The 54,519-nt window shown below is 70.6% G+C and carries 59 protein-coding genes (1 of these 59 only partly in view); 38 read left to right on the top strand and 21 right to left on the bottom strand.

All coding sequences use genetic code 11. From position 1 onward, the window contains the following. Nucleotide 1: 1 nt before the first annotated feature. Entirely contained in the window at nt 2-943 is a 942-nt protein-coding gene (locus E3O41_RS00820) for an SDR family oxidoreductase (protein ID WP_067028321.1), read from the bottom strand. Between the two features lie 104 nt (nt 944-1,047). Here E3O41_RS00820 and E3O41_RS00825 point away from each other — a divergent pair, with 104 nt between their 5' ends. Then, nucleotides 1,048-1,890 (top strand): helix-turn-helix transcriptional regulator, encoded by an 843-nt coding sequence (locus tag E3O41_RS00825; RefSeq protein WP_067028319.1) that lies wholly within the window; start codon nt 1,048-1,050, stop codon nt 1,888-1,890. A gap of 7 nt (nt 1,891-1,897) precedes the next feature. Here the strand turns inward: E3O41_RS00825 and E3O41_RS00830 are convergent, their stop codons facing one another. Then, nucleotides 1,898-2,815, bottom strand: coding sequence for a hypothetical protein (locus E3O41_RS00830; RefSeq protein WP_135011797.1), 918 nt, complete (start codon nt 2,813-2,815; stop codon nt 1,898-1,900). Nucleotides 2,816-2,945: 130 nt separating this feature from the next. Here E3O41_RS00830 and E3O41_RS00835 point away from each other — a divergent pair, with 130 nt between their 5' ends. Continuing rightward, on the top strand, nt 2,946-3,944 hold the full coding sequence (locus E3O41_RS00835; RefSeq protein WP_135011766.1) for an IS481 family transposase: 999 nt from the start codon (nt 2,946-2,948) through the stop codon (nt 3,942-3,944). Between the two features lie 56 nt (nt 3,945-4,000). On the opposite strand, the gene E3O41_RS00840 is transcribed toward E3O41_RS00835, so the two are convergent. Then, complete coding sequence (locus tag E3O41_RS00840; RefSeq protein ID WP_067028771.1) at nt 4,001-4,420, bottom strand: Hsp20/alpha crystallin family protein; 420 nt, start codon at nt 4,418-4,420, stop codon at nt 4,001-4,003. A 122-nt stretch (nt 4,421-4,542) separates the two neighbouring features. After that, nucleotides 4,543-5,739, bottom strand: a complete 1,197-nt coding sequence (locus E3O41_RS00845; protein ID WP_135011799.1) for a hypothetical protein — start codon at nt 5,737-5,739, stop codon at nt 4,543-4,545. A 188-nt stretch (nt 5,740-5,927) separates the two neighbouring features. Between E3O41_RS00845 and E3O41_RS00850 the strand changes: the two genes are divergently transcribed. Continuing rightward, a complete protein-coding gene (locus E3O41_RS00850; protein WP_067028765.1) occupies nt 5,928-7,004 on the top strand; it encodes a DNA glycosylase AlkZ-like family protein in 1,077 nt (358 codons plus the stop codon). Between the two features lies 1 nt (nt 7,005). Here the strand turns inward: E3O41_RS00850 and E3O41_RS00855 are convergent, their stop codons facing one another. Next, entirely contained in the window at nt 7,006-8,271 is a 1,266-nt protein-coding gene (locus E3O41_RS00855; protein WP_135011801.1) for an MFS transporter, read from the bottom strand. Between the two features lie 81 nt (nt 8,272-8,352). Here E3O41_RS00855 and E3O41_RS00860 point away from each other — a divergent pair, with 81 nt between their 5' ends. The 5 genes from E3O41_RS00860 (at nt 8,353) to rplI (ending at nt 10,681) form a co-directional block, all read left to right on the top strand. After that, nucleotides 8,353-8,952: an ArsR/SmtB family transcription factor gene (locus E3O41_RS00860; RefSeq protein ID WP_067028759.1), complete on the top strand. Its 600-nt coding sequence runs from the start codon at nt 8,353-8,355 to the stop codon at nt 8,950-8,952. Between the two features lie 129 nt (nt 8,953-9,081). Further along, a complete protein-coding gene (gene rpsF / locus E3O41_RS00865; RefSeq protein ID WP_240482505.1) occupies nt 9,082-9,423 on the top strand; it encodes a 30S ribosomal protein S6 in 342 nt (113 codons plus the stop codon). Nucleotides 9,424-9,428: 5 nt separating this feature from the next. Then, nucleotides 9,429-9,935 (top strand): single-stranded DNA-binding protein, encoded by a 507-nt coding sequence (locus tag E3O41_RS00870; protein ID WP_067028752.1) that lies wholly within the window; start codon nt 9,429-9,431, stop codon nt 9,933-9,935. A gap of 26 nt (nt 9,936-9,961) precedes the next feature. Continuing rightward, entirely contained in the window at nt 9,962-10,216 is a 255-nt protein-coding gene (gene rpsR / locus E3O41_RS00875; protein ID WP_040168021.1) for a 30S ribosomal protein S18, read from the top strand. 9 nt (nt 10,217-10,225) lie between these two features. After that, nucleotides 10,226-10,681 carry a 50S ribosomal protein L9 gene (gene rplI, locus E3O41_RS00880; protein WP_067028749.1) on the top strand — a complete coding sequence of 152 codons (456 nt, stop codon included), beginning with the start codon at nt 10,226-10,228 and terminating at the stop codon, nt 10,679-10,681. 76 nt (nt 10,682-10,757) lie between these two features. On the opposite strand, the gene E3O41_RS00885 is transcribed toward rplI, so the two are convergent. Next, the gene (locus E3O41_RS00885; protein ID WP_067028746.1) at nt 10,758-11,990 is read right to left on the bottom strand and encodes a chaplin family protein; all 1,233 of its coding nucleotides are present in this window, start codon (nt 11,988-11,990) and stop codon (nt 10,758-10,760) included. An 82-nt stretch (nt 11,991-12,072) separates the two neighbouring features. Beyond that, nucleotides 12,073-13,089, bottom strand: coding sequence for a flagellar biosynthesis protein FlhF (locus tag E3O41_RS00890; protein ID WP_135011803.1), 1,017 nt, complete (start codon nt 13,087-13,089; stop codon nt 12,073-12,075). A 496-nt stretch (nt 13,090-13,585) separates the two neighbouring features. On the opposite strand from E3O41_RS00890, the gene dnaB reads away from it, so the two are divergent. From dnaB to E3O41_RS14250, 4 genes are all read left to right on the top strand, one after another. Then, nucleotides 13,586-14,968 (top strand): replicative DNA helicase, encoded by a 1,383-nt coding sequence (gene dnaB, locus E3O41_RS00895; RefSeq protein ID WP_067028741.1) that lies wholly within the window; start codon nt 13,586-13,588, stop codon nt 14,966-14,968. A 263-nt stretch (nt 14,969-15,231) separates the two neighbouring features. Further along, nucleotides 15,232-15,846 carry a hypothetical protein gene (locus E3O41_RS00900; protein ID WP_135011805.1) on the top strand — a complete coding sequence of 205 codons (615 nt, stop codon included), beginning with the start codon at nt 15,232-15,234 and terminating at the stop codon, nt 15,844-15,846. Nucleotides 15,847-15,935: 89 nt separating this feature from the next. Further along, nucleotides 15,936-17,498: a class I SAM-dependent DNA methyltransferase gene (locus tag E3O41_RS00905; RefSeq protein WP_067028736.1), complete on the top strand. Its 1,563-nt coding sequence runs from the start codon at nt 15,936-15,938 to the stop codon at nt 17,496-17,498. Then, nucleotides 17,495-18,301 carry a restriction endonuclease subunit S gene (locus E3O41_RS14250; protein WP_135011807.1) on the top strand — a complete coding sequence of 269 codons (807 nt, stop codon included), beginning with the start codon at nt 17,495-17,497 and terminating at the stop codon, nt 18,299-18,301. Before E3O41_RS00905 ends, E3O41_RS14250 begins: the two co-directional genes overlap by 4 nt. Nucleotides 18,302-18,477: 176 nt before the next feature. On the opposite strand, the gene E3O41_RS00920 is transcribed toward E3O41_RS14250, so the two are convergent. Continuing rightward, nucleotides 18,478-19,324 (bottom strand): IS5 family transposase gene (locus tag E3O41_RS00920; protein WP_233449959.1). Its coding sequence is split into 2 segments (ribosomal slippage): nt 18,478-19,017 and nt 19,019-19,324, totalling 846 coding nucleotides; the frame shifts between segments, so codons are not numbered across the junction. A gap of 162 nt (nt 19,325-19,486) precedes the next feature. On the opposite strand from E3O41_RS00920, the gene E3O41_RS00925 reads away from it, so the two are divergent. The 3 genes from E3O41_RS00925 (at nt 19,487) to E3O41_RS00935 (ending at nt 24,475) form a co-directional block, all read left to right on the top strand. Beyond that, nucleotides 19,487-20,005, top strand: coding sequence for a restriction endonuclease subunit S domain-containing protein (locus tag E3O41_RS00925; protein ID WP_067026452.1), 519 nt, complete (start codon nt 19,487-19,489; stop codon nt 20,003-20,005). 73 nt (nt 20,006-20,078) lie between these two features. Next, complete coding sequence (locus E3O41_RS00930) at nt 20,079-23,216, top strand: type I restriction endonuclease subunit R (RefSeq protein WP_067026454.1); 3,138 nt, start codon at nt 20,079-20,081, stop codon at nt 23,214-23,216. 56 nt (nt 23,217-23,272) lie between these two features. Beyond that, the gene (locus tag E3O41_RS00935) at nt 23,273-24,475 is read left to right on the top strand and encodes a hypothetical protein (RefSeq protein WP_135011809.1); all 1,203 of its coding nucleotides are present in this window, start codon (nt 23,273-23,275) and stop codon (nt 24,473-24,475) included. A 246-nt stretch (nt 24,476-24,721) separates the two neighbouring features. Here the strand turns inward: E3O41_RS00935 and E3O41_RS00940 are convergent, their stop codons facing one another. Further along, a complete protein-coding gene (locus tag E3O41_RS00940; RefSeq protein ID WP_135011811.1) occupies nt 24,722-25,612 on the bottom strand; it encodes a J domain-containing protein in 891 nt (296 codons plus the stop codon). A gap of 157 nt (nt 25,613-25,769) precedes the next feature. Between E3O41_RS00940 and E3O41_RS00945 the strand changes: the two genes are divergently transcribed. Beyond that, on the top strand, nt 25,770-26,384 hold the full coding sequence (locus E3O41_RS00945) for a hypothetical protein (protein WP_067026462.1): 615 nt from the start codon (nt 25,770-25,772) through the stop codon (nt 26,382-26,384). Nucleotides 26,385-26,394: 10 nt separating this feature from the next. On the opposite strand, the gene E3O41_RS00950 is transcribed toward E3O41_RS00945, so the two are convergent. After that, nucleotides 26,395-27,360: a cation efflux transmembrane domain-containing protein gene (locus tag E3O41_RS00950; protein ID WP_067026464.1), complete on the bottom strand. Its 966-nt coding sequence runs from the start codon at nt 27,358-27,360 to the stop codon at nt 26,395-26,397. Further along, the gene (locus E3O41_RS00955) at nt 27,357-27,845 is read right to left on the bottom strand and encodes a transporter substrate-binding domain-containing protein (RefSeq protein WP_067026466.1); all 489 of its coding nucleotides are present in this window, start codon (nt 27,843-27,845) and stop codon (nt 27,357-27,359) included. The genes E3O41_RS00950 and E3O41_RS00955 overlap by 4 nt, the downstream gene beginning before the upstream one ends. Nucleotides 27,846-27,969: 124 nt before the next feature. On the opposite strand from E3O41_RS00955, the gene E3O41_RS00960 reads away from it, so the two are divergent. The 3 genes from E3O41_RS00960 to E3O41_RS00970 all read left to right on the top strand — a co-directional run bounded on the left by E3O41_RS00960 (nt 27,970) and on the right by E3O41_RS00970 (nt 29,751). Continuing rightward, nucleotides 27,970-28,593 (top strand): acyl-CoA synthetase, encoded by a 624-nt coding sequence (locus E3O41_RS00960; protein ID WP_067026757.1) that lies wholly within the window; start codon nt 27,970-27,972, stop codon nt 28,591-28,593. Further along, nucleotides 28,590-28,916 carry an amino acid transporter gene (locus E3O41_RS00965; RefSeq protein ID WP_099566302.1) on the top strand — a complete coding sequence of 109 codons (327 nt, stop codon included), beginning with the start codon at nt 28,590-28,592 and terminating at the stop codon, nt 28,914-28,916. Before E3O41_RS00960 ends, E3O41_RS00965 begins: the two co-directional genes overlap by 4 nt. Before the next feature lie 142 nt (nt 28,917-29,058). Then, nucleotides 29,059-29,751: a hypothetical protein gene (locus E3O41_RS00970; RefSeq protein ID WP_420845468.1), complete on the top strand. Its 693-nt coding sequence runs from the start codon at nt 29,059-29,061 to the stop codon at nt 29,749-29,751. A 50-nt stretch (nt 29,752-29,801) separates the two neighbouring features. On the opposite strand, the gene E3O41_RS14055 is transcribed toward E3O41_RS00970, so the two are convergent. From E3O41_RS14055 to E3O41_RS00995, 7 genes are all read right to left on the bottom strand, one after another. Continuing rightward, the gene (locus E3O41_RS14055; protein WP_067026468.1) at nt 29,802-30,218 is read right to left on the bottom strand and encodes a YbaB/EbfC family nucleoid-associated protein; all 417 of its coding nucleotides are present in this window, start codon (nt 30,216-30,218) and stop codon (nt 29,802-29,804) included. A gap of 2 nt (nt 30,219-30,220) precedes the next feature. Continuing rightward, nucleotides 30,221-30,484: a hypothetical protein gene (locus E3O41_RS14060; protein ID WP_067026470.1), complete on the bottom strand. Its 264-nt coding sequence runs from the start codon at nt 30,482-30,484 to the stop codon at nt 30,221-30,223. After that, complete coding sequence (locus E3O41_RS14065; RefSeq protein WP_067026471.1) at nt 30,481-30,924, bottom strand: hypothetical protein; 444 nt, start codon at nt 30,922-30,924, stop codon at nt 30,481-30,483. Before E3O41_RS14065 ends, E3O41_RS14060 begins: the two co-directional genes overlap by 4 nt. Beyond that, nucleotides 30,921-32,567, bottom strand: a complete 1,647-nt coding sequence (locus tag E3O41_RS00980; RefSeq protein ID WP_067026473.1) for an alpha/beta hydrolase — start codon at nt 32,565-32,567, stop codon at nt 30,921-30,923. Before E3O41_RS00980 ends, E3O41_RS14065 begins: the two co-directional genes overlap by 4 nt. Beyond that, entirely contained in the window at nt 32,564-32,902 is a 339-nt protein-coding gene (locus tag E3O41_RS00985) for a hypothetical protein (RefSeq protein ID WP_135011813.1), read from the bottom strand. The genes E3O41_RS00980 and E3O41_RS00985 overlap by 4 nt, the downstream gene beginning before the upstream one ends. A 79-nt stretch (nt 32,903-32,981) precedes the next feature. After that, nucleotides 32,982-34,364 (bottom strand): adenylosuccinate lyase, encoded by a 1,383-nt coding sequence (gene purB, locus E3O41_RS00990; RefSeq protein WP_135011815.1) that lies wholly within the window; start codon nt 34,362-34,364, stop codon nt 32,982-32,984. A gap of 8 nt (nt 34,365-34,372) precedes the next feature. Beyond that, nucleotides 34,373-34,873: a low molecular weight protein-tyrosine-phosphatase gene (locus tag E3O41_RS00995; RefSeq protein WP_067026481.1), complete on the bottom strand. Its 501-nt coding sequence runs from the start codon at nt 34,871-34,873 to the stop codon at nt 34,373-34,375. A 134-nt stretch (nt 34,874-35,007) separates the two neighbouring features. Here E3O41_RS00995 and E3O41_RS01000 point away from each other — a divergent pair, with 134 nt between their 5' ends. Next, the gene (locus E3O41_RS01000) at nt 35,008-35,256 is read left to right on the top strand and encodes a hypothetical protein (protein ID WP_067026483.1); all 249 of its coding nucleotides are present in this window, start codon (nt 35,008-35,010) and stop codon (nt 35,254-35,256) included. Nucleotide 35,257: 1 nt separating this feature from the next. Continuing rightward, the gene (locus tag E3O41_RS01005; protein WP_067026485.1) at nt 35,258-36,619 is read left to right on the top strand and encodes a hypothetical protein; all 1,362 of its coding nucleotides are present in this window, start codon (nt 35,258-35,260) and stop codon (nt 36,617-36,619) included. On the opposite strand, the gene E3O41_RS01010 is transcribed toward E3O41_RS01005, so the two are convergent. Both E3O41_RS01010 and E3O41_RS01015 read right to left on the bottom strand, forming a co-directional pair. Continuing rightward, complete coding sequence (locus tag E3O41_RS01010; RefSeq protein WP_067026486.1) at nt 36,585-36,983, bottom strand: phage holin family protein; 399 nt, start codon at nt 36,981-36,983, stop codon at nt 36,585-36,587. The genes E3O41_RS01005 and E3O41_RS01010 overlap by 35 nt on opposite strands. A gap of 98 nt (nt 36,984-37,081) precedes the next feature. Continuing rightward, nucleotides 37,082-37,744, bottom strand: a complete 663-nt coding sequence (locus tag E3O41_RS01015; RefSeq protein ID WP_067026488.1) for a hypothetical protein — start codon at nt 37,742-37,744, stop codon at nt 37,082-37,084. Nucleotides 37,745-37,822: 78 nt separating this feature from the next. On the opposite strand from E3O41_RS01015, the gene E3O41_RS01020 reads away from it, so the two are divergent. Then, the gene (locus E3O41_RS01020; protein WP_135011817.1) at nt 37,823-38,884 is read left to right on the top strand and encodes a histidinol-phosphate transaminase; all 1,062 of its coding nucleotides are present in this window, start codon (nt 37,823-37,825) and stop codon (nt 38,882-38,884) included. Nucleotides 38,885-38,912: 28 nt separating this feature from the next. On the opposite strand, the gene E3O41_RS01025 is transcribed toward E3O41_RS01020, so the two are convergent. After that, complete coding sequence (locus E3O41_RS01025) at nt 38,913-40,610, bottom strand: AMP-binding protein (RefSeq protein WP_135011819.1); 1,698 nt, start codon at nt 40,608-40,610, stop codon at nt 38,913-38,915. Between the two features lie 129 nt (nt 40,611-40,739). On the opposite strand from E3O41_RS01025, the gene E3O41_RS01030 reads away from it, so the two are divergent. The 16 genes from E3O41_RS01030 to E3O41_RS01105 form a co-directional block, all read left to right on the top strand. After that, on the top strand, nt 40,740-41,879 hold the full coding sequence (locus tag E3O41_RS01030; RefSeq protein ID WP_244927253.1) for a thiamine pyrophosphate-dependent enzyme: 1,140 nt from the start codon (nt 40,740-40,742) through the stop codon (nt 41,877-41,879). A gap of 11 nt (nt 41,880-41,890) precedes the next feature. Beyond that, on the top strand, nt 41,891-42,856 hold the full coding sequence (locus tag E3O41_RS01035; protein ID WP_067026765.1) for an alpha-ketoacid dehydrogenase subunit beta: 966 nt from the start codon (nt 41,891-41,893) through the stop codon (nt 42,854-42,856). Nucleotides 42,857-42,872: 16 nt separating this feature from the next. After that, nucleotides 42,873-44,168: a dihydrolipoamide acetyltransferase family protein gene (locus E3O41_RS01040; RefSeq protein ID WP_067026493.1), complete on the top strand. Its 1,296-nt coding sequence runs from the start codon at nt 42,873-42,875 to the stop codon at nt 44,166-44,168. A 52-nt stretch (nt 44,169-44,220) separates the two neighbouring features. Continuing rightward, nucleotides 44,221-45,207 (top strand): metal ABC transporter solute-binding protein, Zn/Mn family, encoded by a 987-nt coding sequence (locus tag E3O41_RS01045; RefSeq protein WP_179954881.1) that lies wholly within the window; start codon nt 44,221-44,223, stop codon nt 45,205-45,207. Between the two features lie 110 nt (nt 45,208-45,317). Next, on the top strand, nt 45,318-46,133 hold the full coding sequence (locus E3O41_RS01050; RefSeq protein ID WP_067026496.1) for a metal ABC transporter ATP-binding protein: 816 nt from the start codon (nt 45,318-45,320) through the stop codon (nt 46,131-46,133). Then, nucleotides 46,130-47,017: a metal ABC transporter permease gene (locus E3O41_RS01055; protein WP_067026498.1), complete on the top strand. Its 888-nt coding sequence runs from the start codon at nt 46,130-46,132 to the stop codon at nt 47,015-47,017. The genes E3O41_RS01050 and E3O41_RS01055 overlap by 4 nt, the downstream gene beginning before the upstream one ends. 9 nt (nt 47,018-47,026) lie before the next feature. Then, nucleotides 47,027-47,419, top strand: coding sequence for a Fur family transcriptional regulator (locus tag E3O41_RS01060; RefSeq protein WP_067026500.1), 393 nt, complete (start codon nt 47,027-47,029; stop codon nt 47,417-47,419). Between the two features lie 52 nt (nt 47,420-47,471). Continuing rightward, nucleotides 47,472-48,482: a permease gene (locus tag E3O41_RS01065; protein WP_240482383.1), complete on the top strand. Its 1,011-nt coding sequence runs from the start codon at nt 47,472-47,474 to the stop codon at nt 48,480-48,482. After that, a complete protein-coding gene (locus E3O41_RS01070) occupies nt 48,475-49,233 on the top strand; it encodes a TIGR03943 family putative permease subunit (protein WP_179954882.1) in 759 nt (252 codons plus the stop codon). The genes E3O41_RS01065 and E3O41_RS01070 overlap by 8 nt, the downstream gene beginning before the upstream one ends. Continuing rightward, nucleotides 49,223-50,629: a hypothetical protein gene (locus E3O41_RS01075; RefSeq protein WP_067026504.1), complete on the top strand. Its 1,407-nt coding sequence runs from the start codon at nt 49,223-49,225 to the stop codon at nt 50,627-50,629. The genes E3O41_RS01070 and E3O41_RS01075 overlap by 11 nt, the downstream gene beginning before the upstream one ends. Continuing rightward, on the top strand, nt 50,626-51,306 hold the full coding sequence (locus tag E3O41_RS01080) for a DNA-3-methyladenine glycosylase (protein ID WP_067026771.1): 681 nt from the start codon (nt 50,626-50,628) through the stop codon (nt 51,304-51,306). Before E3O41_RS01075 ends, E3O41_RS01080 begins: the two co-directional genes overlap by 4 nt. A gap of 144 nt (nt 51,307-51,450) precedes the next feature. Continuing rightward, entirely contained in the window at nt 51,451-51,687 is a 237-nt protein-coding gene (rpmB, locus tag E3O41_RS01085; protein WP_067026506.1) for a 50S ribosomal protein L28, read from the top strand. Further along, nucleotides 51,687-51,857 carry a 50S ribosomal protein L33 gene (gene rpmG, locus E3O41_RS01090; RefSeq protein WP_067026508.1) on the top strand — a complete coding sequence of 57 codons (171 nt, stop codon included), beginning with the start codon at nt 51,687-51,689 and terminating at the stop codon, nt 51,855-51,857. Before rpmB ends, rpmG begins: the two co-directional genes overlap by 1 nt. 3 nt (nt 51,858-51,860) lie before the next feature. Beyond that, on the top strand, nt 51,861-52,166 hold the full coding sequence (gene rpsN, locus E3O41_RS01095; protein WP_067026509.1) for a 30S ribosomal protein S14: 306 nt from the start codon (nt 51,861-51,863) through the stop codon (nt 52,164-52,166). A gap of 82 nt (nt 52,167-52,248) precedes the next feature. Then, on the top strand, nt 52,249-53,379 hold the full coding sequence (locus E3O41_RS01100; RefSeq protein WP_067026511.1) for an alpha/beta hydrolase: 1,131 nt from the start codon (nt 52,249-52,251) through the stop codon (nt 53,377-53,379). Nucleotides 53,380-53,472: 93 nt separating this feature from the next. Next, nucleotides 53,473-54,519, top strand: the 5' portion of a protein-coding gene (locus tag E3O41_RS01105) for an MFS transporter (protein ID WP_135011821.1). The gene runs 300 nt beyond the window's last position; 1,047 of the gene's 1,347 nt are visible here — the first part of the coding sequence; the start codon lies at nt 53,473-53,475; the stop codon falls past the right edge of the window.

Below are 54,519 nucleotides of genomic sequence, written 5' to 3' on the forward strand. Positions count from 1 at the left end.
CTCAGGCGGGGAAGCGCACCCCGGTGAGCTCCTCCGAGAGCGACCAGAGGCGTGCGGCGTCGGCCTCGCTGCGCAGCGGACGGTAGAGCTCTTGCTCCGCGGGGGCGCCGCCGAGTCGTCCCGGTCCGCGCGGCGAGTACAGCGCGCCGGGGCGGGCGTCGGGGGATGCCGCGGCGTACAGGGCCGGAAGCGCCGCGCTGTCCGGCGTGCCGAGGAGCAGCCCGCGCGCGGAGAGCCACCGGATCACGCGCACGCTGGCCGTGTCGGACGCTCGCGCGAGCTCCGGACGGGCGGCCAGCAGGCTCGTGGGCGCCACGCCCGGATGCGACAGCGTGCTCGTGAGGCCCCATCCTCGGGCCGCGCTGCGGCGCTGCAGCTCGAGGGCGAAGAGCCCCACGGCGATCTTCGACTGGCGGTAGGCGCGGCTGCCGTCGTAGGAGCGCGTGCCGTTCGGGTCGTCCCAGTCGATCGCGCCGCGGGCGGCGGCCACGCTCACCTGCGACGTGACGCGGGCCCCGCCGGCGCGCAGCAGCGGCAGCAGGCGGGCGACGAGGGCGAAGTGCCCCAGGTGGTTGGTGCCGAGCTGCAGCTCGAAGCCGTTGGCGGTGGTCTGCCGGCTCGGGGGCGTCATGACGCCGGCGTTGGCGATGAGCAGGTGCACCGGGCGGCCGTCGCGGCGCATCGTGTCGGCGAGCGCGGCGACCGACTCCAGCGACGACAGGTCCAGCGGCAGCAGCTCGATCGCCGCGCCGGGCACCTGGGCGCGGATGCCGTCGGCGGCGGCCTCGCCCTTGGCCGGGTTGCGCACGGGCAGCACGAGCTCGGCGCCGGCGCGGGCCAGGCGGGTCGCGATGCGCAGGCCGATGCCGTCGCTGCCGCCGGTCACGACGGCGCGGCGGCCGGCGAGCGAGGGGAGGGTGAGGTCGGGGGTGGTGCGGGGCATGAGGGGCTCCTTCGTGTCGCCTCCCACTGTGCGGCTGGGCCGCCGGCGTATCCAGGACACGGCATGCCGTGGCTGACGGCGCGGTCGGGTGCGAGGATCGAGGCGTGGCGATCGACAGGACCGGGCTCGGCGACTTCCTGCGCCGGCGCCGCACCGCGCTGCAGCCGGAGGACGTCGGCATGTCGCGCGGTCAGCGGCGCCGCACCGAGGGCCTGCGCCGCGAGGAGGTCGCGGCCCTGTGCCACATGTCGGCCGACTACTACGCGCGCCTCGAGCGCGGCGACGGTCCGCTGCCGTCCGAGCAGATGCTGGCCTCGATCGCCCAGGGGCTGCACCTCACGATCGACGAGCGCGACCACCTGTTCCGGCTCGCCGGTCACCCGCCGCCGCCGCGCGGGGCCGAGAGCGACCACATCGGCCCCGGTCTGCTGCGCGTGCTGGATCGGCTGCAGGACACCGCGGCCGAGATCGTGACCGAACTCGGCGAGACGCTGCGGCAGACGCCGCTCGGGATCGCCCTCACCGGCGATCTCCTGCGCTTCACCGGCGCCGAGCGCAGCATCGGCTTCCGGTGGTTCAGCGACCCGGCCTCCCGCGAGCTCTACGCACCCGAGGACCACGCCTTCCTGTCGCGACTGTGGGCCTCGGGGCTGCGGGAGGTCGTCTCGCGCCGCGGTCCCGGATCGCGCGCCGCCCACCTGGCCGAGCTGCTGCTGGCCCGCAGCGCGGAGTTCCGCGAGGTCTGGGATCGGCAGGAGGTCGGTCTGCGCCCGGCCGAGACCAAGCGGTTCGTGCACCCCGAGGTCGGCGTGCTGGAGCTGACGTGTCAGAACCTCATCGACCCGTTCTCGTCGCAGTCGCTCCTCGTCTACACGGCCGTGCCCGGCAGCGAGAGCCACGACAAGCTCGCGCTGCTCTCCACCCTCGCGCCGCGCGTCGTGCGCTGAGTCCGGCTCAGCGGTGCGCGGCGCCGCGCCGCAGCGCCGAGAGCCCGAGCCACGCGGCGGCGGGCGTGGCGAGGATCGTGACCGCCAGCAGCAGCGGATCGATCGTGGCGTCGTTCGCGAGCAGCAGCAGCGTGGGGCCCTGCACGGCGGCCGTGGAGCAGCCGATCCAGCCGAGGGCCCATCGCGTGCGGGGCCGGGCCGGCGACGCTGTCGCGAGCGCCGCACCGCCCAGCAGGGTGAGCAGCGCGACGACGACGAGCACCGTCCGCTGGGCGAGCGACTCCCAGCCGGCCAGTCCGGCGCCCGAGGGGGCCAGCGCCCAGAACACGGCCGCCGCGGCGAACGCGCCGAGGGCCGCGACCGCGGCGACGCGCGCCGCCGGCGGTCGTAGGGCGCGGGGCGGGGCCGACAGGAGCGCGCCCCACCGGCGGTGGGCGTAGTCGGCGAACAGCGCGGCGAGCGCGATGCCGTAGAGGGCGAAGCCGCCGTAGACGACGGCGAAGACCGCGGGCAGCAGGTCGCCCTCGCCGCCGGAGGACACGTCGCCGGCGATCGCCGCCTGCAGCACCACGCCGATCGGCAGGCCCAGCGCGATCGGCGCGAGGGCGCCGGTGGCCACGGCGGCGGGCAGCACGATCACCCACCAGGGCGTGCGCAGCCCCCACCGCTGCGAGAGGGCGAGGACGACGACCACGCCGATCGCGGCGAGCACGAGCGTGACGACGTTGCCGATCTCCATGCGGGCGTCGTGCATGTGCGACGGGCCGGCGCCGGGCACCATGCCGATGCGCGAGCCGGCGAGCCACATCACCTTCAGGACCGCGTACGGCAGGAGTGCGAGCACGGCGATCGCGGCCGTGACCCGGCGGGCGTTCGGCGACAGCAGGCCGCGGACGTCGCTCGAGGGGCGGGATGTCATGGTCACGGCCACACGCTAGCTGTGATGTCCAGGGACGTTGTTTCGGCGACACGGCTGTGAGGAGCTGATGGGCGAGGGCCTCCGGTTATGAAGTGGAGCTGTTGAGTTCAACCGCTTCACGAACCAGGAGGCCCTCATGTCCCACGCTAACGCTGCCCTGACACCACGCGCTCGTCTTCGGCTGGCGCGCCTGATCGTCGAGGACGGCTGGCCGCCGTCCCTGGCGGCGAAGATGTTCATGGTCTCGCCCGTCACAGCCAGGAAGTGGGCTGCCCGGTTCCGAGCCGAGGGGCCGACCGGGATGACGGACCGATCGAGCCGCCCACGGTCGATGCCGGCGAGGACACCGCTGCCCGTGGTCAAGAAGATCGTGAAAGCGAGGTGGCGACGCCGTCTCGGCCCGGTCCAGATCGCTGGCGAGCTCGGTCTGCCCGCCTCGACCGTCCACGCAGTCCTGGTGCGATGCCGGATCAACAGACTCAGCCATATCGACCGGGTCAGCGGTGAGCCGATCCGCCGGTACGAGCATGATCATCCCGGCTCGCTGCTCCACGTCGACGTCACCAAGTTCGGCAACATCCCCGATGGCGGCGGGCACCGTTACGTCGGCCGAGTCCAGGGCGAGCGCAACCGCGAGGCCACCGCTACCCGTCTGCAGAGCCGGAACCACCGCTATGAGCCGCGCCTGGGCACCGCGTTCGTTCACACCGTCATCGACGACCACTCCCGCGTCGCCTACGCCGAGATCTGCTCGGACGAGAAAGCGGACACCGCGATCGGTGTCCTGCGCCGCGCCGTCGCCTGGTTCGCCGACCGTGGCGTCCGCGTCAAGCGTGTCCTCTCGGACAACGGCTCCGCCTACAAGTCATATGCCTGGCGCGATACCTGCACCCAGCTCGGAATCACGGCGAAGAAGACCCGCCCCTACCGGCCGCAGACGAATGGGAAGATCGAGCGGTTCCACCGCACCCTCGCCGATGGTTGGGCATATGCCCGGTTCTACGGATCAGAAGCCGAGCGCCGCGCGGCGCTTCCGGGTTGGTTGCACTTCTACAATCATCACAGGCACCACTCCGCGATCGGAGGCCCGCCTATCAGCAGGATCGAAAACAACCTACCTGGACATCACAGCTAGCGCGCGGAAGAGGGGCGGCACCCGGGGGATACCGCCCCTCTTCGCGATGGGGATGGTCAGACCGTGATCGCCGGCGCCTCCGAGCCGTGCTGGATCTCGACCTTGCGGGGCTTGGCCTTCTCGCTGATCGGGATGAGCACGCTGAGCACGCCGTTCTCGTAGCGGGCGGAGATCGCGTCGGTGTCGATGCCCTGGCCGAGGTTGAGCTGCCGCAGGAACGTGCCGGAGGCGCGCTCGCGGGTGATCCACGAGACGCCCTCGTCGCTGCGGACGGTGCGCTCGGCCCGGATGGTGAGGACCTGGCCGTCGACGTCGATGTCCACGCTGCCGGGGTCGATGCCCGGCAGGTCGGCGCTGAGCACGTAGTGGTCGCCGTCGCGGTACAGGTCCATCGGCATCAGCCGCGGACCCTGCCGATCGAGCATCTGCTGGGCCACACGGTCCAGCTCACGGAAAGGATCGAAGAACATCGCCATGATGATCGTCCTCCTTCGTCGGTGTGGCGCTGTTCGGCTCCAGAATCCGAGTCGGATCGACTCACTTCGATTATTAGCACTCTCGGGGTGAGAGTGCTAACTTCTCAGCGAATCCGAAGCGATCAGCGGAACATCACGCCGACGACGCCGACCACGTTGATGAGGAACCACGCGAGCACGCCCACGCCGACGATGACCGTCGCCCACGACCAGCCTCGCCTGAGCCGCTGACCGGGCGCCGCCACGCCGCGCGGCGCGAGCGCGATGGGCGGCGGCGTGACCATGGCCTGCGGCGGGGCGAACGGGAGCGGGGGCGCCGTCGGGTCGACGGGAGCGATCGCCCCGGGGTCGGGCTGCGGGGCACGGCCGGCGGCCGCGGCCTCCGCGGCGAGGCGCTCGTCGCGCCAGCGGCCCCACTGCGTGAGCTTGTCCATGAGCGCCGAGACGACCGAGAACAGCCAGGCCCACGTGGCGGGGTCGAGCGTCGACACGTCGCGCCGCGTGTACAGGAACAACCAGTCGTCCACGATCTCCACGTCGAGCTGGCCGACGTGATCGATGAAGCGGGCCATGATGTCGGGCGTGAACAGGTACAGCGCGTCGCGCTCGTAACCTTGCGGGCAGTACAGCGCGAAGTGCTGGTCGAAGTCGCCCTCGAGGCTCAGGCGCTGGTCCTTGTCGAAGGTGATCGGCAGGTTCGTGCCGAAGACGCTGTTGTTGCCGAGCGCGTCGAGCACGATGTGCGGCAGGGGCGTGTCCAGGTGGATGGCCACATAGCCCCAGCGGTGCGTGGTCTGCTCCTTGCCCGATCCCGTCGTGTACCGGTAGTTCGCGAACTCCACGAAGCGCGGGCGCTGTCCGCGCACCCGCAGGTGGGCCCGGCGATCGCTGCCGCGGTTGAAGATCATGCCCGGCAGCCGGGGGTCCTCGGCCTGCGGCAGGAAGGACATGCCGTTGGCGCGGGCGAAGCGGTCCAGCCGGTAGCCGGTGTCGTTGCGTCCGCGCAGCACGCCGCGCAGCAGCAACACGATCATCACCGTGGGCACGGCGAGGAACATGAACGGCACGAACAGGGCCGGCATGAGCTCCGGGGTGCCGCCCATCACGGTCATCATGAGCGGCAGCATCGCCAGGCCGGTGAGCACGAAGATCGCGCAGAACGCGATCATGAACGCGACGAGGCAGCCCTGCCCCCAGCCGGGTCCGCCGCCGCGGCGCGCGACCTCGTCGTTCCAGGCCTTGACGGCCGCCCGGTCCACGGGATCCGTGAGCGGACGCGCGTCGAATCGATACGCGGGCTGCGGGGCGGGCGTGCTCACCCTGACACCGTACGGCAGGGCGGCCCGGGATCGGCGGAGCAGAGGTGCCCATCGGGGCCGCGGATGGGGCGCCCGCGTTCGAATGCAGAAAACTGCCCAGATCGGCCGATCGATCGAGCGGATTTCTGCATCCGGAGGATCGGCCGGCGCCGCTACCGCGCGCGGGGCGGGGGTGGCACGATCGGGGCATGCTGACGCTGAGCCGCGAGGAGGCGCGCCGGATCGCCGTGCGCGCGCAGTTCCTCGACGCGTACCGGCCGGAGTCGCTGCTCGAGGTGATGGATCAGCTCACCGGGGTGCAGATCGATCCGACCACCGCGATCGCGCGCAGCCAGGAGCTCGTGCTGTGGTCGCGCCTCGGCGACGCCTTCAGCCCCGCCGACCTCGCCCACGCCCTCGAGGTGGAGCGCACGGTCGCCGAGCACGTCACGCTGCTGCGCCCGATGGCCGACATGGGGATTGTGCTCGCGGTCGCGGACGAGTGGGTCCACCCCTCCACGCGCGCGTGGGTCGAGGCGAACGCCGGATTCCGCGATCGGATCCTCGCCCGGCTGTGCGCGGGCGGCGCCCAGACGACGGCGACGCTGCCGAACGATCCGGAGGTGCCGTACGCCTCGACCGGATGGGACGACGAGCGCAACACCGGCCGGATGCTCGAGGTGCTGTGCCTGCGCGGTGAGGTGGCGGTGTCGGGGCGGGAGGGCCGGCGGCGGCTGTGGGATCTCGCCGAGCGCGTGTACCCGGCGGACCTGCACGTGCCGCCGCCGGACGAGGCCCGCGCGATCCGCGACGAGCGCCGCCTGCTGTCGCTGGGCATCGCGCGCGAGAAGCCGCTGCGGTCGCCTGCCGAGCCGTCGCCGCTCGGGCCGATCGGGCTCGAGGCCGTGGTCGAGGGCGTCGAGGGCACGTGGCGGGTGCATCCCGACGTCCTCGGCGCCGAATGGGCGGGCGATCGGGCCGCGCTGCTGTCGCCGTTCGACCGGATGGTCTACGACCGCGACCGCGCCCTCGACCTGTTCGACTTCGAGTACGTCCTCGAGATGTACAAGCCCGCGGCGCAGCGCCGGTGGGGCTACTTCGCGCTGCCGATCCTCGTGGGCGACCGCCTGATCGGCAAGCTCGATGCGAAGGCCGACCGCAAGAAGGGCGTGCTCACGATCAACGCCGTGCACGAGGACATCCCGTTCTCGCCGTCCGACGCCGACGCGGTCGACGCCGAGATCGCCGCGCTCGCCGACTGGCTCGGCCTCGAGCTGCGCCGCTGAGTCACGCCGCGCCGGCGGCCCAGGTGTCGGGGGTGCCGATGCGGGTGAGCGGTCGGAACAGGGCCAGGGCGATCGCCACGCCCACGAGGACCAGCGCGAGCACGAGGAGCGTCGTCGCGAGGCCGACACCCGAGAGCAGGCCGGAGCCGACGAGGGGCGCGAGGGGGAACGAGGCGGCGCCCGACAGGGCGGCCACCGACGAAAAGCGGCCCTGCATCTGCTCCGGGGTGATCACGGCGGCGTAGGAGAAGATCGACGCGTTCAGGGCCGGGGCCAGCAGGTAGGCGACGGAGTAGCAGGCGAGGATCGCGCCGTACGTGGGGAAGATCGCCATGGCCAGGAAGGCGAGCGACATCACGGCCATGCACGCGGGCACGATCACGCCCGTGCGCACCCGCTGGACGATCAGCGGCGCGAGGAAGGAGCCGATCAGCAGCGAGGCGCCGATCATCGTGCTGAGCAGGCCGATGAGGAACGGATCGGTGCCGCGGTCGGCGAGGTCGAGGGTCACGGCGACCGTCGAGCCGTTGCTGGCGGTGTTGAGGACGATCGCGAGGGCGATCATCACGACGAACAGGGGCTGGGAGCCGACGTACCGCAGCCCCTCGACCAGCGCCGCGACAGGGTGCGTGCGCCGCGCCTCGCCGAGGTCGCCGTTGAGCGGGCGGCGGATGAGCACCGCTCCGATCGCGGCGACGAGGTTGCCGATCGCCGAGCCGAGCAGCGGCAGGGCGTGCGACACGGCGTAGAGCAGCCCGCCGACCGGCCCGGAGATCAGCGCCGCCACCGACTCACGGCCCTCGACGGTGGCCCGCGCCGCGGGCATCTGCTCGGCCGGGACGACCGATCGCAACCCGCCGTCGTCCGCCGGGCCGACGAACGCGGTGGCGACCTGCGACCCGAACGACACGATCGCCAGGTGCACCGGATGCAGCGCCCCCATCCACAGGGCGCCCGCGGCGGTGAGCCAGAGCGCTCCCGCCACGCCGGCGGCGATGAGGATGAGCGTGCGCCGGTCGACGCGATCGGCGACGACACCGGCGGGGAGGGTCGCGAGCAGGTAGCCGGCCCCGCCGACCGCCGAGATGATGCCGGCGGAGAGCACGTCGCCCGTGATGGCGAGGGCCACGAGCGGGATCGCGAACCCCGCGATCCCCATGCCGAGCGAGCGTGCCGTGAGGCCGGTCATCAGGAGCAGGTACGCGCGGTTGCGCAGCAGCCGCGGCGCGGGGGAGGCGGGGGCCGGGGCGTGCACGTCGGTGGTCATGCCGATGACGATAGACCCGCAACAACACTTGCGCAATAGTTCTTGCGCAAACTGTGTTGCGGATATCGCTACGCTGGCCGCATGGCGAAGGAGTACCAGCCGTTCGAGGTCACCGAGGTCGCGATGATGCGCGCCCTCGCCCACCCCGTCCGGCAGCAGATCCTCGCCGAGCTCGTGAGCAGGCGGCAGGGGCGTGCCGCCGACCTGGCCGACGCGCTCGAGCTGCCGGCGAACTCCGTGAGCTTCCACCTGCGCACGCTCGCCAAGGCGGGGCTGATCGTCGAGGCGCCGGAGCTTGCGCGCGACAAGCGCGATCGCGTCTGGAAGCCGCTGTCGACCGACGGCTACACCCTCACCGACTCCTCGCCGGGTATTCCCATGGTGACGGCGCCGGTCATGCGCTGGCTTCGCGCCCTCTTCGCCGGCGACGATGCGGCCTTCCTCGGCGAGAAGGACGAGACGGTCCACGTCGTCAGCGTGAGCCAGGGGCCCATGACGAAGGAAGAGGCACAGGAGTTCCTCGACGAGGTGAACGAGCTGATCCGCCGCCGCGGCGAACGGCTGCGCGACGCGCGGGACGAGGATCGCAGCGTCGCGCGTCCGATGTATCAGACGGTCTTCGCGCTGGGCCCGCTGCTGCGCTCGCGCCGCGAGACGGACGGTTCGCGAGAAAAGGCCTGATCGGCTAGACTGCGAAGGTTGTGCGGCCTCGCGCCGCGCGACGTGCAACACACCCTCCTGCCGTCGGGAAATGCCCGGCGGCCGATTGAGTCCGAAGGAGGTGGGTCAGTGACGCACCAGTACGAGCTCATGGCTATTCTTCAGCCGGAGATCGACGAGCGCCAGGTTCCCACGATTCTCGACAAGTTCCTGAAGGTCATCACGGATGCTGATGGCACGATCGACAACGTCGACGTCTGGGGCAAGCGCCGTCTCGCTTACGAGATCCAGAAGAAGAACGAGGGCATCTACGCCGTCGTCAACTTCACCGCGACCAGCGCCGCCACGCAGGAGCTGGACCGCCAGCTCGGCCTGAGCGAGCAGTTCATGCGCACCAAGGTGCTGCGCGCCGAGGAGGCCATCGCGATGGTCGCTTCCGAGGCCAAGCGTGCGGAGGCCAAGGCCGCGCGCAAGACGGCGGCGAAGGCCTAAGCACCATGGCCGGCGAAACCGTCATCACCGTTGTGGGGAACCTCACCGCGGACCCCGAGCTTCGGTACACGAACAACGGCGTCCCCGTGGCGAACTTCACGATCGCCTCGACACCGCGCACGTTCGATCGCGCGTCGGGCGAGTGGAAGGACGGCGAAGCCCTCTTCCTCCGTGCGAGCGTGTGGCGCGAGTTCGCCGAGCACGTGGCCGGATCGCTGACGAAGGGCATGCGCGTCATCGCGCAGGGCCGCCTGAGCCAGCGTTCCTACCAGGACCGCGAGGGCAACCAGCGCACCGCGATCGAGCTGGAGGTCGACGAGATCGGCCCCTCGCTCCGCTTCGCGACCGCGCAGGTGACCCGTGCCGCCTCCGGCGGCGGACGCGGTGGCCAGCAGTTCGGCGGCGGGCAGCCCCGCCAGCAGGTGTCGGAGGAGCCGTGGGCGACTCCGGGATCGGCCGGAGCCGACGCATGGAGCACCCCGGGGTCGTTCGGCGACGACACCCCGTTCTGAATCTCATATCTCTTTAAGGACCTGAAATGGCTGGAAAGTCGAGCGGCGACCGCCGCAAGCCGCGGAAGGGCGCGAAGAACGCCGCCCCCGCGAAGTCGATCCGGGTCGGCGTCATTGACTACAAGGACGTCGCGACCCTTCGCAAGTTCATCTCGGAGCGCGGCAAGATCCGCGCCCGTCGCATCACCGGCGTCTCGGTGCAGGAGCAGCGTCTGATCGCGAAGGCGATCAAGAACGCTCGCGAGATGGCTCTCCTGCCCTACGCAGGCGCGGGCCGGTAAGGAGCACCCATGTCGAAGCTGATTCTCACGAACGAGGTCGACGGCCTGGGCAGCGCCGGAGACGTGGTCGAGGTCAAGGACGGGTACGCCCGTAACTACCTCATCCCCCAGGGCTTCGCCGTGGCGTGGACGCGCGGTGGCGAGAAGCAGGTGGCGCAGATCCGCGCCGCCCGCGAGGCCCGCGCGATCGCGACCCACGACGAGGCCGAGGCGCTCAAGGCCAAGCTGGCCGAGGGCAAGGTCAAGCTGGCCGTCAAGGCCGGCGCCGAGGGCCGCCTGTTCGGCTCGGTCAAGACCGCGGACATCGCCGCGGCCGTGTCCGAGGCCGGCCTGGGCGAGCTGGACAAGCGCAAGATCACCATCCCGACCGCCATCAAGACGGTCGGCGAGCACGAGGCCCTCGTTCGTCTGCACGACGAGGTGACCGCCGTGATCACCCTCCAGGTGGTCGCTCTCAAGAAGTAATTCTCGAGCGCACGCCGAGACGGCGCGGATCCTTCGGGGTCCGCGCCGTCTCGCGTCTCCGGCGGCGTGTGTCCGGCTAGACCGTGCGGCGCCGCGTGAGCATCACCCCCGCCGCCAGCAGCAGCGCGGTGAGCGCCAGCACGGGGGCCGCGACCCCGCCACCCGTGGACGCCAGCGTGCCGGAGACCTCGAGCCCCGCCGGAGCGGCCGTCACCGTCGCGGCGCCGCCGGTCGCGCCCGCGACCGTGCCGACGACCGTCGCCCCGCCGGCCGGCTGACCCGGCCCGTCGGACCCGCCGCTACCGGCCGGGTCGGTCGGGTCGACAGGGTCCGTGGGGTCGGTGGGATCCGTCGGATCGGTCGGATCCGTGGGATCCGTGGGATCCGTGGGGTCGGTCGGGTCCGTGGGATCCGTCGGGTCCGTCGGCACGGTCGGCGTGCTCGCGTCGGTGGTGGTGCTGTCGCCCACCACCGAGATCGCGTTGCCGCCCAGCGTGATCGGCGCCGCGATCGGTGCGACCACCTGGGTGCCGCCGAGCAGCGAGTCGTCGCCGCCCGTCGCCGCCTCGCCGCCGCCCGCCGCGGGCGGAACCGCCGTGTCGGCGCCCGTCGAGGTGCTGTCGCCGACGACGGAGATGGCGTTGCCGCCCACGGTGACGGGCGCGTCGACCGGTGCGACCACCTGGGTGCCGCCGGCGACGGCGTCGGTGCCGTCGGTCGTGGCGCCGTCGTCGCTCGAGCCGCCGCTCGGGGCGACGTCGGTGGTGGCGTCGGTGGTCTGGCTGTCGCCGATCACGGAGATGGCGTTGCCGCCCACGGTGACCGGTGCGCCGACATCGGCCACCGCCTGCGTGCCCGACACCACGCCGTCCTCTCCCGACGTGGTGCCGCCGTCGGTGGGCGGTTCGGCCGGAGCCGTCTGCTGAGCAGCGTCGGTCGACGTGCTGTCGCCCGCCACCGAGATGGCGTTGCCGCTCACGGTGATCGGCACCTCCACCGACACGATCGCCTGCGTCCCGGATGCGGTCCCGTCCTCACCGCTCGTCGTGGGAGCGGGGGCCGGAGCCGCGGCCGGTTCCGGAGCGGGCGCCGGTGCCGTGGTGGAGCCGTCGGTCGACGAGTCGCCGATGACGGAGACGGAGCTGCCCGAGACGGTGACGGGCACGGTGACGTCGACGAGGGTCTGGGTGCCCGAGAGCAGCCCCTCCTCGCCGCTGGTCTCGGCCGCGTTCGCGACCGTTGCGCCGAGCAGCGTGATGCCGCCGGCCAGAAGCGTGCCCAGGAGGGCGCGCTTGACGAATGCGTTCATGGAAGTTCCCCTTTGCGTGAGATCGAGTGGTGCGCGCGAGCGCGCGGAAGCAGGCCGCCTGCGGGAGGCGGCGGCGACTCGATCAGTCGGGGGAGACGTCCGGCGAGCCCGCGGGGGCGGGCGGCGCGTTCTCGTTGCCGGGCGCCGGCGTGCGGTGCCCCTCGGGGTCGGGATCGAAGCGATGCGCGCCGACCGTCGCCGCGGTCACCGGCCCGGAGCCTGGGCCTGCGGCGAAGACGGCGCTTCCCGGCGCAACGGTGATCGGCGGCGGCGGGGCGGGCTCGCCGGGAGCGGTGTCCGTTGGGGTCGACGCCGCCGTGGCCGAGGCGGGCGGCCGCACACCAGGCAGATCGCGCGCCGCGTGGCCCGGCGCGGCGTTCGAGACGGCCGGCGAGTCGGCATCGACGGACGCGGGGGCCGTCGGCGCGACGTCCTCGGCCGACGGGGGATCGGCCGGCTCCGCGCCCGGAGCGGGGTCGGCGGCGCCGTCGGACGGGGCAGGCTCGGGCTCGGGGAGGAGCGGCCCGGCGTCGGTGGGGATCGATGGCGGGATCGACGCCGGCGCCTCACCGGGGGCGGGCGAGACGATCGCCTCGCCGGCCTTGTCGACGATCCCGGCGACGTCATCGACCGCGCCGTCCACGATCGCCACGGCGTCATCGACGGCCTCGCCGACGCCCACTTCGGTCGCGACCCCTCCCACGACGGGGAGGTCGCCGACCACGTCGACGACCTCGCTCACGACCGGTTCCACGAGGTGGTCGACGGCCGGCCGCACCACCTCGGCCACCGCACTGCTGGCGGTCTCCTGCACCGGCTGCACGACCGCCCGCACCGGCTGCTGCACCGGCGGCGGCGCCGCCTCGACCACGGAGCCCGCGGTCTCGACGACGGCTCCCGCGACCTCGCCGGCCGCTCCCGTGGCGGCGTCCGCCGCCTCACCCGCGAGCGAGGTGACGTCCCCGAGGAGCGTGGAACCGCCGTCCGCGCGCGCTTGCGGGCCCGCGGCGAGCGAGATCACGAAGAGCCCGAAGCCGACGCCCAGGCCGGTCAGCGCGACGCGGATCCACCGCGGCAGGAGCGTTGCGGTGTGGTCCACGTTCACCTCCTGAGGGATGTGCGACGGTCGGGCTTCGGGCGTCCTTGTGCGGGGGACTGTACTCCGGCGCGACGCGTGCGTCTATGGGGGTGCGCGCGTCGTTGCGCGGGTGCATGAGCGGCGGGGCGCGCACGGTCCGGGCGTGTCGCGGCGTGGCCGCCCCTGTGAAAAACTCCGCGAAACCGAAAACCTTCAACCCGTGCTTAAACCACAGATCTGTCCACAGGTTGTGGACTCAGGAAACCCCCGTTCACGGGTCCAAAAGCTGACGGAGATGCCGGGACGTCGGCTGCCTGTCCACAGGTGGCCTCCACACCGCGCGCGGCGTTTTGCCCAGGCGTGTCCACAGAGTTATCCACAGGTGGAATTGCGAGGGGAGTGGCCGGCTCCTAGCGTGAACCGGCAGGCCCGGACCGACCATCTCGCACGATGTCGGAGGTCCCTGGTTGCATCCCGACAGACGAACCGATCAGCAGGCAGAGGGAGTGGTGCGCGCGTGTCGATCGCTGACATCTCGGAGGAGCGACTCGGTGGCTCCCGGGATCAGGAGCGCACGCCCCCGAACGACCTGCTGGCCGAGCAGAGCACGCTCGGCGGCATGCTGCTGTCGAAGGACGCCGTCGCCGACGTCATCGAGACGCTGCGCGGCCCGGACTTCTACGTCCCCAAGCACGAGCTCATCTTCGAGGCGATCCTCTCGCTCTACTCGCACGGCGAGCCCACCGACGTGGTCGCCGTCACCGACGAGCTGCTCAAGACCGGCGATCTGCAGCGCGCCGGCGGCGCCGACTACCTGCACACGCTCACCTCGATCGTGCCGACGGCCGCCAACGCCGGGTACTACGCCGAGATCGTGGCCGACAAGGCGCTGCTGCGCCGCCTCGTCGAGGCCGGCACCCGCATCGTGCAGATGGGCTACCAGGGCCAGGGCGACGCGACCGACCTCGTCAACGCCTCGCAGGCCGAGATCTACTCGGTCACCGGCACCGAGACCACCGAGGACTACGTGCCGCTGAACGTCGCGGTCGACGCGGCGATCGAGGAGATCGAGGCGGCTCGCGGACGCGACGGCCAGATGACCGGCATCCCCACCGGGTTCACCGAGCTCGACAACCTCACCAACGGCCTCCACGGCGGCCAGATGATCGTCGTCGCCGCCCGTCCCGCCATGGGAAAGTCCACGCTCGCGCTCGATTTCGCGCGTGCGGCGGCGATCAAGAACAACCAACCGGCCGTCTTCTTCTCGCTCGAGATGGGCAAGGCCGAGATCGCCATGCGCCTGCTGAGCGCCGAGGGCGCGATCCCGCTGCAGAACCTGCGCAAGGGCATGCTCGACTCGCGCGACTGGACCACGGTCGCGCAGACGCAGGGCCGCATCCACGACGCGCCGCTGTACATCGACGACAGCCCCAACATGACGCTCGTCGAGATCCGCGCGAAGTGCCGCCGTCTCAAGCAGCGCGTGGGGCTGAAGATGGTGATCATCGACTACCTGCAGCTGATGACGAGCGGCAAGCGCGTCGAGTCGCGTCAGCAGGAGGTCTCGGAGTTCTCGCGTGCCCTCAAGCTGCTCGCCAAGGAGCTGCAGGTGCCCGTGATCGCGCTCTCGCAGCTGAACCGTGGCCCCGAGCAGCGCACCGACAAGCGCCCGCAGGTGAGCGACCTGCGTGAGTCGGGATCGATCGAGCAGGACGCCGACATGGTGATCCTGCTGCACCGCGATTCGGTCTACGACAAGGACAACCGACCCGGCGAGGCCGACCTGATCGTCGCCAAGCACCGTAACGGCCCCACGGCCACGATCGAGGTGGCCTTCCAGGGCCACTACTCCCGCTTCGCCGACATGGCCCCCTCGGGCTTCGGCGGCGGCGAGGACTGACGGTTACCCGACCGGCGGCGCCCCTTCCGATCCGGAGGGGGCGCCGCGCCGTTCCCGGCACAACCCGTGGCGCTTGAGGCGGGAGTCTTCTCAGTTGTTTCTCGCGCAATTGCGCCGCTGAGTCGGCGAGCGCCGCGAGCCTCCCATGTTCGCTAGTCTGCAATGTCGCACCCCACCACTACCCTGGCTTCATCCGGGTATCACGCCCTCTGGTGGGCCTTGCAAGCAACGCCCCGGCGGTCCCACGAAGGAGACGTCACCTCATGCACAAGATTGCCCTCGGGGCCATCATCGCGGCCGTTGCCGTGGTTGTCGTCGGATGTGCACCCACCGCGCCAGCCGAGCCGGCTGCCGCTCCTAGCACGCCGACCATCGAACCAGCGGTGCCCGACACACCGAGCCCCGAGCCGACTGAGGATCAGGCCTCAACTACCGGCACCTCGCCGCGAGGCAACCTGATCAAGCGGGTCGGCGACGTGTTCGGGTTCGGTGACTCGATCGACGCTCTCGACGCGTCCTTCGTGGTTACCTCGATCACTGTCGATCCCGGGTGCACGGGTGAGTTCGCCGAAAGTCCTGAGAACGGTCACTTCGTCAAGATCGACATTGAGGGTGAGACGACCCCCGCGTTCTCGGAGCAGATGTACTTCAACGGGACATGGAAGGTGATCGCGGAGAACGGCACCACCTTCAACGGAGACCCGAACTCGATGGCGGCGTGGTCGTGCCTGACCGACGCAGAGATGATTCCGTCAGTGGTCGGTCCTGGCGAGAGAGTGGCGGGAAGCATGGTGCTCGACGTGCCGACCGCGAGTGGCGTGATCGTGTTGGACATGACAGGGCAGGGCGGTTGGGAATGGGAGTACCCGCAGCCCTGAACATCAACGCACTGTCGTCCTCGGTAGCGTGAGGATGCGCGCGTCTTAGCGCGTCAGCGCAAGTCTGAGAAGAGAGTCCAAAGATTCACATGGCCCGAGTCGCCAAGCCCAAGCCCCAGAAGACCCTCGAACAGACCCTCTGGGAGGCCGCCGACAAGTTGCGCGGCAACCAGGAGCCCAGCGAGTACAAGCACGTCGTGCTCGGCCTCGTGTTCCTCAAGTACATCTCCGACCGGTTCACCGAGCGGCGGACTGCCCTCGAGGCCGAGCTGGCCGCCGATGGGCTTGATGCGGAGGCGATCGCCGAGTTCCTCGAGGATCGCGACGAGTACACGTCGCAGAACGTGTTCTGGGTGCCCGAGACGGCCCGGTGGGAGTACGTGCTCGGCCGCGCGAAGCTGCCCACGATCGGGCAGGACATCGACAAGGCGATGGACGCGATCGAGAAGGAGAACGCCAGCGTCCGCGGCGTGCTCCCACGCAACTACGGGCGCGACGGGCTCGACAAGAAGCGCCTCGGCGAACTCGTCGACCTCATCGGGTCGATCGGGTTCACCAGCACCGACGACCACGGTGCCGACGACGTGCTCGGGCGCGTGTACGAGTACTTCCTCGGCCAGTTCGCGGGCAAGGAGACCGGCAAGGACGCCGGTGCGTTCTACACGCCCCGCAGCGTCGTAAAGACGCTCGTCGAGATGCTCGAGCCGTACAGCGGCCGCGTCTACGACCCGGCCTGCGGGTCGGGCGGCATGTTCGTGCAGTCGGCCGAGTTCGTGAAGGCCCACGGCGGCAAGCGGTCGGACATCTCCGTGTACGGGCAGGAGTTCACCGACACCACGTGGAAGCTCGCGAAGATGAACCTCGCGCTGCGCGGCATCGAGGCTGATCTCGGCGAGAAGTCCGACGACTCGTTCGTCAACGACCTGCACCCCGACCTGCGCGCCGACTACGTGATCGCGAACCCTCCGTTCAACGTGTCGGACTGGTGGGACGCGAAGCTCGCGAACGACCCGCGCTGGAAGTACGGCACCCCGCCGAAGGGCAACGCGAACTTCGCGTGGGTGCAGCACTTCATCCACCACCTCAGCCCGAAGGGCACCGCCGGCTTCGTGCTCGCCAACGGATCCCTCTCTTCCAAGAGCGGCGGCGAGGGCGAGATCCGCGAGAACCTCGTCCGCGCCGGACTCGTCGACTGCATCGTTGCGATGCCCGACAAGCTGTTCTTCAACACCGGCATCCCCGTCGCCCTCTGGTTCGTCTCGAAGGACCGCGGCGGCAACGGACACCGCGAACGCCAGGGCGAGGTGTTGTTCATCGATGCCCGCAAGCTCGGCACCATGGAGAGCCGCCGCCTGCGCGTGCTCGATGACGATGACATCGCGAAGATCGCCGACACCTACCACGCGTGGCGCAACCACGACGGCGGATACGAGGACGTCCCCGGCTTCGCAAAGGCCGCAACACTCGACGAGATCGAGAAGCACGACTTCGTGCTCACCCCCGGTCGCTACGTCGGCGTCGAAGAAGCCGAGGCCGACGACGAGCCCATCGACGAGAAGATCACACGCCTCACGAGCGAGCTGCTCGCTGAGTTCGACCGTGGTGCCGAGCTCGAGAGGATCGTGCGCGAGAAGCTGGCAGGACTGAAGTGAATCGCGAACGCATGATGCTTGGGGATGCGCTCGAGCTGCTGATCGACCATCGCGGAAAGACGCCAAAGAAGCTCGGCGGAGACTGGACGACAGCAGGCCACCGCGTCGTGTCGGCCCTCAATATCAAGGGCAATCGAGTCGACGGCAACGATCACCACTACATCTCTGACGAGATGTACCGCCGTTGGATGAAGGTCCCACTTCGCAAAGGCGATGTATTGCTCACATCCGAGGCGCCGACAGGTGAGGTCGCGTTCGTCGGCGACGACGTCGACTGGGCTATCGGTCAACGCTTGTTCGCCTTGCGGGGACGTCCGGGGTTGCTTGACGGCCAGTACCTCTTCTACGCGCTGAGGGGTGGCCAGCTTCGGGACGACATGATGTCTCGAACCACAGGAACCACCGTCCAGGGAATTCGACAGGCCGAGCTCGTCAGGGTGATGATCGAACTCCCGCCCCTCCCGGAGCAGCGTGCGATCGCTGCGACGCTCGGCGCGCTCGACGACAAGATCGAGTCCAATCGGCGCGCGGTGGACGCGATGAACGGACTCGTCGCTGCTGAGTTTGAACGGTGTTTCGGACGACGTGCGCTGACGTTGGAGCTAGGGCGTGTTGATCAAGAAGGTGCGGGGTGGCCAGCCGCCGTGAGTTGCGCGGGAGAATGGGCGTGTGAAGATCCAGGTGCTGCATATCGAGGATTGCCCGAATTGGCAGGAGGCGGGCGATCGAGTACGGCTGGTGCTCGACTCGATCGGACGGGGCGATGTTCCGGTGGAGTTCGTGTTGATCCGCACCGAGGCTGAGGCGGTGAGCTCTGGTTTCGCGGGCTCGCCCACGATTCTTCTGGACGGTCAGGACTTGTTCCCGTCCCAGGGGAACACTGCCGACTTGGCGTGCAGGGTCTATCTGACCGAGCGCGGCTTTGCGGGTGCGCCGACGGTGGGACAGCTTGAGCGCACGCTGCAGGAGCGCGAAGCGCTCAGCGGAGATCGGTCTTGATCCAGATCAGCGCCGCGGCGAGGCTGACGGCGGCTCGGTAGTTGCGGGCGAGTTTGTCCGAGCGCATCGCGATGCCGCGCCACTGCTTGAGACGGTTGAAGCAGCGTTCTACGACGTTGCGTCCCTTGTAGCGTTCCTTCTGCTTGTCGCCGAAAGCGATCGGCCGGCCCGGCTTCTTGCGGCGGTGCGCGATCTGGTCGTCCCGCTCGGGGATGGTCGCCGCGATCCTCCGGTCGCGGAGCCAGGCGCGGTTCGCCCTTGAGGGGTACCCCTTGTCGGCGAGCACCCGGTCGGGGCGGGTGCGGGGGCGGCCCTTCCCGTCGCGGGGAACGCGGATGTTCTCCAGCACCGCGCTCATCATCGTGGTGTCGTTGATGTTCCCGGCGGTGATCATCATGCTCAGCGGCCGGCCGCGCCCGTCGCAGACCAGGTGCAGTTTGGTCGTCAGCCCGCCGCGGGAGCGTCCGATCCCGTGATCAGGCGGCTCGGACCACGGATTCTTGTGATTCGGCACAGCCCCCTGTGTCCCGGGCGAGGGTCGCGCCGTGCTGATGCACGCGCGCGATCGTGGAGTCGATCGAGACGACCCAGTCGATTTCCCCAGCGGCGTCGGCCTGCTTCTGCACCTCGGTGAGCAGCTTCTGCCAGGTGCCGTCCCCGGCCCACCGGTTGAACCGCTTGTAGATCGAGTTCCACTTCCCGAACCGTTCCGGAACGTCACGCCACGGCGCACCGGTCCGGTACTTCCACGCCATCCCCTCGATAGCGAGCCGGTGATCCGTCCACGGCCGCGACCGACCGGTCACCGTCGGCATCAACGGCTCCATCACGGCCCACACCTCGTCAGAGATCTCCTGTCGCGTCACCGTTCAAGACTCACCCACCGAGGAGCGGAACCTCTTGATCAACACGCCCTAGGGGAGTTGGCGCGTGTGGTGGACTGCCTTCACTCAAAGAAGCCCTCCAGGGCTGATGCTGGCCAGACGCTGATGCAACTCGACAATATTCGCGATGACGGCCTCGTTGACACGAGTAAGCGCTACACGATTACTGAGGACGACTATCGCAAGTGGTCGGCAAAGTTCGCGACGCAGCCGTGGGACCATGTGATCACCAACGTTGGACGGATCGGCGCGGTCGCGCGAATCCCTCAGGGTTTCGTTGCTGCGCTGGGGAGAAACATGACCGGGATCCGCCCCAATGATCCAACGGAGAGCGGGGCATTCATCTGCGCCGCGTTGCAGGCGCCGGCGGTGCGGCGCGAGATCGAGCTGCGAACTGACGCGGGGACGATCATGAACGCACTGAATGTCCGGTCGATCCCTCACCTCCGACTGCCTAAGAGTTCGGCTGACGAGCGCCGCCGTTTCCACTCGCTAGTGGCGCCCAGGCTCATCCTGATGGATCACGCGCTGCAGGAGTCGCAACGTCTCGCCGCGCTCCGTGACGTGTTGCTCCCGGAGCTCCTCTCGGGGCGTATCCGCGTGCCGGCCGACGAGGTCGCGTGATCCGGATGTCGCCCGGGTCGTGTATCCATGTGGATGAAGGGGTAATCCACGTTCGCGCCGCGAAAGGGTCCGGATGTCGCTGATGAACGAGGCGGTGCTCGAGGAGAGCGCGCTCGGGTGGTTCGCTGAGCTGGGGTTCCACACGCTGAACGCGTCGCTCATCGCCCCGGGTGAGCCGGATTCGGAGCGGGTCTCGCTCAGCGAGTGCATCCTCGAGGGTCGCCTGCGTGATGCGGTGGCGCGGATCAACCCCGGCGCCACCGCCGACATGGTCGATGCCGCGGTGGGGGAGATCCTGGCGATCGGCGAGCAGAGCGCGATCGAGGAGAACAGGCGCATCCACCTGATCCTCACCCATGGCATCGGCGTGGAGTATCGCGACGATGACGGCATCCTGCGCACCCGCCTGATGCGGGTGATCGACTTCGACAACCCGGATGAGAACGACTGGCTCGCCGCCAACCAGTTCACCATCCACGAGAACAAGAACCGGCGCCCCGATGTGCTGGTATTCGTCAACGGACTGCCGGTGGCGCTGTTCGAGCTGAAGAACCCTGTCGCCGAGAACGCGACGATGCAGTCAGCGTGGAACCAGATCCAGACGTATCGGTCGGATATCCCCTCGGTGTTCCGCACGAACGTCGTCACGATCATCTCGGACGGCCTCTCGGCGGCGATGAGTACCTTCACCGGGGCGTTCGAGCATTACGCGCCGTGGAAATCGATCGATTCGCCGACGCCGGTGCAAGGGAAGCCGTCCCTCGAGGTGCTGATCAAGGGCGTCTTCGAGAAGAAGCGGTTCCTCGATCTCGTCCGTAACTTCGTGGTGTTCAGCGATGAGACCACAAACGATGCGAAGACGGGCCAGTCGAAGCGTGTGCTCGTCAAGCGCGTGGCGAAGTACCACCAGTTCTGGGCGGTGAACGCGGCTGTTGAGTCGACGGTGCGCGCGTCGAGTCCGGACGGGGATCGGCGCGGTGGTGTCGTGTGGCACACGCAGGGGTCGGGCAAGAGCTTCGAGATGGTGTTCTACGCGGCGAAGGTCATGCAGGATCCGCGGATGATGAACCCGACGCTCGTGTTCATCACCGACCGCAACGACCTCGACGATCAGCTCTTCACCGACACGTTCGCGCCCGCGCACATCCTCCCCGAGACCCCGGTGCAGGCAGACTCCCGCGCCGACCTGCGCAAGCTCCTGACGCGCGCCTCGGGCGGGATCGTGTTCACGACGCTGCACAAGTTCGCGCCCGGGGACGCCGGCGACACCAACCCGGTGCTCACCGACCGGCGCAACGTCGTCGTGATCGCGGACGAGGCGCACCGCTCCCAATACGGTCTGAAGGACCGGATGGACGCGCACGGCCGAGTGAAGCCGGGCCTGGCGAAGAGCATGCGCGACGCCCTGCCAGGTGCGACGTTCCTCGGCTTCACGGGCACGCCGATCGACGACGCGGACAAGTCCACGCGCGCGGTGTTCGGTGACTACATCGACGTGTACGACCTCACCCGTGCGGTGCAGGACGGCGCGACGGTGAAGATCTACTACGAGGCCCGCGTCGCCCCGCTCGATCTGTCCAAGGACGACAGGGAAGCGCTCGATGACCTCGCCGACGAGATCATCGACGGGGTCGACGAGAACACCGGCAACGACGCGAAGGCGAAGTGGTCGCGCATGGAGGCGATCGTCGGCGCCGAACCGCGCCTGGAGCGCATCGCCGAGGACATCGACGAGCACTGGGAGCGCCGCAAGATCGCCGCCTTCGGGAAGGCGATGATCGTCACGATGAGCCGCAAGATCGCGGTGCGCCTGTACGACAAGCTCGTCGCCAAGCATCCCGACTGGCATGACCCGGATCCGAAGAAGGGCAAGATCAAGGTCATCATCACCGGGTCGGCCGCGAGCGAGCAGTGGGCACAGCCCCACATCTACTCGAAGAAGGTCCGCCAGGAGCTGCAGGCGCGGGCGAAGGACCCGGCCGATCCGCTCGAGATCGTGATCGTCTGCGACATGTGGCTCACCGGGTTCGACGCGCCCGTGCTGCACACCATGTATGTCGACAAGTCCATGCGCGGCGCCGGCCTCATGCAGGCCATCGCCCGCGTCAACCGTCGATTCCGTGACAAGGACGGCGGCCTCATCGTCGACTACATCGGCCTGCTGTCCAACCTCGAAGACGCCCTCGCCGTGTACTCCCCGTCCGACAGGGAGCAGGCCGGCGTCCCGATCGACGAGGTAATCGACGTCATGCTCGAGAAGCACGACATCGTCAAGGCGATGCTGCATGAGCATCCCTATGATTCCTCGCCATCCCTGTCCGGCGCGGAACAGCTGCAGCAGATCGCGAGCATGGCGAACTTCGTCCTCGCCGATGACGGCCGCGCGAAGCGGTTCCTCGACCAGGTGCTCGCCCTCGTCAAGGCCCACTCGCTCGCCGGTGCTGACGACAGGGCGCGGGCGATCATGGACGACGTGCGGCTGTTCACGTCCGTGCGGGTCGCGGTGATGAAGCTCCAGAACCCGAACGATCGCCCCGGCGTGCGCCCGCAGGACCTCGACACCGCGTTCACGCAGCTCATGAACGCGGCGGTCGCGGCCGACAAGGTCGTCGACATCTACGCCCGTGCCGGCATGAACTCGCAGGAGCTGTCGCTGCTGTCGGACGAGTTCCTCGAGTCGCTGAAGCACACCGAGCAGCCCAACCTGCAGCAGGCCCTGCTGCGGCGCCTGATGAACAACGAGATCCGGTCCCTGCGCCGCTCCAATATCGTGCAGGCGAAGAAGTTCTCCGAGATGCTCGACGCCGCGCTCACCAAGTACACCAACCGCACGCTCTCGACCGCGGAGATCATCGCCGAGCTGGTGAAGATGGCCAAGGAGATGAAGGGCAAGACCGATGTCGCCAAGCGCGCCGAGGAACTCGGCCTGCGCATCGACGAGGTCGCGTTCTACGACGCCGTCGCCGAGAACGAATCCGCCGTGCTCGAGCTCGGCGACGAGACGCTCAAGAAGATCGTCCGCGAGCTGGTGATGAAGATCCGCAACTCCGTCACGATCGACTGGCGCAACAAGGAATCCGTCCAGGCCCAGATGCGCTCCCAGATCAAGCGCATCCTCGCCCGCTACAAGTACCCGCCGGACGGCCGCGAGCACGCGATCGAGCTCGTCATCCAGCAGGCCGCGCTGCTTGCGGATGGGGTGGCGGCGTGACGGCTTCGCGGCCAGGACGCCTACGACAAGGAGCAAGCTGTTGATCCGGAGGCAACGTGCACTGGGAAGATGAGTATCGAGACCACCCGCTCTGGGACTCGATTTCCGCTGTGTTGGAAAAGCTCCTTGAACACGAAGCACAGGGCGACGATCACGTTGTGCGCCTCAGGTCTTTGCTCACATACGCCGCAGGGTTCGAGGAGAGCCCACACATTGCTATTTCACCAGCGCATCTCGGGACGGTGAAGCAGCTAGTAGATCAGATATCCCAGCAGGTCCCGCACAACGTCGCCTGGCCATTCAAAAACGGTAACCCGGCGGCGTTCTCTCAACTCGCGAGTTATGTTCGATCCTGGCCCTCGTCGGGACGAACGACGTTGCAGGGGCTCGGGAAGCATGTGCGTAATGTGGAAGAGGCGATCGCGAAGCTCGACAAACGCATCACCGCACTCCGCGAGGAGCTTGAGAATGATGTAGCCGATGCAAAGAACTCGGTCGCCGAACACCTGAGTGAGCAGGTTGCTTTGGTGGAGCAGAACACATCGCGCGTAGCCGACAAATTCAATGGACAGATCGAAGAGCTCACTGCTGAGCTCGCGCGCGTTCAGGAGGCGGTTGCGGACGCTGAGACGACGACGGTCGAGCAGAAGAAGCGTCTTGACGATGCCCTGAATAAGCATCAAGAACGCTTTGAAGAAGCTCAACAGAAGCGCGCTGATGAGTGGGTAAAGACCGTACGTGAGAATGACGAGGAAATCCAGCGGCACATGGCCGCGATGCGGAAGCACGAGGAGCAGTCGCGGAACGTACTCTCCGTGATCGGCGTGAATGCCGAAGCGTCCGAGTATGCGTCATACGCAGAGCAGCAAGACCAGGCCGCAAACAGGTGGCGCAAGGGTGCAGTCATTGCGTACACAGCAGCAGCAGTCGTCTTCTTCGCCGCGATCCTCATCCCGATGCTCCCGGGTGTGGACATCGAACAGGGATGGTGGGAGTCCCTCATCCAGAAGCTGGGGGCTCCTGGGGGTGCGGCGGCCATCGGCTACTTCCTTCAGCGCGAGTCGGCTCAGCATCGGAGGGAAGCGCGCACAGCAAAAGAGATCGAGCTGACCCTGACCGCGCTCGAGCCGTTTATCGCCAACCTCCATGACGACGAGCAACGTGCGATCCGACTGGCAACCGCCAGTAAGGTCTTCGTCTCCGGGCAGAAGGTGACAGTCGCCACCCCGCGTGATGTCGAGACCAGCGGAGCAGGATAGTGCTCGTGAGCGTCGGTGGTCGAGCAATGCGCGCTCGATAGAGCGCGAGGCGGCGGCGCCACGTTCCTTGGCATGCGGGGCGCCACTGAGCGACCGGGCCGCTGTCGCGGCGGTCTTGGCCATAGCTCACGGAATCCGAGCCGCGGATCACTGGCCACCTCCGCGCGGAAGCTACACGAGGACTGAGCGGTTACCCGACCGGCGGCGCCCCTCCCGACGCGGAGGGGCGCCGCGCCGTTCCCGGGCTCACGCCGGGCGGATCGGGGCCTGCAGGCGCGTGCGCACGTCGAAGAGCTCGTTGCCGCCGATCGGCCGCGCCCCGGGAACGCCCGCCCGCAGCACCGTCGCCAGCGCGCTGCGGCTCACCACCACGGTGGGCAGCTCGCGCACTCCCGTCAGGGGCGTGATCGCGGCCGGCAGGTCGTCGTCGGGCAGCACGACGATCGCACCGCCGAAGCGCACGCGGCGCGCACGGGCGACCCGGCGGATCCGGCCGCGGAGGTCCGCGACCGGGGTCTCCGCCCCCTCGCCGACGATCTCGTCGCTGCGCAGGCGCATCGGGCCGCCGAGGTCGTGCGAGGCGATGCCGTAGAGCCCGGTGGGGCCGAGGGCGACGTGGTCGATGACGTCGTCGTCGGCGGCCGGCACCTCGTGCCAGACCGTGAAGGCCATGCCGAGCGCGTCGATCGTGCGGGCCGAGGCCTCCTCGGCGAGGGCGCGGGCCAGCAGGGCGCGCAGCTCGCGAGGGAGTGCGCGCACCACCGCGGGGTCGTACGGGTCGGCCTGCGCCCGCCAGCTGCGAACGCCGTCCTCGTACCGGGCGCGCCGCCGCGAGCCGGCCTGGCCGAACGAGCGCGCGCGGGGGCGGGATCCCGAGCGGGGCTGAGCGGCGCTCCATCCGCGCCAGTCGGACTCGTCGGCGAATCCGTGCCCGCGGTCGTAGGCGGCCCTGGCCTCATCGGTGCCGACGAGCTCCCAGGCGCGCTGCACCTCGATGAACAGCGCCGCGTCGCCACCCGTGTCGGGATGCGTCAGCCGCAGCTGCTGCCGGAACGCGCGCCGGATCGCCTCGGCGTCGGCGGCGGGATCGACGCCGAGGACCTCGTACGCCGACCGGGAGAGCGGGCTGTCGAACATGGGCTCCTCGGGGGGTGGGCGTTCAGCGTATCCGCCGCGGTCCCCACCGGGCGGACGGCGGGCACCTCTGCCCCTTCCCCGCGGCGGCGAGGGCTGGCAGGGTGACTGATCGGGCGGCCGACCCTGCGGCCCCTTCAGAGCGAACGAAGGAACGAACATGGCGCGCAAGGATCGCAATGCCTGGACCAGTGCGGGAGGCGTCGCGATTGCGATCGCGGTCGTGCTCGTCATCCGCAACGTCTCGTCGGTGCTGAACACCCCGGGCTGGGAGCGGGACGTCGTCGGCGTCTTCTTCGACACCCGCTTCGAGAACATGCCGCAGATCATCGGCATCCTGCTGGTCTGGGGCCCGTTCCTGCTGCTTCCCGTCGGCATCGTGCTGCTGCTGATCGGCCGCTCCCGCGACAAGACCGCCGCGGCGGCCGCCGACCAGCCGCAGCACCTGTCGCCCCAGGGCTGGGCGCCGCAGGGGCAGCCGCAGCCGTACCCGCCGCAGCCCTACGCCGCGCCGCAGCAGCCATACGCCGCGCCGCAGCAGCCATACGCCGCGCCGCAGCCGTATGCGCCGCAGCAGCCGTACGCCGGACCGCAGCCGTACGCGCCGCAGCCGGCCCCCGCGTACGGCGCACCGGCGCCCGCCGGCTACCCGCCCGCACCGCAGCCCGCGGCGTCGTCGTCGCAGCCCGTCGCCCCGCCGTCGCTCGCCCAGCGCCTGGCGGGCCAGCCGGACCAGGTGCCGCCGGGCCCGGGCACGCCCACGGCCGGCGCCTGACCGCCGCCGCTCAGGTGCCCCGGTCGGCCTCGGCGGGAAGGCGATCGACGGGGACGACCACGACATCCTGCATCTTCCAGTCCAGCCGGGCGATGCCGCGCGAGGCCTCCTCCAGCTCCCGCGTGCTCACGCGCCCGCGCCTCGGCACCACGAACGCCTCCACGTGGAACACCTGCCCCTGGTCGCGCAGGCGGATGGCGGTGCGATCCACCCAGCGCAGCGATCGCAGGTAGCGGTTCGCCTGCGCGATGAGCGGATGCGGGTGGCTGTCGTCGTAGGTGCGGCCGCGGCGATCCATGAGGTCGGCGACCGCGGCACGGGTGTTGCGCACGCCGTCCCAGATGATGCCGAGCGAGATGAACAGCGCCGCCGCGCCGTCCAGCCACCACACCCCCAGGCCCACGCCGAGCACGCCGACGATCGAGGCGGCGTTGGTCTGCCAGTCGGCCTTGGCCATGTCGGCGTCGGCGTAGAGGAGCTTGTTGTGCAGCACCGGGGCGAGCTTGGACTTGGCGTGCCCGTAGAAGAACGGGCCGATCACGATGAGCGCCATCACCGCCACCATCAGCCAGCCGAGCCACACCGTCTCGCCGAAGAGCACGATCGTGCCGATCGTCGGATGCTCCGCGGCGATGAGCCCCGTGACGGCCTCGACGGCGAGGTTCGCGCCCACGGCCAGGAGCGCCACCCCCGCGACGAGGTGGCCCACCCCCATCGCGCGATGCAGGCCGTACGGATGCGCGCGCGACGGGGCGCGGCGGACGAACAGCAGCGCTAGGAGGAAGGTGATCTGGGGGATCAGCGACAGCATGTCCTCGATCCACGCCGTCTTCATCGCCTGCGAGTTGCCGACGACGAAGGCGACCACCGTGATCGTGACGAGGGTGTAGCCGATCGTGAAGAACTCCCACCTCACGGCCTTGCGCAGCGCGGTGCGCTGCTCGGCGGGAAGATCGGTGCGGCCGAACTGCGTCACGACCCCACCTCCTCGTCCAGGAACGCCTCGAGCTCGGCGAGCATCGCGTTCTCGCCGAGCGGCACGAGCATCACGAGCGAGCGGCCGTCCGCGCCGGGGATGCCGGGGTACCCACGCGTGACGCCCGCGCGGTCCACCCACGGCGACTGGTCGGTGAAGCCGCCCACGGCCAGATCCAGCCGGCCCTCCTCGAGCTCGGTCACCAGCGTCTCCTCGCTCGCGACGCTCCACTCGGGCTCGGCGTCGATCGTCTCGGCGAAGTCCTCCACGAGGTCGACGAGGGGGCCCGTCGGCTCGCCGTCCGTGACCTCGACCAGGCCCGGCTCGGCGGTCGCGCCCACCCGCAGCTCGCCGCCCGTGATGCGATCGAGCGTGCCGTCGGGATCGGTCGGCACCTGCACGCCGCAGCCGGTGGCCAGCAGCGCGGTGGCGAGGAGGGCGCCCGCCGCGAGGCGCCGCGTGCTCGGAACGTGTGCTCTCCGCATGAGGCCAGACTGCCGTGCGCGCCGGGCCGGCGCCATGCGGTTGCCTCCGCGGCGTGCTTCGGTGTAACCGCGCGGCCGCCGCCCGGGCCGTTCTCTCAGCCGCCCTCACTAGGATGGCCGGGTGATGATGACGGCCCGGCACGTGCAGCTGCTGCGCGCCCTCTTCGCCGCAGTGGCCGCCGTGATGATCACCTTCAGCCCCGATCACTCCGCCGAGGTCGGTCTCGCCGTCTTCAGCGGTTTCGCGGCCGCATCGGCCCTCATCCTGGCCCTGTCTGCCTGGCTCGTGCGCCCGGCGGGGCAGCGCGGCCGGATCGTGCTGCTCACCGCCGTCTACCTCGTCGCGGGTGTCGTGGCGGGCACGCCGCAGCTGCGCGGCACCACCGCCCTGTTCGCCGTGCTCATCGCCTGGGGGCTGCTGGCGGGGCTCGTGGAACTCGTCATCGGGATCGTGGACCGCCGCACCGACCGAGTGATCGCCCGCGACACGATCTTCGTCGGCGCGCTCACGATGCTCCTCGGCGTCGCCTCCATCGTCGTGCGCCCGGAGTACCGCCTCGACTACTTCATCGAGGACGCGGGGCGCACCTTCACGCTCACGGGCACGATCATCGCCGTCGGGCTCTTCGGCGCGTACGCGGCGATCGTCGCGGCGTTCCTGGGGATCGCGGGCCTTTCGCCGCGCCCGGTCGCCCCCGCCGAGCCCGCTCCCGCTTCCGCCCTGCCGACCCCGAAGGACCCGACGTGACCGACAAGACCCGCCGACGCGACCTGATGCGCCCCGTGCAGCTGCTCGGCATCGCGTTCATCGCCGCGGCGTTCGCGGGCTTCGTCACCGCCATGGCCATGGGCGCCTGGCAGGCGATCCCGGGCGAGGACGTCGCCCGCGCGTGGGCGGTCGCCGGCATCGTGGCGGGCATCGCGTTCATCGCCGTGCTGCTGATCCTGTCACTGCTGCTGCTGGCCATCGACCCCGCCGACGTCGAGAAGCCGATCGACCGACCGGTGCTCCTGCGCGACCAGCCTGAGGCCGACGAGACCGACGGCGAGAAGCCCGCCTCCGACGCCTGATCGGGTCACAGCCCCGCTCCTCCCCTAGAATGCGGAGGGTACGCGTGGCGCACGGCGAACGGGGGCATGCATGGCTTACGACACAGGTGCGATCGACGAATCGACGATTCCGGCGGGAGCAGGGCCTTCGAAGGCGCTCCGCGTGGAGTTCGCCGGCGAGTGGCACGAGCTGTCGACCGACCAGACGTTCACGATCGGCCGCGAGGGCGATCTCGAGGTCGATGACAACCAGTACCTGCACCGGATCTTCCTGGAGATCTCGTTCCACGACGGCCTGTGGTGGCTCGCCAACGTGGGCTCGCGCCTGTCGGCGACCGTCTCGAGCGCCGGCGGCGCCGTGCAGTCGTGGCTCTCGCCGGGGGCCCGCATGCCGATCGTCTTCGCTGAGAGCGTCGTGGTCTTCACCGCCGGCCCCACCACCTACGAGCTGAACCTGCACGCCGACGAGGCGCAGTTCTCGGTCTCGTCGTCGATCCAGAGCCAGGCCGTGGGCGAGACCACGGTGATGCCGGTGAGCTTCACCCCGCTGCAGAAGCTGCTCATCGTGGCGCTGGCCGAGCCGATGCTGCGCCGCGAGGGCGTGAGCATGAGCGAGCTGCCCTCGAGCACCGCCGCCGCCCAGCGCCTGGGCTGGACGATGAGCAAGTTCAACCGCAAGCTCGACAACGTCTGCGACAAGCTCGACCGCATGGGCGTTCAGGGTCTGCGCGGCGGCCCCGGCAAGCTTGCGACGAACCGTCGCGCGCGCCTGGTCGAGTACGCGGTGTCGTCGAACCTCGTCACGCGCGCCGACCTGGCGCTGCTCGACGACGAGGCCCTGCGCGCCCAGGACTGATCGCCGTCAGCAGCGGCGAGGGCTCATCCCTCCGCCCGGCCCGATCGCGCTCAGCGCCCGGTGAAGCGGGACAGGTAGCTGTCGGGCTCGGGGTCGTCGCCGCCGTAGCGCCGGGTGATGCCGGCGCGGAGCTCGGCGGTGAAGGGGCCGTCGCCGAGCGTGTTCTCGGTGAGAGCGAGCGCCTGCTCCGCGGCCGACTTCTGCGCGGTGCGGATGGTGTCGGTGAGCAGCTCGCCGAGGGTCTGCGGCGCCAGTTCCATCGCGGCATTGCCCAGCTCGATGCGGGTGACGGCGCCCTTCGCGGTCGCCACCACGGCCACCTCGCCGCGCGGAGAGCTGGCGCGGGCGGTGACGTCGTCGATCTCGCGCGACAGCCGGTGCACGGCCTCCTGCCGCCGTCGGGCCTGGTCCAGCTGCTGCTGCACGCGCTCGCGCGCCGCCGCGAGGCCGCTGAGGGGATCGGTCATGTTCACTCCTGGGTCAGTGCCACGATGTCTGCCCACGGGTAGGTGGGGAAGTACTTGTCGCGATCGTTCGTCTGGCTGCGCGACGCGTCGGCCTCCGTGATGCCGAGGTCGCTGCCGAGGAGGGCCGCCGGAAGCTCGTTCTCGAGTCGATCGCCGTACTGCGAGACGCCCCCGCCGGGCTTTGAGCACGCGGCGAGCGCGAGCAGGAGGAGAGTTGCCGTCAGCGCCCACGAGGCGCGTGCCGCCCGCCGAAGCGCGACGGTCATGAGTTCTCCAGGATCTCGAGGACGTCTGTCCAGGGCAGCGAGATATCGCCATCGGTCGCGTCTTCATCGATGTCGGGGGCGAGGGTCGTGAGGGCGGCGCTCGCGTCGAGAGGCGCCTCCACGCCCTCGATGAGGGAGTCGGCGTAGACGTACAGATAGCTGTAGTCGCCGGTGGCGTGATCGACGGCCGCTGCGAGGATGCTGCGCAGCTCGTCGGCGGTGATCTCGGCTCGGTCGAGGACGACCCAGACGTTGAGGTGGTAGTTGAAACCCGACATGGACGTGCCGGCGTCGGCCTCGACCACGCCGGTGACATCCTCCTCGATCGCGCCGGGAACGGCGCTGGCCGCCCCGCGCTGGGGAAGCAACGGCGAGCACGCGGCGAGGGCGAGAACGCCGACGAACGCGAGCGGCGCCAGTGCCCTGCGGAACCGGGTCACGGCGTCGTCTCCGTCTTGACGTGCTCGCTCTCCGAGAAGGTGTGCATCTGGTGATCGACGACCTCACCGCCGATGAGGCCCTCGAGCTCCGCCACCGCGGCCGCGTCGTCGCCGGTGAGGCCGGCCCGCCACGTGTTGACGCTGTCGGTGTAGTACTCGTTGTCGTGTGCCGTGAAGAGCCCACCCTCGTCGGGGTCGGGGAGGGTGATCGTGTGGTGCGAGTCAAGACCGGAGAGGAGACCCATGCCCGGGATGACCGCCGCGGGACCGCCGAAGTCGAGAAGCGGCACGGGGTCCGTGGCATGCTGGAATGCGTACACCGGGACGTCCGGTGGGAGCAGGAAGCCATCGATCGGGGCGCCGTTGGTGATGACGGCCTTCGCGTTGTAGGGCGAGCTGGCGGCGAGGTTCGCGGCCATGATGCCGCCCTGGCTGAACCCGGTCCAGACGACGTCGGCTCCCGCCGGCACGCCCGCGTCCTCCATCGCCTGCAGGACGGCCCGCTCGTACTGCGTCTTGAGGACGGGGTTCTCCATGATCATCAGGGCGATGTTGGAGTCGAAGTCGTTGGGGGCGCCGTAATCGGCGAGGAGCTCGTCGATGGGGGCGTCACCGAACACGGACTTGAGCGCGTTCCAATCCTGGGTCGACGGAAGCGACACGACGTAGTGCTGGTTGCCATCGGCACCCTCCACGAGCTTGATGTCCACGACCGCCCTCGCGGTGTGCCCCATGGCGTCGGTGTATCCGTTCTGCTGCACGAAATCGCCGAGCGTGTGCAGCTCGGTGACGGCGTTGGCGTCCTCCCAGGCCTCGCGTGCCTTGGCCTGCGCTGCGCTGTCGCCCTCGAGCTGGCTGGGCAGCAGCTCGGTGACGCGGGCGTCCTCCTGCAGGAGGGTCGCCAGGCCGGTTCCCACGAGGTATTGAAGCAGGCCCCCGGCTGCGAACGTGAAGGGCATGATGTCGGCGGCGCGATCGGCGATCTTCCGGATCGCCTCGTGCAGCAGGGGGAGGGCCGCCTGGATCAGCTGGATGAGGTTCTCGAAGGCCGAGAACATCGCTTCGATGAGCGCGCCGCAGGCCTCGATGAAGCCGATGGCGTGATCGATCAGCTCCTGCAGGGGGTTCACGCCGTCGAAGGGGTTGATCGTCGAGGCGATCGCGAACGGATCGGCGAGCGTGTCGACGAAGCCGGCGATCTCGGTGAGGGCGCCGAAGACGCCGTCGTACACCATCGTCGCGATCGACGCGGACAGCTCCATCGCCTCGGCGATGGCGGCGCAGAAGTCGGAGGTGAGCGAGAGCTGCTCGCGCAGCTCGGCGATGCGCTTCTCGAGCGCACGCGCCGCGCGTCCCTCCAGCACGTCGAGGGAATTGTCCGTGGCACGCAGGTCCTCTTCCACGGCCGCCACGCCACGCGCCACGGCGCGCCACTGATCGGACGAGGCCAGTGCGGCCGACTTGTTGCCCCGCAGCTCCTCCTCCCAGCGAGGGAGGGGATCGATGTAGTCCAGCGCCCATCCGAGCAGCCAGCTCGCGAGACCGCCTCCGCCGCCCGGGAGGGTGAAGTCGAGCCGGAACGACTCCGCGCCGCCGGGCGCCCACGATCCGCTCCGCAGGTCGCTGATCGCCGCGGCGGTCACAGCAGACGCTCCGCGGCGTCGATGTGGGCCTCGGCGCGGGTGTATGCGTCGCGGGCGTCGGCGTCGGCCCGCTGGAAGTCGGCGATCATGCCGCGCACGCCCGACGAGAGCTCCCCGGCGGCGGCCGACGACACGGTGAGCGCGTCGCTGCACCACTCCGGCAGCTGCGCGAAGACCTGGCCGAGGAACGCGTTGAGGATGCCGAACGAGTCGGTGGCGACGCTCGCGCGGCCGGCGGCGCCGGCCTGCGTTGCAAGGTCGTCCTTCGCTCCGGTGAGCGATGTGGCGGCCCGGTCAAGCACGCCGTAGTCGTATTCGATCTGCTCGCCCGCCATGGTCTCCCCCCCGGATCGCGGTTCCGGCGTCAGGCTAGCGCGCCGGATCGCGCCCGGGCGATGGGCACCAGTCCCCTCGTCAGAGGTAGGTGCGGGTGACCTGCTCGGCGAGGCCCGTGTAGGTCGCGGGGGTGAGGGCGAGCAGGCGCTCCTTGGCCTCGTCGCCGATGTCGAGCCCGCGCACGAACTCCGCGAGGTCCTCGGCGCCGACTCGGCGGCCGCGGGTGAGCTCCTTGAGCAGCGCGTACGGATCGGTGATCTGCGAGCGGCCGGCGACGACCTCCGCGCGCACGACCGTCTGGATCGCCTCGCCGAGCACCTCCCAGTTGCCGTCGAGGTCGGCCAGCAGCACGTCGCGCGAGAGCGAGATCTCGCCGAGGCCGCGCTGCAGGTTGTCGAGCGCCAGGAGCGAGTGGCCGAAGGCGACGCCGATGTTGCGCTGCGTGGTCGAGTCGGTGAGGTCGCGCTGCAGCCGCGAGGTGACGAGCGTCTGCGCGAGCGTCGTGAACAGGCCGCCGGCGATCTCGAGGTTCGCCTCGGCGTTCTCGAAGCGGATCGGATTGATCTTGTGCGGCATCGTCGACGATCCGGTGGCCCCCGCGACGGGGATCTGCGCGAAGTAGCCGAGGGAGATGTAGGTCCAGATGTCCTGCGCGAGGTTGTGCAGGATCCCGCCGGCGTGCTTGGCGGCGTCGTAGAGCTCGACCTGCCAGTCGTGCGACTCGATCTGCGTGGTGACGGGGTTAAACGTCAGCCCCAGGCGCTCGACGAACTCGCGCGCGATGTTCGGCCACGCCACCTGCGGCGCCGCGGCGAGGTGGGCGGACCACGTGCCGGTCGCGCCGGAGAACTTGCCGAGGTACTCGTTCTGCTCGAGGCGCTTGATCACGCGCTCGAGGCGCCACACGAACACGCCCAGCTCCTTGCCCATCGTGGTGGGGGTGGCGGGCTGGCCGTGCGTGCGCGAGAGCATCGCGGCGTCGGCGTGCTCGAGGGCGAGGCCGCGCAGGGTGGCCGCGACGTCCTTGAGCTTGGGCAGCCACACGAGCGTGACGGCGCGCTTGACGGTGAGCGCGTAGGCGAGGGAGTTGATGTCCTCGCTCGTGCAGCCGAAGTGCGTCAGCTCCGCGATCGCGTCGAGGCCGAGCTCCGCGAGGCGATCGCGCACGAGGTACTCGACGGCCTTCACGTCGTGGCGCGTCACGGCCTCCTTCTCGGCGAGCCAGTCGATCGCCTCCTGCCCGAAGGTCAGGTACAGCGCGCGCAGGCGCTGCTTGGTCTCAAGCGGCAGCGGCTGGCTGCCGAAGAGCGAGTGATCGGTGAGCGTGATGATCCACTCGACCTCCACCTCGACCCGGGCGCGGTTCAGACCCGCCTCGGACAGGTACTCGGCGAGCGGGGCGACGGCGGCGCGATAGCGGCCGTCGAGCGGGCTCAGGGGCTGGGGCGGGAAGTCGCTCACGGGAGTCCTCAGGATCGCGGACGGAGGGCCGGCTCGAGCTGCCGGAACAGCGCCCGACCGGATCGTTCGATCATACCGAGCACCTCGTCGAAGGCCGCGTCGTCGTCGTAGTACGGATCGGGCACGTCTCGCACGGTAGCCTCCGGGTCGAACGCGAGCAGCAGGGTGATCTTGTCGCGATCGTCCTCGGTGCGGGCCCACGTGCGCAGGATGCGCTCGTGGGTGCGGTCCAGCGCGACGACGAGGTCGTTGGCCTGGAAATCGCTCGTGCTGAACTGGCGCGCGCGGTGCAGCGAGCCGTCGTAGCCGCGCCGCTGCAGCGCCTCGACCGTGCGCCGGTCCGCCCGCTCGCCCACGTGCCAGTCGCCGGTACCGGCGCTGGTCGACACGATCCGGTCGCCGAGGCCCGCCGTCGTCGCCAGGTGGCGCAGCACGACCTCCGCCATGGGGGAGCGGCAGATGTTGCCGGTGCAGACGAAGACGACGCGGAACGCATCCGAGGAGGGCATGCGGCCATTCTCGCGGCGCGAGGGGCGCATGCCCAAGGCCGAACTCCCGCTCACAGCCGCGGGGGCGCGGCGCGGGATCCACAGATCGCCCCGGTCGGCCGATCCGGCCACCCCCGGGGCGTGATCGTGGGGGAATGAGCACGCATGACCTCTTCGGCACCGCCTCCATCGCGACGACCATCCTGCACCGCGCCGCCGACGATCTGCAGGTGGCGGCGCTCACCCTCGCGCAGGCCGCGCGCGTGGCCGTGTGGGAGTCCCCGGCGGGTGATCTGGCCAGGGAGCGGTTGCGGGAGCACGAGGAGCTCGCGCGGCGGCTCGAGGACCAGACCCTCGCCGCGGTGCAGGCGGTGTGGACGGTCGTCGCCAACGCGGAGAACTGAGATGGGGATCGAGATCCGCTCGGGCGGGGCGATCGCCGTCGATCCGGAGTCCCTCCGCGAGCTCGCGGCGCGGCTCGATCAGGCCGGCCGCTGGGTCGACTCGGGCGCGACCGGCGCGCGGACGGCGATCGACGTGCTGTGGCGCGCCCCGCAGCTCGGCCACGCGTGCTCGTGGCAGGTCGACCAGGTACAGCACCGGATGGTCGTCCTCACGCGCGATCTGGCCGATCTCGCCACGCGCGTGCGCACCACCGCCGACGCGTACGAGCTCGCCGACCTGATGTTCCAGCTCGAGCTGGCGGGGGCGTGGGACGACCCCTACGACGCGGAGGCCTTCGAGGCGCGCATGGCCCTCGACGCGCGCATCACCGAGCTCGCCCACGGCAACGAGGCGGCGTACGACGAGGCCAAGGAGCTGCTGAAGGACTGGCGGGAGGACTGGCTCGCCGAGGAGCAGTGGACCGAGGTGATCGAGTCGATGGTCGTCTTCGGCCCCGCGGCCGCCGCCACCGTGCGCATGCTCCTCGAAGCCAACCGCGGGGCGAGAACCGGCGTCATCCCCGCCGGTAACCGACTGCGCGGGACGCTGCCTCGGGTCATCGTGCGTCCGGTGATCTCCGGGGCCACGAAGGCGCCCAAAACCCTCGAGGGCGCCGTCACGCGCATCCCCGACAGCGACCAAGGCTCGCAGATCCGCGTCGAGAAGTACGCGATGGCCGACGGCACCTCGCAGTTCGTGGTCTACATCGGCGGCACGGCGCTGTCCGATGCCAACACGTTCGATTGGCCCTCGAACTTCGATCTCTACTTCGGGCGGTTCTCCGCCTCGTACGCCGCCACGGTGGCGGCGCTCGAGGACGCCGGTGCGAAGCCCGGTGACATCCTGCACACCTTCTCGTTCAGCCAGGGCGCGATGGTCGCGGCGCGACTCGTCACCGAGGGTGACTACCAGGTCAAGACCTACGTCGGTCTGGGCTCACCGGTCGACGCGATGATGGGCGAGGACACCCTGTCGATGCAGCTGCGTCATCGTGACGATCCGATCTCGCTGCTGTCGAACGGGGGCACGGCGGCCGGCACCGGCAACGACGGCAGCATCGTGGTCGAGCGACCGCTGCGGCCGGCCCACACGCTCGATTCCTACGCGTCGACGGCGGGGATGGTCGACGCGAGCGACGACGTGCGGGTCGAGGCCTTCCGGGAGGTGCTCGAGGGTCTGCGCCAGGACGCCGTGAGCGTCGAGTTCACCGAGTACCGCACCGACTACGCCGAGCGCCAGCTGGCCGGCGTGCCCGCCAAGTCCGGTGGCGCCTCGTCCGGTGGTGGCGTCAGCGGCTCTTCTTCGTCTGAGGACGGAGGATGATGCCGAAGAGCCAGTTGATGATGCTCAGCAGGATCCCCGCCAGCACGGCCGGCCAGAAGTCGCCGACGCCGAGCCCCCAGCCCCACGAGCTCGTGATCCACGCGGTGATCAGCAGCAGCACGCCGTTGAGCAGCAGCGAGATCAGCCCCAGCGTGAGGATGAACAGCGGGAACGCGACGATCTTGATGATCGTGCCGATGACGGTGTTCACCAGTCCGAACAGCGCGCCGAGCAGGGCGAGGGTGAGGACGAGCTGCAGGTCTCCTCCCGGCGCGAACGGCGTGACCGTGATCTGCAGGAAGGGGATCAGCGTCAGCACCCAGATGCCGAAGCCGTTCACGATCGATCGGATGAGGAAGCCCATGGCACCAGTGTGGCATCGCGCAGCGCGCGGGGGGAGAGCGCTCGGGCCAGCCTTCGTCGGATGAAAGCGCCGGCCGGAGCGCGGTGGCGGCCGTCCGCTCAGGCGAACACGGTGCCGAGGAGCCAGGTGAGACCGAAGCCGATCGCGAAGCCGAGGAGCATGGCGCCGCCCATCCAGGCGAGCTGCATGCCGACGTGCTCGCCCGGCATTCGCCCGTTCCACCGCGAGTCGGCACCGATCTGCTGCAGCGTGCCGGCATCGATGCGGCCGTCGATGAGCGCGACGTCGGCGGAGGCGAGGCGCACCGCCGCGAACGCGCGGTTGCCGAGCGACTCCCGCCACGACGCCGGCGCCAGCGCGAGGATGCGGCGCGCGCCGGCCTCGGTGAGCGCGTTCAGGACGACGACCCGGGCCGTGGGCTCGACCGCCGTCGGGTAGCCCGCGAGGAAGCCGGGCACCTTCGCGGCCGGACGGCTGCGCACGACGCGGGCGGGTGCGAACGCGCCCTCGGCGCCGGAGGCGGCGTAGGCCGCCGACACCGTCGCGAGCTCGCCCTGCAGCCGGCGGTTCTCGCGGAAGAACAGCGGCAGCCCGATCGCCAACGCCGAGACCATGACGAGGATCGCGACGAGCATCAGCGGCGGCAGGGCGGCGATGTCGCCGAGGACGTTCGTCGCCCAGATCGATCCGAACAGCAGGAACACGCCGAACTGAGCCCACGCGTTCAGCAGAACACTCGCGCGGAGCAGACGCAGATACATGCGAGCAACGTAGCGCGCTCGAGGCGTCGCGCTCCCGGGCAGATCTGCCCGTCGCGGTCGCCGCCATAGGATCGTCGGGTGACCAGCGAGCCCACCCTTCCCCGCATCCGGCCCGAGATCGCGGCGCTGCCGCCGTACAAGCAGGGCCGCCCGGCCGACGCGGGGGGCTTCAAGCTCTCGAGCAACGAGAACCCGTTCGATCCGCTGCCCGGCGTGGTGGAGGCGCTGCAGGCGCAGACGACCCTGAACCGGTACCCCGACGCGACCGCGGGGCGGCTGCGCGCGGCCCTCGGCGCGACCTACGGGGTGGACGCCGACGCCGTGCTCGTCGCGGCGGGCAGCGTCTCGCTGCTGGCGGCGTTCCTGCAGGCGGCCGCCTCGACGGGCGACGAGGTCGTGTACGCGTGGCGCTCGTTCGAGGCGTACCCCGGGCTGGTTCTCGTGGCCGGCGCCACGAGCGTGCCGGTCCCGAACCGGCCCGACGGCGGTCACGATCTCGACGCGATGGCGGCCGCGGTCACGGAGCGCACTCGCTGCATCCTGCTGTGCACCCCGAACAACCCGACGGGACCGGTGATCACGAGCGAGGAGTTCGCGGCGTTCGTGGCGCGCGTGCCGAGCGACGTGCTGATCCTCCTCGACGAGGCGTATGCCGAGTTCGTCACCGACCCCGCGGCGGTGAACGGTCTGGGCGAGCGGGTGTTCGAGGCGCACCCCAACGTTGTCGTGCTGCGCACCTTCTCCAAGGCCTATGGCCTGGCGGCACTTCGCGTGGGATACGCGATCGGCCACCCGCGCGTGCTCGACGGCGCCCGGGCCACGATGATCCCGCTGTCGGTCACGGCGCAGGCCGAGGCCGCCGGCGTGGCGAGCCTCGAGCACCGCGCCGAGATGGCCGAGCGGGTCGCGGTGATCGTCGACCGGCGCGAGCGGCTGGTGGCCGGCCTGCGCGAGGCCGGCTGGGACGTGCCCGACACGCAGGCGAACTTCGTGTGGCTGCCCACCGCCGACCCGGCCGTGGCCGCGGCCTTCGACGCCGCGGGCCTCATCGTGCGGCCGTTCCCCGAGGGCGTGCGCATCTCGGTGGGCGAGGAGGAGTCGCTCGAGCGCATCCTCGAGGTCGCCCGCTCGCTGCGCTGAGCCGCCGACAGGCGCCGGTGCGCCGCCGTCAGCGCCGGCGCACCAGGCCGGGGAAGTGCTCCTCGCGGTACTCGGCCGAGAAGTCCGTCTCGGGGTCCTCCTCGCGCGCCCGCAGCTCGACGCGGCGGATCTTGCCCGAGATCGTCTTCGGCAGCTCGAAGAACTCCACGCGGCGCACCCGCAGGTAGGGTGCGAGGTTCTCGCGGCAGTGCCGCAGGATGCTCTCCGCCACCTCCGCGCTCGCCTCGTGTCCGGGCGCGAGGGCGATGTACGCCTTCGGCACCGCGAGGCGCACCGGGTCCGGCGCCGGCACGACGGCCGCCTCGGAGACCGCCGGATGCGCGATGAGCACCGACTCGAGCTCGAACGGGCTGATCTTGTAGTCGCTGGCCTTGAAGACGTCGTCGGTGCGGCCGATGTAGGTGATGTATCCGTCCTCGTCCCGTGCCGCCACGTCGCCCGTGCGGTAGTAGCCGCCGCGCGTGGCCGCCGCCGTGCGATCGGGGTCGCCCCAGTAGCCGGTCATGAGCGGCAGCACCGGCTGCGACAGGTCGAGGCCGAGCTCGCCCTCGCCGACGCCCGCCACGGGCTCGCCCGTCGCGGTGTCGAGCAGCACGACGGGGTAGCCCGGCAGGGGTCGGCCCATCGACCCGGGCTTGAGCGGCGATCCGGGGGTGTTGCCGATCTGCGCCGTGGTCTCGGTCTGCCCGAAGCCGTCGCGGATCGTCAGCCCCCACGCCCGCTCCACGCGCGAGATCACCTCGGGGTTCAGCGGCTCACCGGCCGAGAGCAGCTCGCGCAGCGCCGGCGGGCGCTCGCCGAGGTCGGCGCCGATGAGCATGCGCCACACGGTGGGCGGGCCGCAGAACGTGTTCACCTCGCGGCGGCGCAGCTCGGCGAGCAGCGCGGCGGCGTCGAAGCGCGCGTAGTTGTAGACGAAGATCGTCGCCTCGGCGATCCAGGGCGCGAAGAAGCTGCTCCAGGCGTGCTTGCCCCAGCCGGGCGATGAGATGTTCAGGTGCGTGTCGCCGGGGCGCACGCCGATCCAGTACATCGTCGACAGGTGGCCGACGGGGTACGACACCTGCGAGTGCTCGACGAGCTTGGGCTTCGACGTCGTGCCCGACGTGAAGTAGCGCAGCAGCGGATCGGTCGTCTTCGTGCGCGGGTGCGGCAGCGGCGCCCAGGGCCGCTCGGCGGCCGCGCGCAGATCGGTCCAGCCCTCGGCGGTGCCCACGCTGAAGCGCGCGAATCCGCTCAGCTCGTCGAACTTGCCCGTGTCGGCGGCGTTGCAGATGACGGCGCGCACGTCGCCGCGCGTCACGCGGTCGGCGAGGTCGGCGGGACCGATCGCGACGGTGGTGGGCAGGATGACGGCGCCGAGCTTCATCAGCGCGAGCATGGACTCCCACATCTCCACCTGATTGCCGAGCATGAGCATCACGGGGTCGCCGGCGCGCACGCCCTGCTCCGCAAGCCAGGCGGCGAGCACGTCGGAGTCCCGCGACAGCTCGGCGAACGACCTCTCGAGCGAGGAGCCGTCCTCCTCCACGATCACGAGGGCGGGGGTGTCGTTGCCCTCGGCGATGCGGTCGAACCAGTCGACGGCCCAGTTGAACTCGTCACCGAGGTCGGGCCAGCGGAAGGCGGTGGCGGCGGCGGCATGGTCGTCGGCCAGGCTGAGCAGGTGGTCGCGCGCGGCGCGGTAGATGTCGGTGACGCCCATTCGACGACCCTATTCCCGCCAGGCATCCCCGCTGCCGCATACGACTGTGGGAATCCACCATCGGATTCGCGGAGGCGTTGTCGGGAGTGCCGCACCGCCCTTTCGGACGCCCGGACATAGCGTGGGACGGTGACCTCGGCGTGGAATGAGACAGACGACGGCCTCGTGCGCATTCTCGGCGCCGACGGCGTGATCGCACCCACAGCGGCGGCGGAGCGGTACCTGCCGGTGATCGACGCCCTCGACGACGCGACACTCGAGACGTTCTACCGCGACATGGCGGTCGTGCGGGCGTTCGACCGCCAGGCGACGCTGCTGCAGCGGCAGGGCCAGCTCGCGCTCTGGCCGCCGTCGCACGGCCAGGAGGCGGCCCAGGTGGGATCGGCCCGCGCCGCGCGCCCGCAGGATCACATCTTCCCGTCGTACCGCGAGCACGTGGTGTGCACGATCCGCGGCGTCGATCCCGTCGACATCATTAAGCTCATGCGCGGCGTGAGCCACGGCGGCTGGGACCCGACGGACCCCAAGAACGGCCGCACCCGCATCTACACGCTCGTGCTCGGGTCGCAGACGCTGCACGCGACCGGCTTCGCGATGGGGCTCGCCTTCGACGGCAAGTCCGGCACGGGAGACGCCGAGGCCGACGAGGCCGTCATGGTCTACTACGGCGACGGCTCGTCCAGCCAGGGCGACGTGCACGAGGCGATGGTCTTCGCCAACAGCTACCGCACGCCCGAGGTGTTCTTCCTCCAGAACAACCAGTGGGCGATCTCGGTGCCCGTCTCGACCCAGTCGCCGGTGCCGCTGGCCGATCGCGCCCGCGGCTACGGCATGGAGAGCATCCGCATCGACGGCAACGACGTGCTCGCGAGCTACGCCGTCACCCGGCTCGCGCTCGACGACGCCCGCTCCGGCGACGGACCGCGCGCCATCGAGGCCGTCACCTACCGCATGGGCGCCCACACCACCAGCGACGACCCGACGAAGTACCGCACGAGCGACGAGGAGGAGAGCTGGGCGCGGCGCGATCCGATCGAGCGCATGCGCGTCTACCTCCGCTCGCGCGGCGCGGCCGACGCGTTCTTCGCCGACGTCGACGCCGAGGCCGCGGCCTTCGCCGAGGACGTCCGGGTGCGCACGCTCGCACTGGAGGGCCCGTCGCCGGAGTCGATGTTCGCGCACGTGTACAGCGACCCGCATCCGCTCATGACCGAGCAGGCGGCGTGGCTGGCCGACTATGAGGCGTCGTTCGAGGGAGCGGGCGAGTGACCGTCGAGGTGATGACGTTCGGCAAGGCGCTCAACGCCGGCCTGCGCAAGGCGATGGCCGACAGCGACCGCGTGCTCATGATGGGCGAGGACATCGGCCGGCTCGGCGGCGTCTTCCGCGTGACCGAGGGCCTGCTCGCCTCGTTCGGTGAGCGGCGCGTGCTCGACACGCCCCTGGCCGAGTCCGGCATCGTCGGCACGGCGATCGGCCTGGCGATGGGCGGCTTCCGCCCCGTGGTCGAGATCCAGTTCGACGGCTTCGTCTTCCCGGCCTTCGACCAGATCACCACGCAGCTGGCCAAGCTCACCAATCGCCACGAGGGCGCGCTGTCGCTGCCGGTCGTCATCCGCATCCCTTACGGCGGGCACATCGGAGCCGTCGAGCACCACCAGGAGAGCCCTGAGGCGTACTTCGCGCACACCCCCGGCCTGCGCGTGGTGTCGCCGTCGACGCCCAACGACGCCTACTGGATGATCCAGGACGCGATCGCCTCGAACGATCCCGTGATCTTCATGGAGCCGAAGTCGCGCTACTGGCACAAGGGCGAGATCGACCTGGCCTCGCGCGCCATGCCGCTGCACGGCAGCCGCGTGGTCCGCAAGGGCGGCGACGTCACGCTCGTGGGGCACGGGGCGATGGTCACCACGCTGCTGCAGGCGGCCGCGCTCGCCGAGGCCGAGGGCACCAGCTGCGAGGTGATCGACCTGCGCTCGCTGTCGCCGATCGACTACGGCCCGCTGCTCGACTCGGTGCGCCGGACCGGCCGCATGGTCGTGGCGCAGGAGGCGCCCGGACACGTCAGCGTCGGCAGCGAGATCGCCGCCACGGTGACCGAGCGTGCCTTCTACTCGCTCGAGGCGCCCGTGATCCGGGTGTCCGGTTTCGATGTGCCGTTCCCTCCCGCCAAGCTGGAGGGGACGTACCTGCCCGACGCCGACCGCGTGCTCGAGGCCGTCGACCGGGCCCTGGCCTACTGATTTCGGAGGGAATCGGATGCAGACGTACAACCTGCCCGACGTGGGCGAGGGACTGACCGAGGCCGAGATCGTCCAGTGGCACGTCAAGCCCGGCGACACCGTGGCCGTCAACGACGTGGTCGCGGAGATCGAGACCGCCAAGTCGCTCGTGGAGCTGCCGTCGCCGTACGCCGGCACGGTGGCCGAGCTGCTCGTCGCCGAGGGCGACACGGTGGATGTCGGCACGCCGATCCTCGCGGTCGCGGGCGCCGATGACCAGCCGGCGCCCACCGCGCCCTCCGACCCGGCCCCCGCCGCGGCGGACGCGGGCGGTTCGGTGCTCGTGGGATACGGCACCGGGGGAGAGGTCAAGACCCGCCGCCGCAAGCCGCGGCACGAGGTCGCCGTCGCGTCGTCGGTCGGCGTGGTCGCCAAGCCCCCGATCCGCAAGCTCGCCCGCGACCTGGGCATCGACCTCGCCGATGTGACGGCGAGCGGCCCGGCCGGCGAGGTCACCCGCGACGACGTGCTCCGGCACGCCGAGCAGGCCAAGGTGTTCCGCAACCTCGAGACGCCGCAGTGGCCGACCGAGCGCGAGCGCCGCATCCCCGTGGCGCCCGCGAGCACCGACGACCGGTACGAGACGATCCCCGTCAAGGGCGTGCGCAAGGCGACCGCCAACGCGATGGTGGGCTCGGCCTACACCGCGCCGCACGTGTCGGTGTGGACCGACGTCGACGCCAGCCGCACGATGGAGTTCGTCAAGCGCCTCAAGCAGCAGCCGCAGTTCGCCGACGTGCGCGTCTCGCCGCTGCTCGTGTTCGCCAAGGCCCTGCTGTGGGCCGTGCAGCGCACGCCCGAGATCAACTCCGCGTGGGTCGACACCGAGCAGGGCGCTGAGATCCACGTGCGCAACTACGTCAATCTCGGCATCGCGGCCGCGACCCCGCGCGGCCTGCTCGTGCCCAACATCAAGGACGCGCACGCGCTCTCGATGCGCGAGCTCGCCGTCGCCCTGCAGAACCTCACGCAGACGGCGCGAGACGGGAAGACCACGCCCGAGGACCAGCAGGGCGGCACGATCACGATCACGAACATCGGCGTGTTCGGGATGGACGCCGGCACGCCGATCATCAACCCCGGCGAGGCCGGAATAGTGGCCATGGGGGCGATCCGTCAGAAGCCGTGGGTCGTCGACGGCGAGGTGCGCCCCGCGTGGGTCACGACCGTGTCCGGCTCGTTCGACCACCGCATCGTCGACGGCGACAAGATCAGCCGCTTCATCGCCGACATCGCCGCCGTCCTCGAGGAGCCCGCGCTGCTGCTCGACTGATCGCCGGGATGTGCGATTTTGAGAACCGTTATCGTTCGCGTAGGGTTCTCGCATGACCCGTCGTGTGCTGCCCGTGATCTCGCTCATCGCCCTCTCCGGGATCGCTCTCGCCGGCTGTGCCGGAACCGATGCGGAGGGCGCGGAGTCCGGCGGCGTGACGATCGTCGCCTCGACGAGCGTGTACGCCGACCTTGCGAGCGCGGTCGTCGGCGACGCGGTCGAGGTGACCGCGATCATCGACTCGGCCACCCAGGACCCGCACGAGTACGAGGCGAGCGCGCGCGACCAGCTCGCGGTCGACGAGGCTGACCTCGTGATCCTCAACGGCGGCGGATACGACCACTTCATGGAGGACGCCGTGGCCGCCGCCGGCGTCGCGCACGTCGTGACCGCGGTGGAGTACAACCACGACTACCCCGGCGCCGAGGGCGAGGAGCACTCGGAAGACGAGCGCGCCGAGGACGAGGAGCACGCCGAGGACGAGGAGCACGGCGAGCACGAGCACCACCACATCGAGGGCTTCAACGAGCACGTCTGGTACGACCCGCACACGATCGTGCACGTCGTCGAGGCGATCGCCGAGCAGGTCGGGGAGCTCGTGCCCGACGAGGTCGAGGCCTTCGAGGCGAACGCCGCCGAGCTGATCGCGCAGATCGAGGGGCTCGAGACGAGCCTCGACGAGATCGCGGCCGCGCACGAGGGCGAGACGGTGTTCTTCACCGAGCCCGTGGGCGGATACCTCGCCGCGGCGGCCGGACTCGACGACATCACGACCGAGGGCTTCGCCGAGGCCGTGGAGGAGGGTCAGGACGTCGCGCCGGCCACGCTCCTGGCGGCGACCGAATCGATCTCGGGTGGTGAGGTCGACGTGATCGTCGCGAACACGCAGACCGGCGGCCCCGAGACGCAGGCGGTGCTGGACGCGGCGGAGGCGGCGGGCGTGCCGATCGTCGAGTACGGCGAGACGCTGCCCGACGGCGAGACCTACGTCACCTGGATGCAGGCCAACATCGACGCCCTCGCCGACGCCCTGGCCTGACGAATCCGCAAGTCTCTGCCAAGTCCGCGCCACCGAACGCCCGGATTCGGCAGAGACTTGCGGACTTGGGCTCCGAGAACCGTTATCAGAATCACCGATAAGCTGGTCGGATGACCGATCCCCTGCTCGAGATCCGCGGCGCGGCGCTGCGGCTGCGAGGGCGCGAGCTGTGGTCCGGGCTCGACCTCGACGTGCGCCCCGGCGAGTTCATCGCCGTGCTCGGCCCGAGCGGCTCGGGCAAGACCACGCTGATGCGCGCGATCCTGGGCCTGCGCGAGCTGAGCGAGGGGTCGATCCGCGTGGCCGGGCAGCCCGCGCGCCGCGGCAACCGGCGCATCGGCTACATCCCGCAGCAGCTGCCCTTCCCCGCCGACACGAGCCTGCGCGCCCGTGACCTCGTGGGACTCGGCATCAACGGCGCCCGCTTCGGCCTGCCGATCCCGCCGCGCGGGGCGCGCGCCCGCGTCGACGCGCTGCTGGAGGCCGTGGGCGCCACCGGCTACGCCGACAGCCCCGTGGGTCGTCTCAGCGGCGGCGAGCAGCAGCGGCTGCGGGTGGGCCAGGCCCTCGCCGACGATCCCCGCCTGCTGCTGTGCGACGAGCCGCTGTCGAGCCTGGATCTCGCCAATCAGCAGGCGGTCACGGCGATCATCGAGGCGCAGCGGGCCAAGGGCGCCGCCGTGCTCTTCGTCACGCACGACGTGAACCCGATCCTCAATAAGGTCGACCGCATCCTCTACATCGCCGGCGGCCGGTTCATGCTCGGCACCCCGGCCGAGGTGCTGCAGACCAGCGTGCTCAGCGACCTGTACGGCGCGCCCGTGCACGTGCTGCGCGCGGGCAGCCAGCTCGTCGTCGTGGGCATCCCCGACGCCGATCCGCATCACGCCCACGAGCACGAGCACGACCACGAGGCGCACGCATGATCCGGCCCGCGCTCGACTGGGGCGACGTCATCTCGTTCCAGGACTACGACAAGCTGCTCGCGCTCGTCTCGAACTCCCTCATCGCCGGTGCCGTGCTCGGCATCGTGGGCGGGCTGATCGGCATCTTCATCATGCAGCGCGACATGGCGTTCGCCGTCCACGGCGTGAGCGAGCTGTCGTTCGCGGGCGCCGCCGCCGCGCTGCTGTTCGGGGGATCGGTCGTCGCGGGGTCGCTCGCCGGTGCGGTCGCCGCCGCGCTGCTGATCGGCCTGCTCGGCTCTCGGGCGCGGGATCGCAACTCGATCGTCGGCGTGCTGATGCCGTTCGGCCTGGGCCTGGGCATCCTCTTCCTGTCGCTGTACGAGGGGCGCAGCGCCAACCGGTTCAGCCTGCTGACCGGGCAGATCATCTCCGTCACCACGCCGGACCTCGGCTGGCTGATCGGGATCTCGGTGGCCGTGCTCGTCGCGCTCGTGCTCGTGTGGAACCCGCTCCGGTTCGACTCGCTCGACCCCGACTCCGCCGCCGCCCGCGGCGTGCCGTCGACGGCGATCAGCATGCTGTTCATGCTCCTCATGGGGCTCGTGGTCGCCGTGGCGGTGCACATCATCGGCGCGCTGCTCGTGATGGCGCTGCTCGTGACCCCGGCCGCCGCCGCCATGAAGGTCGTGCACGGGCCGCTGTCGGTGCCGCTGCTGTCGGCGCTGTTCGGCTTCGTGTCGGCCGTGGGCGGCATTCTCCTGGCGATCGCCGGCACGCTGCCGGTGAGCCCGTACATCACCTCGATCTCGTTCCTCATCTACGTGGTGTGCCGGGTGATCGCGTGGTCGCGCGACCGGGCGGTGCGCGGCCGTACCCAGCGGGCTCTGAACCCCGCGGAATAGGATCGACGCATGGCTCAGCGGAACACGTGGCAGCGCGAGCGGGTACGCGGCGCGCTCGCCGAGGCCGACGGCTTCGTGAGCGCCCAGACGCTGCACCAGTCCCTGCGGGAGGCGGACACGGGCATCGGCCTGGCCACCGTCTACCGCACCCTCGCCGGGCTCACCGCCGCGGGCGAGGCCGACTCGCTGCAGAGCCCCGACGGCGAGGCGCTGTATCGCGCGTGCCGCAGCACCGGCCACCACCACCACCTCATCTGCCGCTCGTGCGGCAAGGCCGTCGAGATCGAGGCGACCGCCGTCGAGCAGTGGGCCCGCGACACCGCGGCCGCGCACGGCTTCGTCGACGCCGAGCACGTCGTCGACATCTTCGGCCTCTGCCAGGACTGCGCCGCGAAGGCGTGACCCGCCCGCTCGCCCGAGCCCGTCGATGCACACCGAAGGCACACCGAGCGCGATGACGTCGATCCACCCCGAGGTCCGCCGCCGCGGCGGCGTGCTCCTGCCGCTGGGCATCGGAGCCGTCGCGGTCGTCGCTCTGTTCCTCATCGACGCCTTCGCGCCCGCCCTGTTCTCGGCGGATCTGCCCACGCGCGCGCAGGACGGCCTCACCCTCGCGCTGAGCGTGCTCATCGAGGCCCTGCCGTTCGTCGCGCTCGGCGTGATCCTCTCGATCGCGGTGCAGGTGTGGCTGCCCGACGGCGTCATCGAGCGGATCCTGCCGCGCGCGGGCTGGGCCCGGCGCGCGGTGCTGTCGCTGGTGGGCATGTTCATCCCCGTCTGCGAGTGCGGCAACGTGCCGTTCGCGCGCGGCCTCATGATGCGCGGAATCGGCCCCGCCGACACCCTCGCCTTCCTCGTGGCGGCGCCGATCGTGAACCCGATCGTGATCCTCACCACCCACCAGGCGTTCGGGTGGAGCGACGGGATCCTCGTCGCCCGGCTGCTCGGCGGGTACGCGATCGCCAACCTCATCGCCTGGCTGTACAGCCGCCACCCGGACCCGCAGCGCATGCTCACCGAGCGGTTCGCGCAGACGTGCGAGATCGTCGTGGGCGAGACGGGATCGCGCGCCCGGCGCAGCCTCGCGCAGTTCGTCGTGGAGCTGCGCGCCGTGATGCCCGCGCTCATCATCGGGTCGGCCGTCGCGGGCGCCGTGCAGGTGCTCGTGCCGCGCGACGCGCTCGTCGCGATCGGGTCCAACCCGGTGCTCTCGATCGCCGCGATGGTGCTGCTGGCCGTGACCGTGGCGATCTGCTCGAACGTCGACGCGTTCTTCGCGCTGTCGTTCGCGTCGACCTTCTCGCCCGGCTCGCTCGTGGCGTTCCTGCTCGTGGGCCCCCTCGTCGACGTGAAGATGCTGGCGCTGCTGCGCACCACCTTCACGTGGCGCGTGCTGGCCGGCATCGTCGTCGTGGTCGTGCTGGCGGCCTTCGCGATCGGGATCGGGGTGAACCTCGTTGCGTAGGGCGGGATCGATCGGCACGCGCTGGCTCGGGGCGGGACTCGCCTCGGTCCTGGCGGTGGTCACGCTCGGCCTGTGGGCCACCGACCGGCTCGCGCTGTACATCAACCCCGCGCAGTCCTGGTTCGCCGTCGGCATGGCCGTGGTGGTGCTCGCCGGCTCGATCGCCTCGTTCGCGCTGCCGCTGGGTGCCGAGGACGATCACGGGCACGGCGCCGACGAGCACGCGCATCACCACGAGCCGGGCCGCGGCTCGCTCGCCGTCGGGGTGGTCGGCGGCGTGCTGGCGACGGGCGTGGCCGCGGGGGCGATCCTCCTGCCGCCGGCGTCGTTGTCGGTCGAGCTGGCGATGGAGCGCGACACGGGCACGCCGCCGCTGTTCGCGGGGGCCGACGACGTCGTGCTCGCCGCGGGGTCGGACACGAGCGGATTCGGCGTGGGCGACTGGGCCGCGGTGTTCGCGCGGGCGACGAGCCCCGACGCGTTCGACGGCGCGGAGGTGACGCTGACCGGGTTCGTGACGCCGGCCGACGACGGGGAGGATGGCATCCGGCTCGGACGCCTCGTCATCACGCACTGCGTGATCGACGCGCAGCCGGCCACGCTCCCGGTCGCGGCGGTGGACGGCGATTTCCCCGTGGGGGAGTGGATCGAGGTGGCCGGCGTGGTCTCGGCCGGCGCCGACGGCGAGCTCGTGATCGAGCCGACGTCGGTCACCCCCGTGCCCGAGCCCGAGGACCCGTATGAGTACTGACTCGCGGCGGGCCACGCGCCTGCGCTCGGGGCGGCGGCGGTTCGCGGTCGCCTTCGTCGCGGTGGTGGGCGCGCTCGCGGTGCTCGTCGGCGGCGGCAGCGCCGTGAGCCTGCTGCAGGGGCCGCGGCTGAGCGACGCGCAGGTCGACCCGGCGGCGGCGATCGACGTGGCCGGCAGCCGCGTGATCCTCACGGCGAACCAGGCACTCGCCGAGATCGATCCGTCGCAGGTCACGGTCGAACCCGCCGCGGCCCACACGGTGGAGGCCGCGGGCCGCGGGATCGGCATCCGGTTCACCGCGCCGCTCGACGCCGAGACCGAGTACCGCGTCCGCGTGGCGGACGTGCGCGGGATCGGCGGCGGGCCGGCGACGACGCTCGAGACGTCGTTCGTCACGCCGGTCGCCCAGGTGCTGATGCTGGAGCGCAGCGAGCAGGGCGACGACACGATCTACCGCGAGAGCCTCGACGGCGAGCGGGTCGCGGTGCTCTCGCACCCCGAGATCGACGACTTCCGGGCCACGAGCGACGCGATCGTCGTGTCGGTGCGCGAGGACGGGCACGCCCGGCTGATCGTCACCGATCGCGACGGCTCCGATCCGCGCGACGTGACGCTGCCCGGCGACGGGATCGTCACGAGCCTGCAGGTGTCGGAGCGGGGCGGCACGATCGGCTACACCTACTCCGACATCCCCGACGCGAACGGCGACGCGGGCATGCAGTCGGTGCTGCACCTGTCGTCGCTGCGGGATCCGTCGGCCGAGCCGACGCCGATCGAGGTGGGCGGGGAGGCGCCGAGCGTCGACCGCTGGCGCTTCGTGCCGGACTCCTCGGCGCTGCTGATGATCGACTTCGACGGCGAGCTCATCCTCGTCGAGCCCGACGGTGCCGAGCCGGCCTTCCTCGGCAACGCGCTCACGATCGACGCGGTCACCCGCGGCACCTACACGGCGATCGTGGAGCGGATCGATGCGGGCGTGGTCTCGCTCGACCTGGCCACGGGGGAGGAGCAGCCGATCGTCGAGCCGGATCCCAGCCCCGGGCAGCTGGCGTTCGTCGCGCCGCTCCCCGACGGCGACACGGTCCGCCGGTACACCCTCCTCGGCGACGACGGCCTGCCCACGGGCGCGGCGATCGCGCACGTCACCGCCGACGGCGAGGCCCGCACGCTCACCGAGGTGTCGGCGCCCGACGTGCTGCAGCAGGTGTGCGTCTCGCCGAGCGGCCAGTACGCCGCCGCCGTCGTGGCGCCGAACCTCGTGGGCAACCCCTACGACTCGGGCGCGCAGCCGGTGCCGCAGACGCTCGAGACGCGGATCGTCGAGGTCGCCACGGGCGACGAGGTGGCGACGTTCGACGGCTTCGACATCTCGTGGTGCGCGGTGGGGCCGTGGTGAGTGGGCTGCGCCCGGCCACGCGCGACGACCTGCTGCCGCTCGCCGTCGAGGTGGCCCCGCGGCTGCTGGGCGCCGTGCTGACCACCACGATCGCCGGCGAGACGGTGGCCGTGCGCATCACCGAGGTGGAGGCGTATCACGGCGCCGGCTCGGGGGCGGTCCCCGACCCCGGCTCGCACGCCCGCATGGGGCGCACGGCGCGCAACGCGACGATGTGGGGCGAGCCCGGTCACCTGTACGTGTACCTCAGCCACGGCATCCACTCGTGCGTCAACGTCGTCTGCGGCCCCGAGGGGCGCGGCGACGGCTGCCTGCTGCGGGCGGGCGAGATCATCGGCGGCGCCGACATCGCCCGCCGACGCCGCACCGTGCGCGGCGTCGTGCGCAGCGACCGCGACCTCGCGCGCGGCCCCGGGCGCCTCGGCGACGCCATCGGCCTGCGCCATCCGCTGCACGACGGCATCGACGCGATCGGGGGTGCCGAGCTCGGCGGCGCGGTCGCGCGGCTCGAGCTCGCCGCCGAACCTGTGGCCGATCCCGCGGCCGGTCCGCGCGTGGGCGTGGCGGGCGTGGCCGGCACCTCGGCGTACCCGTGGCGGTTCTGGATCGCCGGGGATCCCACCGTGTCGGCCTTCCGCCCGGGACGCGGGGCGGTCGAGGCCGCGGGGCCGTGCTAGTATTGACGTTTGTCTGCGTGCACTCCTGCGCGTAGTTCGTGCATTCCCCACCTGAACACAGCCCGCGAGGGCGGGTGAGGCATGTGCAGACAAGAGATCTTGGGTGGTCCCGTCCGGGGCCACGGTATTGAAGGAGAGTGAACCATGGCTGCTGTGTGCCAGGTGACCGGCGCCACGCCTGGATTCGGTCACAACATTTCGCACTCGCACCGACGGACGAAGCGTCGCTTCGACCCGAACGTGCAGAAGAAGACGTACTACGTTCCGTCGCTCGGCCGTAAGGTCACGCTGAACGTCTCGGCCAAGGGCATCAAGGTGATCGACGTCCGCGGCATCGAGTCGGTCGTCAAGGACCTGATCGCGAAGGGTGTGAAGCTCTAATGGCCAAGAAGGCTCAGGACATCCGTCCGATCATCAAGCTGCGTTCGACCGCGGGCACGGGCTACACCTACGTGACCAAGAAGAACCGCCGCAACAACCCCGACCGCCTCGTGCTCAAGAAGTACGACCCGGTCGTCCGCAAGCACGTCGAGTTCCGAGAGGAGCGTTGATCCATGGCTAAGAAGAGCAAGATCGCGCGTAACGAGCAGCGCAAGGCGGTCGTGGCCCGCTACGCCGAGCAGCGCGCTCAGCTGAAGAAGACCCTCGTCGACCCGAACGCTTCGGACGACGAGCGCGAGGCCGCCCGCGTGGGCCTGCAGAAGCTGCCCCGCAACGCCTCGCCGGTGCGCGTGCGCTCGCGCGACGCCATCGACGGTCGCCCCCGCGGTGTGCTGACGAAGTTCGGCATCTCGCGTGTGCGCTTCCGCGACATGGCCCACCGTGGCGAGCTGCCCGGTGTGACCAAGTCGTCCTGGTAAGCACCACACCAGACGCCCAGGGCGGGATCTCCTTCGGGAGGTCCCGCCCTTTCGCATGCCGCCCGGCGGATACGATCGGATCATGCCGCTCGACCCGTTCTTCGCGGACCGACTGCGCAGCGACCGCAGGCACTGGTTCCGGCAGGCGACCCAGCGACTGAAGTCGCGCCTGGGCTGGCCGTGGTTCATGCGGCCCGCCGCCGACGAGGGCGTGCGCTCGGCCACCAGCGCCGAGAAGGACCGCGCCCGGCGCGGGGCGCGCGAGGACACCCGCGACGCGATCCGCGCGCACGAGCCGCACCCGTCGCAGAAGCGCGCGGTGCACCGGCGCCAGGCCAGGGCCTGGGATCGCAAGGAACTGGCGCGCTCGGGCACGCCCGGGCCCAAGGTCCGCGCGGAGGAGCACGTCGTCCCCGTCGACGGCTACCCGGACGTGCGCGTGCGCGTGTACTACCCGGCCGACGCGTGGGACATCGCGGCCGAGGGACCGATCCCCGCGTGCCTGATGTTCTTCGGCGGGGCCTTCCGGATCGGCGGGATCGACTACGCCACGACCGACGCGGCCAACCGCCGCAGGGCCGCCGACGCCCGCGTGGCGATCGTGGCCGTCGACTATGCCCTCGCCCCGGAGCACAAGTTCCCCACGCCCGTGGAGCAGGGCGTCGCCGCGCTGCGCTGGCTGTTCGATCGGGCGACCGCGCTCGGCATCGACCGCGAGCGGATCGCGGTGGGCGGCACCTCGGCCGGCGGCAACATCGCCGCGGCCGTGGCGCTGGCCAACCGCGATCGCGACGGCCTGCCGATCCGGCTGCAGCTGCTCGAGGTCCCGGTTGTGGACCTCACGGGGCGGCACATCGACTTCGCGGCCTCGCGCGCCCTGGGCATCCCGATGCCGATCATGGCGCGGGAGCTCATCTCGGTGTCGCGCACGTACCTGCCGCACCGCCGCGACGCCAAGAACCCGCTCGCCTCGCCGATCCTCGCCGCCTCGCTGGCCGGGCTGCCGCCCGCCGCGATCTTCACCGCCGAGTACGACCCGCTGCGCGGCGAGGGCGCGGCGTACGCGGCGGCGCTGCGGGCGGCCGGGGTGGAGGCCACCGCGGTGCAGTATCAGGGCATGGTGCACGACGGCGCGATCTACACCGCGGTCGTGCCGACCGCGCGCCGCTGGCAGGCCGACGTCGTGACGGCGCTGCGCAGCCTCCACGCCTGATCCCTACCTGCATAGGGCTACCGGCATAGGGAAACCTCGCCTATGCTGACGCGTGGCAATGCCGCCTGTAGCCGATGAAGGATACGAACACCGATGACGACGACTGTCACCCCCACCGCCCCCGCCCGTGACCTGCGCGATCACCTCGAGCGCGCGCCGATGTCGCTGTACCAATGGCTCATCGTCGCCTGCGCCGTGCTGCTGAACGCCCTCGATGGCTTCGACGTGGCCTCGATGTCGTTCGTGTCGGTGCGGGTCGAGGAGGAGTTCGGCCTCACCGGCACCGAGCTCGGCGTCGTCATCAGCGCCACGCTGATCGGCATGGCGATCGGATCGATCGCGATCGGCCGCATCGCCGATCTCATCGGCCGCCGCTGGACCGTGCTGGGCTCCACCGCGCTCGCGACGCTCGGCATGTACCTCGCCGCCAGCGCCACCGACGTGACCCAGCTCGGCATCTGGCGCGTGCTGACCGGCCTCGGCGTCGGCGGCATCCTCACGAGCATCACCGTGATCAGCGCCGAGTTCGCCTCCAACCGCTGGCGCGGCCTCGCGATCGGTATCTACGCCGCCGGCTACGGGGTCGGCGCCTTCGCGGGCGGCATCGCCGCCAACGGGCTGCAGGCCGACTTCGGCTGGCGCGCGGTGTTCCTCGCCGGCGCCCTCGCGAGCACCGTGCTGCTGGTGATCCTCGTCCTCGTGCTGCCCGAGTCGGTGCAGTTCCTCACGCGCCGCCCCGGGTCGGACAAGGCCCTGGCCCGCATCGCCCGCCGTGTGGGCTTCGACCCGGCGCGCGCCTCGGTCGTCGCCGAGCGCAGCGCGGCCACGGAGGGCACCCACGCCGGCCTCAAGGGCATCTTCGGCGGCGGTGCCGCCACCGTGACGCTGCTGCTGTGGCTGGCGTTCTTCACCGTGATGTTCGGCTTCTACTTCGTCAACTCGTGGACGCCGCGCCTCATGGTCGACGCGGGCATGACCGCCGAGCAGGGCGTGATCATCGGCATGATGCTCGCCATCGGCGGGGCGCTGGGCTCGGTGCTCTACGGCGTCGGCGCCGCCCGGATCGATCGCGAGAAGCTGCTGCTCGGCTTCCTCGGGCTCTCGGCGATCGCGATCATCGCGTTCGTGCTCACCACGTCG

Source organism: Microbacterium sediminis (assembly GCF_004564075.1).
GTDB classification, from domain to species: domain Bacteria; phylum Actinomycetota; class Actinomycetes; order Actinomycetales; family Microbacteriaceae; genus Microbacterium; species Microbacterium sediminis.

What these genes read in the sequence shown, in the direction of transcription:
- E3O41_RS01005 (WP_067026485.1), top strand. Translation starts at nt 35,258, where the DNA reads ATGGGGATCGAGATCCGCTCGGGCGGGGCGATCGCCGTCGATCCGGAG.
- E3O41_RS00930 (WP_067026454.1), top strand. Translation starts at nt 20,079, where the DNA reads ATGTCGCTGATGAACGAGGCGGTGCTCGAGGAGAGCGCGCTCGGGTGG.
- E3O41_RS01060 (WP_067026500.1), top strand. Translation starts at nt 47,027, where the DNA reads ATGGCTCAGCGGAACACGTGGCAGCGCGAGCGGGTACGCGGCGCGCTC.
- E3O41_RS00820 (WP_067028321.1), bottom strand. Translation starts at nt 943, where the DNA reads ATGCCCCGCACCACCCCCGACCTCACCCTCCCCTCGCTCGCCGGCCGC.
- rpsF (WP_240482505.1), top strand. Translation starts at nt 9,082, where the DNA reads ATGGCTATTCTTCAGCCGGAGATCGACGAGCGCCAGGTTCCCACGATT.
- rpmG (WP_067026508.1), top strand. Translation starts at nt 51,687, where the DNA reads ATGGCCAAGAAGGCTCAGGACATCCGTCCGATCATCAAGCTGCGTTCG.
- E3O41_RS01000 (WP_067026483.1), top strand. Translation starts at nt 35,008, where the DNA reads ATGAGCACGCATGACCTCTTCGGCACCGCCTCCATCGCGACGACCATC.
- E3O41_RS01075 (WP_067026504.1), top strand. Translation starts at nt 49,223, where the DNA reads ATGAGTACTGACTCGCGGCGGGCCACGCGCCTGCGCTCGGGGCGGCGG.
- rpsR (WP_040168021.1), top strand. Translation starts at nt 9,962, where the DNA reads ATGGCTGGAAAGTCGAGCGGCGACCGCCGCAAGCCGCGGAAGGGCGCG.
- rpmB (WP_067026506.1), top strand. Translation starts at nt 51,451, where the DNA reads ATGGCTGCTGTGTGCCAGGTGACCGGCGCCACGCCTGGATTCGGTCAC.
- E3O41_RS00925 (WP_067026452.1), top strand. Translation starts at nt 19,487, where the DNA reads ATGCAACTCGACAATATTCGCGATGACGGCCTCGTTGACACGAGTAAG.
- E3O41_RS01025 (WP_135011819.1), bottom strand. Translation starts at nt 40,610, where the DNA reads ATGGGCGTCACCGACATCTACCGCGCCGCGCGCGACCACCTGCTCAGC.
- E3O41_RS01055 (WP_067026498.1), top strand. Translation starts at nt 46,130, where the DNA reads ATGATCCGGCCCGCGCTCGACTGGGGCGACGTCATCTCGTTCCAGGAC.
- rpsN (WP_067026509.1), top strand. Translation starts at nt 51,861, where the DNA reads ATGGCTAAGAAGAGCAAGATCGCGCGTAACGAGCAGCGCAAGGCGGTC.
- E3O41_RS00840 (WP_067028771.1), bottom strand. Translation starts at nt 4,420, where the DNA reads ATGGCGATGTTCTTCGATCCTTTCCGTGAGCTGGACCGTGTGGCCCAG.
- E3O41_RS01065 (WP_240482383.1), top strand. Translation starts at nt 47,472, where the DNA reads ATGACGTCGATCCACCCCGAGGTCCGCCGCCGCGGCGGCGTGCTCCTG.
- E3O41_RS00945 (WP_067026462.1), top strand. Translation starts at nt 25,770, where the DNA reads ATGGCGCGCAAGGATCGCAATGCCTGGACCAGTGCGGGAGGCGTCGCG.
- E3O41_RS01040 (WP_067026493.1), top strand. Translation starts at nt 42,873, where the DNA reads ATGCAGACGTACAACCTGCCCGACGTGGGCGAGGGACTGACCGAGGCC.
- E3O41_RS00900 (WP_135011805.1), top strand. Translation starts at nt 15,232, where the DNA reads ATGCACAAGATTGCCCTCGGGGCCATCATCGCGGCCGTTGCCGTGGTT.
- E3O41_RS00855 (WP_135011801.1), bottom strand. Translation starts at nt 8,271, where the DNA reads ATGACCACCGACGTGCACGCCCCGGCCCCCGCCTCCCCCGCGCCGCGG.
- E3O41_RS01100 (WP_067026511.1), top strand. Translation starts at nt 52,249, where the DNA reads ATGCCGCTCGACCCGTTCTTCGCGGACCGACTGCGCAGCGACCGCAGG.
- E3O41_RS00850 (WP_067028765.1), top strand. Translation starts at nt 5,928, where the DNA reads ATGCTGACGCTGAGCCGCGAGGAGGCGCGCCGGATCGCCGTGCGCGCG.
- E3O41_RS00960 (WP_067026757.1), top strand. Translation starts at nt 27,970, where the DNA reads ATGATGACGGCCCGGCACGTGCAGCTGCTGCGCGCCCTCTTCGCCGCA.
- E3O41_RS01050 (WP_067026496.1), top strand. Translation starts at nt 45,318, where the DNA reads ATGACCGATCCCCTGCTCGAGATCCGCGGCGCGGCGCTGCGGCTGCGA.
- E3O41_RS00870 (WP_067028752.1), top strand. Translation starts at nt 9,429, where the DNA reads ATGGCCGGCGAAACCGTCATCACCGTTGTGGGGAACCTCACCGCGGAC.
- E3O41_RS01035 (WP_067026765.1), top strand. Translation starts at nt 41,891, where the DNA reads ATGACGTTCGGCAAGGCGCTCAACGCCGGCCTGCGCAAGGCGATGGCC.
- E3O41_RS00985 (WP_135011813.1), bottom strand. Translation starts at nt 32,902, where the DNA reads ATGGCGGGCGAGCAGATCGAATACGACTACGGCGTGCTTGACCGGGCC.
- E3O41_RS00885 (WP_067028746.1), bottom strand. Translation starts at nt 11,990, where the DNA reads ATGAACGCATTCGTCAAGCGCGCCCTCCTGGGCACGCTTCTGGCCGGC.
- E3O41_RS00835 (WP_135011766.1), top strand. Translation starts at nt 2,946, where the DNA reads ATGTCCCACGCTAACGCTGCCCTGACACCACGCGCTCGTCTTCGGCTG.
- E3O41_RS14055 (WP_067026468.1), bottom strand. Translation starts at nt 30,218, where the DNA reads ATGACCGATCCCCTCAGCGGCCTCGCGGCGGCGCGCGAGCGCGTGCAG.
- rplI (WP_067028749.1), top strand. Translation starts at nt 10,226, where the DNA reads ATGTCGAAGCTGATTCTCACGAACGAGGTCGACGGCCTGGGCAGCGCC.
- E3O41_RS01010 (WP_067026486.1), bottom strand. Translation starts at nt 36,983, where the DNA reads ATGGGCTTCCTCATCCGATCGATCGTGAACGGCTTCGGCATCTGGGTG.
- E3O41_RS01015 (WP_067026488.1), bottom strand. Translation starts at nt 37,744, where the DNA reads ATGTATCTGCGTCTGCTCCGCGCGAGTGTTCTGCTGAACGCGTGGGCT.
- E3O41_RS14060 (WP_067026470.1), bottom strand. Translation starts at nt 30,484, where the DNA reads ATGACCGTCGCGCTTCGGCGGGCGGCACGCGCCTCGTGGGCGCTGACG.
- E3O41_RS01045 (WP_179954881.1), top strand. Translation starts at nt 44,221, where the DNA reads ATGACCCGTCGTGTGCTGCCCGTGATCTCGCTCATCGCCCTCTCCGGG.
- E3O41_RS00995 (WP_067026481.1), bottom strand. Translation starts at nt 34,873, where the DNA reads ATGCCCTCCTCGGATGCGTTCCGCGTCGTCTTCGTCTGCACCGGCAAC.
- E3O41_RS00905 (WP_067028736.1), top strand. Translation starts at nt 15,936, where the DNA reads ATGGCCCGAGTCGCCAAGCCCAAGCCCCAGAAGACCCTCGAACAGACC.
- E3O41_RS00955 (WP_067026466.1), bottom strand. Translation starts at nt 27,845, where the DNA reads ATGCGGAGAGCACACGTTCCGAGCACGCGGCGCCTCGCGGCGGGCGCC.
- E3O41_RS00860 (WP_067028759.1), top strand. Translation starts at nt 8,353, where the DNA reads ATGGCGAAGGAGTACCAGCCGTTCGAGGTCACCGAGGTCGCGATGATG.
- E3O41_RS00940 (WP_135011811.1), bottom strand. Translation starts at nt 25,612, where the DNA reads ATGTTCGACAGCCCGCTCTCCCGGTCGGCGTACGAGGTCCTCGGCGTC.